We start from the raw sequence: 57,671 nt of genomic DNA on the forward strand, positions 1-57,671 counted from the left end.
TAAGTGTGAAACAACCTAGTTATGTAAAAAAAATAACTAGTCCGACGCGTTAGTGAACTAGTTTTTAAAGAAATCCTCTTCTCATGCCATGAGTATTATTACTCATCCACAAATAGTAAAAACTGCAAAAGTATAGTAACTACGTTAATTTCTTTTTAGTTTTCTTTTAAAAAAAGCACCCAAACTTGTAACTGAAAATAAACCAATAATCGTCGAAGGTTCAGGAACGACACCGATTGTTACACTCTCTCCAGGAGAAACAGTAAATGATTTTGTTGGAGGGAATTTTAATTGTCTAACTTCTTCAGAAAATAGATATTCTGAGATCGGTAAAATACTAAGATTTCCTGTTATCGTTCCAGCCGATAAAAGTGGGGAGATAGTAAATGCATCACCAGGAACTTGATAAAAAATGTTCCGCTCAACACCCTCGAAAATCGTTTGAAGTAAAACGGCAGATAAGGGAGAAAGGGATTGTGATGAAGTTCTACTTGTAACGGTAAATCCACCGGTTTCTACTTCTTCTACGCCAGTTGGCGTACTTACAACTACCGTACTTTCAATCTCATAACCAAAAGTTTCGTCTGGATAATCCTCAATTTCCCATTGAAAGTCAGTCGATACTCCAGGGGGTACAAGATTACCAGTAAATAATAGACTTACTTCAGAAGTATTATTATTAAAAATTTGACTTGCAGGTAAAGAAGAAGATTGAGCATCAATAATATTAATACTTCGATTAGAAATCCCTTTAAATATAAATTGCCTACCTAATATCGGATAATCACCTGTCCATGTTGTGTCTGTACTTAGCCGAACAGCGTAAGAAGAACTAGCAGAAAATATAATACTACCTGCTGCTAAATAAAAAGCTAAAGGAAAACTATGAAGTGTTTTTTTTGCCTTAAACATAATCGTTGATTGGTAAAGTAATTTTGGATAATTATGGGCAGGAGGTCTGATGTCACCGAGGTGAAGCACGATGAACCTAGAAGGATTGCCGGAACTAATCCAACAATACCAGAAACTGAACCGGAAGAACAACTTCTTGAAAAGACTCAACATAGCACTATCGTAAGGATTCAGATCGAAAATGGAGGTATCAAAGATGGAGCGTGCAAATCAGGGTTGACTATCGCTTTTATCGCTTGCTTAAAAAATTGAATAACGGAACGCGTAAAAGCTTACCTGCTTCCCCTCCGGCTTTACCAATCCATTCACTAATGTACAAATTAACTTTGGCTTAAAAGTCAGATGCCCAACTAAAAAATTCAAGAATGTTTTGTGTTTTTTGGAATAAAGCGTAGTTTTTAAATGCTTCATCTATTAGGTTGACAAACTTTTCCCCAATTTCTTGGTTATTTAAGCCTGGAAGCTTAATCAGCTTCTTGAAGTGATGGCGTAAATGGGCCAACTAACTGTAGACAGCCCTTGCAAAACGCTCTGCCAAGTAAATAATGTCTTGTCTACGAGCAATTTGATTCATCCATTGTTTGGGAATATTTTCCATCCCGTAGTAAATTCCCGCTAACCCACCGGTGACAGCGGCGGTAGTATCGGTATCTCCACCTAAGTTAACAGCCTTTAGTACCGCCTCAGAGTAAGACGAGCTATTTAACAAACACCACAGGGATGACTCTAAAGTATCAATCACATAGCCACCAGAATTAATCTCTTCTACTGGTAACTTGGCAATCTCACCACTAAAAACTCTGCCAAAATGGGGCTTTTCTAACAAAAATTCTCGGACAGAATAAATTTTTTGGATATCTTGCAATGCTTGTAGATAAGCTGTTTGAATGTCAGCCCCTTCTAGCAGCGCCACTGCAATACTAATATAAATGCCGCAGGCCATTTGCGATCGCGCATGAGCATGAGTAATCGCCGAAACATCATGCACCCGCGCCAGCAATTCGTTCAAAGTTAAGCTTCTGTGACAATAAGCCATCGGCAAGATTCTCATCAAAGAACCATTGCCATTACTATTTTCAACCTTGCCACCCGCCTGATGGGGAACAACTCCCTGCTTGAGGCGCATAATTGCTGTATGGGTAGTTTGACCAATATCAAAGACATCGCCACGGGGAGTCCAGTAAGCTTCCTTGTACCAGCGCCAGAAGGAATTGGCTATGGCATCCAACGAATACCCCCGACAAAGGCATTCTGCCAAGCAAAAGCTTAACGAACTGTCATCTGACCAAGTTCCTGGTGGTTGATTCCATGTGCCATAACCCAACATTGTTGTCACTGGAGATTTTACTCGTTCAGCGCGGCTAGTAAACTCCACCGGCACACCCAAGGCATCACCGACACATAAACCCATCAAGCCAGACAACGTTTTTGCAGCGGTTAGCATTATTCAATCTCCACGAGAATTGCTAAAAATTAACTTTATAGATTCCTTCTATAGCTTATTGCAACAGATGCTACAGCATACTTTTTATCCTATGTGAAAAGCTTGGCAAAAGATTGCTAATTGGGTATTTTATTTACCATATCCTAACTAAGTTTTGGTTCCAATTCTTGTGCCAGTTTTAAAAGCGTCTGTCTTGAGATAAAGCCCAGAATTAAAAGATATTGAAATGTAATTATAGCAGATTATTTATTATTTTAAGGGATAGTTAGCCTGTAGGGTTTATGCATCAATAACAACAGTCATTTAATAAAATTTGGGAATCATTTGGAACATTATCACACGCTTTTCGGACGGGAATATATAAGTAAAAAATACAAAGTTTGGTCAAAATTATGAAACGCTTACTCAAGTTTTTTATGACAATTTCTGCATTGTCTTCTTTAATAGTTGCTCGTCTGATTCTATCAGATGGTCAAGCCTCTGCTGAAACCAAAAAGGGTGCTGGTGTTGCAACTGGTGTTACCAGCGGCGGACAAGTCAACGATGATGCTACATTTGGTGGTAATGTCACAGGTCGTTTGAAATTAGGAAATACGCCGTTTTCGGTACGTGGTAATGTCCTTCTTACAAAGTTCTGCGCCCGGAGATCGGGACGCACAGACTTTGCGCTTTGGAGTGATCAGACGAGTGCTATCATCCCAGAAGTTTCTTTGGATGTACCTATTGCTAATAGAACAAATGCCTATTTAACTGGTGGTTATTCTTTTGTAAAAAAAGATGGCTTACCAACTCCCATTGGTAACAGAGATGCAGTAGTATTAGATGTTGGTGTTGAGTCGGAAGTTGCTAACAAGTCCCTCGTTTACACTAATGCCAAAATAGGATTTGGTGCTTACCAAAATAGCGATGCTTCTGCTGTTAACATCAATGGTGGTATTGCCTATCGCTTCAAATAAAAAAACAGGGCTGAGTGCTGAGTAACGAGTGCTGAGTAAAAAGTAAAATTTATTGCACTCAGGACTCAGCACTTCTGAATCTATACTTTACTCAAAACTCAGCACTCAGCACTCCAAAAAGCTGGTTTTGTTATTTGTTAAGTGTTAGATCACTGATAAAGCCTGCTTTTGACGTGGTAAAATTAGAATATTCCTCATTATTCCGACCGGATTACCGGGGATCAAGTAGCCGACGGGGTACTGATTCGGCGTCTACGTAATGCTTTATTGAGAATACTATACAACTCTAATGGTTAACTCTGCTCCTTCCCCCATCGCTAGCCGTAAGCCTTCCAAAGTAGAAGGAATCAAGGAAAATAGTAATTTTTTGCGTGAACCTGTAGCAACTGAGATTCTTCAAGACACTACCCATTTTACTGAAGACGCGGTGCAGCTTTTGAAGTTTCACGGTTCTTACCAGCAGGATAACCGCGACAACCGCCTCAAGGGACAGGAAAAAGATTACCAGTTTATGCTGCGGACAAAAAATCCGGGTGGTTTTGTGCCGCCGCAGCTGTATCTGGCTTTAGATAAACTAGCTGATGAGTATGGCAATCATACGTTGCGTATTACTACTCGTCAAGGTTTCCAACTGCACGGAATTTTAAAGAAAAATCTTAAGGCAGCAATTGCCACGATTGTCAACAACCTGGGTTCGACTTTGGGAGCTTGCGGTGACATCAACCGCAATGTGATGGCACCACCAGTCCCTTTCAAGAATCGCCCAGAGTACCAGTATGCTTGGGAGTATTCCCAGAATATTGCTGATTTACTGTCCGGGCAAACAGGTGCTTATTATGAAATTTGGTTAGATGGGGAAAAAGCAATTAGCGCTGAAGAGAATCCAGAGGTAAAGGCAGCCCGACAGCGCAATGGTAATGGCACAATTATTCATGACAACGAAGAACCGATTTATGGTACGCACTATATGCCCCGCAAGTTTAAAATTTGCGTGACAGTGCCAGGAGATAATTCGGTTGATTTGTATTCCCAAGACCTGACTTTGGTGGTAATTACCAATAAGAAGGGACAATTAGAAGGATTTGACATCTTTGCTGGTGGTGGCTTAGGTAGAACACACGGTAAAGAAGAAACTTTCGCTAGGTTGGCCGATCCAATTTGCTATGTGGCGAAGGATGATGTTTATGACGTAGTGAAAGCGATTGTTGCTACTCAGAGAGATTATGGCGATCGCACAGACCGTCGTCACGCCAGATTAAAATATTTAATCAACGATTGGGGTGTAGATAAATTCCGCACCCAAGTTGAAGAATATTTCGGTAAACCAGTTGAAGCCTTCAAACCACTACCAGAGTTTAAATATCACGACTTCCTTGGTTGGAATGAACAAGGAGATGGCAAACTATTTTTAGGAATTTCCATTGACAATGGTCGAATCAAAGATGAAGGTTCGTTTCAACTGAAAACTGCCTTGCGGGAAATTGTCGAACAGTTTAACTTGCCTATCCGTTTAACGCCGAACCATAACCTGATATTTTACGAGATTGAGCCAGATAGTAAAGAAGCCATTCAAGACATTCTCAGCCGTCACGGTGTTGTCTCTGACCCCAATAAAATCGAACCTTTACTGCGGTACGCAATGGCTTGTCCGGCTTTGCCTACCTGCGGCTTGGCAATCACCGAAGCAGAACGGGCAATACCAGGGATTTTGGAGCGGATTCGCACCTTATTAGATAAAGTTGGTTTACAAAAAGACCACTTTGTGATCAGAATGACAGGCTGCCCTAACGGTTGCGCTCGTCCCTACTTGGCAGAATTGGGCTTTGTCGGCAGCGCCCCAGAATCTTACCAAGTTTGGCTAGGGGGTTCACCAAATCAGACACGATTGGCACAACCTTACATAGAAAAGCTGCACCACAATGACTTGGAAAGCTTCCTAGAACCGATTTTTGTTTACTTTAAGAAGTCGCATAAATCTAAGGAAAGCTTTGGTGATTTTTGCGATCGCGTTGGTTTTGATGCCATCCGTGAATTTACTGCTACCTACGACCCGCAAACAGCCGATGGTGCGAACAAATCACGCCACCGGGTAAATCTGAAAGTTGAGGTTTATACTAAGTTGAAGGAAGTAGCCGAAAGCCAAGGCAAGCCGATGACTGAGTTGGTGAGTGAAGCGCTAGAGGCTTACTTTCAGAATCTTCCGTAAGCCGAAAAATTGCAGATAATGAAATTAAAGAGAGACACAGATGGATTTATCTGTGTCTCTCGTGCGTAAATCCTAATGCAGTTAGGCAACACATCCACAGGAAAACTCAACTATGGTAACGACAGCAAAATTTGCAGAAACTAGGGATGTGCTGCAAAACATCAGCTGGCAGACATTTAAAGCTATGCTGGCAGATATGGGATCTGAGCGAAATAAAAGGCTAGCTTATGACAATGGAATAGTAGAAATTATGAACCCGCTGATGCCACACGAGAACTCAAACCGTCTTATTGAAGGTTTTGTTCTTGTGTTGTGTGAGGAATTTGGTTTAGAAGTTAAAAGTGCTGGCTCCTTGACTATGACGCGAGATGATTTGGAGCGAGGAGCTGAACCAGACAGTAGTTATTATATCCAAAATGAATTGTTAATCCGCAACAAAGAAAATATTGACCTGAGTACAGATCCTCCACCCGATTTAGTACTGGAAATAGAATACTCCAAACCTAAAATAGACAAGTTGACCCTTTATGCTTCAATGGGAGTTCCAGAATTCTGGCGATATAACGGAAATGTGTTGAGAATCTACACTCTTAACGGTGGACAATACTCACAAACCGATCGCAGTTCAACTTTTGCGCCTGTGCTAATAACGGAAATTCCCCGATTTATCGAAGAAAGCAAGAAAGTTGGCCAAATAGCAGCAACTCGTGCTTTTCGCACCTGGGTTAGACAGCAAATGTCTACAGCAGGATAGTAATTTATTAAGAAAAATGTCTCAACTGCAAAGAATTGCGATCGCACCCTCCCAATTTCAACAAGGGCAAATTTTGCTCACAAAAGAACAGCAGCATTATTTGGGGCGGGTGTTGCGCTTGCGTGAAGGCGATCGCTTTATTGCAATGGATGGTAAAGGAAAATGGTGGTTAGCCCAGCTTGCAGGGGAGCAAGGACAGGTTTTAGAACAGCTTTTGGTGGAAACAGAATTACCTGTCTCAATTACGCTGATGGTGGCGTTACCTAAAGGCAATGGATTTGATGAAGTTATCCGGTGTTGTACAGAGTTGGGAGTAACTTGCATTGCACCAGTATTGAGCGATCGCACTTTGCTTGATCCCAGTCCTCAAAAACTCGAACGCTGGCGGCGCATCGCTGCGGAAGCCGCCGAACAATCAGAGCGCTCCTTTGTGCCAACAATTTTAGAGCCTGTTGCTTTTAACATAGGTTTGTCATTAGTCATTGGTGATTTGTCATTTGCAAACAGCCAGCAATATATCTGTGTGGCGCGTGGTGAGTTTCCCCATTTAAAAGATTGCTTACAGCACAAACAACAAATGACTAATGACAAAGGACAAATGACAAATGACAAAATTGTCATTGCCACTGGCCCAGAGGGAGGATGGACAACACAAGAAATTGATCAGGCGATCGCATCTGGATTCCAACCTGTTTCCCTTGGCCGTCGCATCCTGAGAGCAGTTACAGCCCCAGTAGTAGCATTATCCTTGATTACCGCAGCTTATGAAGTATAAATGATTTATAGCTCACGCAGAGGCAAGGCAGCGCGTTGCGGGGGTTCCCACCGTTGTAGCGACTGCCGCGTAGAGGAAAATGATTGAGCAAGTTGCGTAGGCGTAGCCCGTCGTAGACATCGCTTTTGAGCATAAAGACTATCAAACAGCTGCTAAATTACTCAAACAGCTGCAAAAAGAATCACCCGAAAATCCTTGGGTACAATATTATCTCGGTCGGCTACATGAAGTATCTGGAAAACGCCAGGATGCAGAAAAAATTTATCGGCAACTACTGCGAGATACGACGAATATTAAAATAGTGACGCTAGCACGACAAGGTTTGCGGCGGTTACAAGAAATAGAGCAAGAAAAAAGACAAAGAGCCATTTCTCAAGCTACGAGCCAAGCCAGCGACATCGAACTTGGTGTACTAATCTTAGAGCCTCTCAGTAACGAGATGAAAACAGAAGCATCTCAAAAATTCGCCCAAATTATGCAGTTAGACCCCTATACTGCACGGCTGATACTACCAAGTCGTGGCTGGAGGTTGTACCGTACTGGACAAGTGGGAGAACTAAAATTTTATGGCGAACAGCTACAGCAGGCTGGTATTCCCTGCTTTTGGGCAAAAATAACTCAAATTCAGCAAATCCAAGTTTTTCAAGTCAAACATTTCCGAGAATCTGCCCTACAAGCTACTATTGTTTGCCGCAACGAGGCAAATCAACTCGGTTCTTTAACTTTTGACTGGTCAGAAATCACTGCCCGAGTCGTTGGGCTGTTGCCCATTTTTGAGGAAGTTGTAGATCGCAACATCCGTGGTAAATTGGAACGAAAAACTCAAACACAAGACTATGCCCAGTTTTGTGATTTACACCTACCTGGTAGACGTTGCATTCTGCGCCTTTATGATTACGGTTATGAATTCCAGCAAGGTTTAGAAATCATTCCTCAAGCTAACCAAAATACCATCAGAATTAATTGGAATAGTCTATCCAGTTGGATTGACCAGAAACTACCTCAAGTCAAAATTTGGTCAGATTTCACACCTTTTGCAGATACAGCATTAGATCAAACAGAAATGCTAAGTCATATCAAGTCTCACATTGATCTGTTTCGTAGAGAACAGACTAATTGGGACTCAGCTTTTCATTTATATAGTGGACTTGTGTTTGTTAAATAATTAGTAGATAAGTATAAAATGACGCGCTTTATACATGACAAATTCGCCAAGGACTATCTGGAAGAATTACTAAAAGATTACGGAGAAGTCAAGCCATCAGAAAAAGTTTCAGGAGAGATTAAAGAAATAGATGTTTTGTTTACTCCTTCTAAACAGCAAAGCTCTAATTTACAAGTGCTAGGATTGCTAGGAAGATTTGCTGAACATCCGGCGCTCATAGAACCCTTCCGCAATCCAGCTTCTAGCGATGAAATATGTGACTGTATTCTAAAATTATTAGAAATAAAGGCTCTCGTGCGACGAGAAGCTAAAGTAAATAAAAGCAAACTTCAGGACTCAGAAATTCCCAAATTGTGGGTTCTTACACCTACCGTATCTGAAGCTAGATTGTCTAGTTTTGGAACTATTCAAAAAGAAGGTTGGTTATCGGGAGTACATTTTCTACCAGATGCCTTGCGGACAGCAATTGTGGCGATACACCAACTACCGCAAACACCGGAGACGTTATGGTTGAGGCTTTTGGGAAGGGGAAGTGTGCAATCACAAGCGATTGTCGAGTTGCAAGCGTTACCATTAAATTATCCATACCAAAAAGCAACACTCGAATTAGTTTACAACTTGCGCGAAAACTTGAGAGTAAATCAAGAATTAGAAGAAGATGATCGGGAGTTAATTATGCGACTAGAACCACTTTATCAAAGAGACAGAGAACAAGCTGTACAGTCAGGAGAACAACGTTTAGTTCTACGCTTACTCAATCGCCGTATTGGGGAAATTAATGCCTCATTAATCGAGCGAATTAAAGGATTGTCGATTGAACAATTAGAGAATCTAGGAGAAGCATTACTAGACTTTTCTATTGTTGCTGATTTAGAAACTTGGTTAAACCAACAGTAAAATAAATCATCATCAGTAGATTAATTAATCTATAGCAATCCGATTGGATTTTTGAAAAAATTTAAATATGGTTAGTCTAGGTTTATATTCCACACAAAGAAAGGTATTAAATCTATGAATACACTAAGTGCTAAAAATCAGCAGTTAGGGGGTTTGTACGTCCAATCCCCTCAAGGAGAACAACTAGTTTTTCCGGTCAAGCAAACGGAAGTTATCGCAAAAATTGCAGGTAACTTGTCACGAGTTGAGGTAATTCAAAGCTTTGAAAATCCCTTCACGCAGCCTTTAGCAATTTCTGAAGTGGGTTCTCCTTCACATCAATTAAAAATTGAACACTCAGGTCAAATTGTGCGGATTCAATTAGCTGGAGAAGATACAATTTCCAACAAAGATTTAATTCTTCGCTATCAAGTTTCTGGTAAGGAAACTCAATCCACAGTATTAACCCAAGCCGACGATCGCGGCGGACATTTTGCAATATATCTGATTCCAGCTTTGAAATATTCCACTAATGAGATTGTCCCCAAAGATGTCGTATTTTTGGTAGATACTTCCGGCTCCCAATCTGGCGATCCGTTGCAAAAGTGTCAGGAATTGATGCGGCGATTTATCAATGGGTTGAATCCCAATGATACTTTCACAATTATCGATTTTTCCGATAGAGTCAGACAGTTATCGCCAACACCTCTGCCGAATACATCAGAAAATTGTGCCCAAGCGATCGCTCTTACTTTGGAGGGTTCCCCCATCTACAACTGGCAAAGTTATCTTAACCTTGCATCTTCACGTTTAACTTGTAGAGACCGTAAATTTACGGTCTCTACAAGTTAATTAATTCTTAGGAGTTTTAATCTGACGTGCCATGTCTAGATAAGCACTCATATTTGCCCCTGGACGGCGACGACCATTAGAGCCAGTAGCTGAAGGAGCGAGATATTTTGGCGCAAAAGTGGTTTCTTTTGGCTCCTCTTTGAGGACTTTAGCCGCTAAGGCTTTTGCATTATTACCAGGTTCAACTTTAAGACCCTCAGCAGTCTGGACTAGCTGAACATCGGCTGGTTTTGGATTTTTAGCTGATTTTGCTTTATCCTTAACTACGGCGGTTTTTGTTCCGTTTAATGAAGCTGGCTTGGATGAAACTGGTGCATCTAATGAGATTTTTTCTGTGGCTTTTTGAGCATTTGATGCAACTGTCTCCACTACTTTCTTCGCGTTTGATGCTACCTCTTTAGCTGCGTCTTTAACAGCATCCTTGGCTTCGTCCAATTCTAAGAAGTAGCCGTTATTTTTCTTCTTCCCAGGTAAAAGCCCAGTAACGAAACCCAGAATACCGTTAAGAAAACCCAGAATACCCGAAATTAACTTTTTGATAAAATCCATTAGAATTACTCCTGCCTGTTATATTTGAAACTCGACCGTAATTGTGAAAAATTACGAAAAAATGTTACATTTTCTGCTTTGAGTCACCCCATTCTGGTGACAACCGTTATAGGTTTGTGCTTAATCAACATTGTAGTAAAACTACAAGGCAAATGTTCTCTTGCAAGCATTTGCAACCTGTATACACCGAGAACTAATTATTAAATTTTACTGTAACTAAGAGCAAGATTCTGAAAGGTAGGCTTTACAAAAATTAACATTTCTTTGCTTGGTAAATACTTATTTGAATGAAGCAAGGAGTTTATTCTCAACCAGTGAAAGGAGTGTCATAGCTTATTAGCTGATGGCGAGATTAATTGGTTATATTTTATACAACCTATCTTTGGAAGCATTTCAGTTTTGCAAAAACATCTTTTAAAAAATCCGAAGCGCAATCCCGTGTTATTGGTACACGGGATTGACGACACAGAGGCAGTTTTCCATAAAATGGCGGCTCAGTTAAGACTACAGGGTTGGTCTGTATATTCCCTCAATCTCGTACCTAATAATGGTGATGTGGGTCTTGGTGAGTTGGCAAACCAAGTAGCAGATTATGTTACAGCCACCTTTGCCCCAGAACAACATCTAGATTTAGTAGGCTTCAGCATGGGAGGAATTGTCAGCCGTTACTATGTTCAGCGACTAGGAGGAATAAACCGCGTTCAGAGGTTTATCACTATCTCTTCGCCCCATAATGGAACTGTGGCTGCTTATGGTTCCCGGCGTCCTGGTTGCGTACAAATGCGCCCCAACAGCATTTTTCTCAAGGATTTAAATTCTGATGCTGTAATATTGGGGCATCTAGATTTTACATCTATCTGGACACCTTATGATTTGATGATTGTCCCAGCGAATAGTTCACAAATGTCTGTAGGAAACGAAGTAATAGTACCAGTTTCTTTACATCCTTGGATGCTGACAGACCCCAGGAGTTTAGCAGTAGTAAAAACAGCTTTAGAAGAGCCTATTAAGCTGCCCTTCGTTAAGAAAGCATCCAGTCAGTGCCAGGATACTTACCACGCTTGATTTCTTTATTTTGAATTTTAAATTTATTAAGTCCTATCTCCAATTTGTGTATGTTCGTAACTTCCAAAAATCGCATCTGGGTGACGATAATACTTGAATTCCATTAGGTTATAAAAGGGATCTTCTAAAAAGAAAGTGCGATGCTCAAGAGCAGAACCAACAAAGCGATTTTTGGTTTCTTCACGAAAAAGTAGCTGCTGATGTTGTGCCCTTTCTAGTAAGTCTTGCCAGTCACTTTCTTGGGTAAAAATTAGCCCAAAGTGTCTAGGATAAATAGTGTTTTGCGGTGTCAAAGCTTCTTTGGTGAGGTGAGCCACTAGCTGATGACCGTAAAGATTGAGAATCAAGGCGTGGTGGTTTTCACGACCAGGAATACAGCCTAAACCATCTACATAATATGCTTTTGTTTGGGCAATATCAGTCACAGGGAAAGCAAGATGGAATAAAGTTTGGCTCATAATTTGTGTGGATAATGAATTGATACTATCTACAATTTATGCTGTTAAGCCTTGATTGTGGTCAACTTCAACACAGTTTTAATTGAGATTAACTTATATCCTTTATCCTGATGATTAAGATTGGGGACTGAGTACTACTTCATATTTTTCTTGTGGGATGGGCGTCTAAATCCTCGTTACAAAACTTAATTACGAATTATTTTAATCCACGTTTTTTAGTCAGTACTAGAGTGTATATCTTAAGACATTGTTTTAGTTTTACACTCACCTTTCAGGGCTATGCGATCGCAATTTAGTTAATAATACAAACATATTACTTGATCGGGGGAGGTATCAGAAATTAAGCAATAAGGGTGGTAAATTCGTTATTCTGTTGATGTTCAGATAAAATTACTCATGATTAACTGATGTCATCCTTAATTGATTCTGTAAATCCCTGGTTGGTGGCAGTAGGATTAAACACAATTTTATTGGGTTTAGCTGCGATCGCTCCAAAAAAACTGCTGACCCCGGCTGGATTATTCCACGCCTGGTTACTGGCTATCCTAATTTGGGTAACTCTCGGCTGGCAAGGATATGCAGTAGTAATGTTCTATTTTCTGGTTGGTTCTGGCGTTACCCGCATCGGTATGGCGCAGAAGGAGGCAGAAGGAATTGCCGAAAAGCGTTCTGGGGCAAGAGGCCCAGAAAATGTTTGGGGTTCGGCTTTAACTGGGGCGCTGTGTGCTTTGGGAGTAGGGCTGATAAATTCAGGATTTCTTGTAATACCTAGTTCTCAATCCCTAGTTCCCAGTCTCCAGTCTTTATTATTGTTAGGCTATGTAGCGAGTTTCAGTACTAAGCTGGCTGATACCACTGCTAGCGAAGTCGGTAAAGCTTATGGTAAAAGCACCTTTTTAATTACCACATTCCAACCAGTGCCTCGCGGTACAGAAGGAGCAGTAAGTTTAGAGGGAACTTTAGCTGGTATTGTGGCTTCTGTAGCGATCGCATTCGTGGGTTGGGGAGTTGGTTTAATTGATCTATTGGGAGTAGTTTGGTGTGTGCTGGCAGCATTTATTGCCACCAACTTAGAAAGTGTAATTGGGGCGACACTGCAATCTAAGTATACTTGGCTGACTAATGAAGTCGTAAATATTTTTAATACATTAATCGGGGCGATCGCATCTGTGCTACTTGTCTGGACATGGGTAAATATCATTAACTAAATCGGTCACACAATTTTGGATTTTAGATTGACGCCAGCAATCAAGTCAGGGGCTTGTCAATGAATTCCCTGATATTTTATATCCTGTTTTGTCCCCGCTAGACTGTAAAAGTGATCATGGCAAATTATTTTATTTCCTAGTTCCAGCAGATTTCAAGTTGATGAAGTACACAAGCTAAGTCTCAAAGCCTGTTTTACTTCTGAATTCTGAATTCTTCTTTATATAATTTTTTGACCATTTTCACATAATGAGTTCATGGAATCTTTATCATATTCATCCATCAACAACCAGATGATTTCTATATGATTTAATTTAAAAGTCCTATAAGTGTTTAGCCATTTTCACATAATTAGTTCATGGAATCTTTATCATTTTTAACAATTAATGACCAAACAATTTCTATTGAGTCAGCAGTAAAGTATCTGCAAGCCTCTGGAAAATTGGGACAGTTCATTGGGGATATTCTCCGCCAGTATGTAATTGAAGAAGAAATCCGAACCCGAGACGATGTTCAGATTGGTACAGCAATAACTGAACAGGCAATTATCGACTTTAGGCTGAATAATCAACTGACTGACCCCCAAAGTTTTCAAGAATGGTTAAAGACCAACAACACAGATTACGCTACCTTTCACACATCAGTTACTTTTGGTTACAAGTTAGAAAAGCTGAAAACTGTAGTCACGGAAGCAAAACTCCAAGAATATTTTATTGAACGAAAAATTTTCTTGGATCGAGTAGTACTTTCCCGGATTGTTGTTGATAATCGAGAATTGGCAGACGAACTCCAAACCCAAATTGAAGAAGGAGGTAGTTTTGAGCAACTAGCTAAAGATTATTCACTAGCAGAAGACCGAATTATGAACGGAATGATGGGAGTAATCAGCCGCGGAAGTATGCCGGATATATTACGGGCAGCTATTGATGTAGCGAGTCCTGGACAATTAATTGGACCATTAGAAATCGTTGGCAAAGACTCTCCCCAAAGAGAAGTACCTTATGGTTTGTTTCGAGTAGAACAATTTCTGCCAGCGTCTTTAGAAGATACTCAACTAAAGCAAGCACTACAAAATGAGTTGTTTGAGAAATGGCTAGCAGAGAAAATTCAAAAACTGACAGTCAAATTACAAGTGAGTTAAAATTTCTGGATAATGAATCTTTACGATTAAAAGTGCTAGCTTCTTTGCCTTGGAATCAACCACCGCTATGCTGGCTAACTCCCGAACAACAAGCCCAATTAGAAAATGAGTCCCAAACTCGTCAGTATCGTCTTGGAGAAAAAATCTGGTCAAACGATGTTGGCGGTTATCAATTCTTAATTGTGGCAGGGAAAGTCCGCTTGCGAGAAGACAGTCGCTACAAGTCGGCAAAGCCGCCCAACGCGCTGTCTCAAGAGGGGGTTGGCAAACCTTTGTCAGCTCTAGATGTGGGTGATTGGTTTGGCGACTTACAAAAGCTGTCTGCGGATTTTAAAGCTGTAGCTGCTAGTAAAGAAGTAATAGTAGTGTGTTGGGATACACAACTGTGGGCAGAATTTTCTAACCCACAAATTCAGGAATTCTGGCAAGTCTTACCAGTGGAGATGGCGAGAGAGAAAGAGACATTTTCCTTCTCTGCCACTCCTGCACTACTACCAGCCTCAGAGGGGACTTCCAGCCCCCACAGCCTCCAACCCCAAAGAGGACTCCCATCTGCTAATCTAATCGTTTCAAATTATCCGTTTGTTGCTAACTGGAACACTGCTGCGGCTTGTCTAACAATGGTGGCACAGCAGTTAGAAAATTCTGTGCAACTGGAATGGGTGCAACGCCAACTGAGAGGACAACGCCCAAAACAGGTTGTGGAAGCAGCAGAAAAGTTAGGGTTAGTGTTGCGGCGGTTACAACTGAGTTGGGCTGAGTTGCGACAGATGTCATTTCCAGCTTTATTGCAGTGGAATTCTGACTCAGCCCAAAGTCCCTCTTGGGTGGTAGCCTATGGAGTTAAGGGCGATCGCCTAATTATTGCTAACCCTCTAAATCCCGATCAGATTTGCGAAAGCTTGCCGCAGTCGGTAGTTGAGGCATCCTGGGATGGACGATTGTGGCAAGCAGAACTCATATCCCAGCAAGAAAAATTTAACCTTAGCTGGTTTACCCCAGCAGTTTGGAAGTATAAGGGATTACTAACAGAAGTATTGTTAGCATCTTTTACCTTGCAGCTTTTGGGATTAACAACACCGTTAATTACCCAAGTTGTCATTGATAAAGTAATGGTGCAGGAGAGTTTGCCAACTCTCGATGTCATGGCGATCGCACTTTTGTTCGTAGCCATATTTGAGTCCATACTTGGTATCCTGCGCCTATTCATCTTTACCCATACAGCTCGCCGTCTGGATTTAAGTTTGTCAGCACAGCTATTTCGCCATCTGATGCGTCTGCCTTTGGCTTATTTTGAGTCGCGGCGCGTCGGAGATACAGTAGCACGAGTCCAGGAACTCGAACAAATTCGTCAGTTTCTCACAGGTACAGCAATAACTGTGATATTGGATAGCATCTTTGCTGTGGTGTACCTAGCATTGATGTTTTACTATAATGTCCCACTAACGTTTGTCGCTTTAGCAGTACTGCCGTTATTTGCCACTTTGACAATAGTTTCAACACCAATTCTGCGTAACTGGCTCAACGAAACCTTTAACCGGAGTGCTGATAGTCAATCGTTTCTAGTGGAGACAATCACAGGAATTCACTCCGTTAAAGCTCATGCAGCAGAACCAGTAGCACGCGATCGCTGGGAAGGCTTATTTGCTCGCTTCATTCGCACAGGTTTTAAAGCATCTACTACATCTAATATCAGCAGCAATCTTGGTGACTTTCTCACCAATTTGTCTACCATACTTATTCTCTGGTTTGGCGCTAAATTAGTCATCGAACAAAAGCTCACAATCGGACAGCTTGTTGCATTTCAAATGTTGTCTGGCAGAGTCACAGGCCCACTTTTGCGCCTAGTACAGTTGTGGCAAAATCTCCAACAAGTGCTACTTTCTGTAGATCGCATTGGTGATATTCTTAATGTCTCTCCAGAAGCAGAACTGGGAACTGGTCTAGTTTTACCACCCCTAAAAGGACAAGTCACCTTCGAGCAAGTATTTTTCCGCTACCGGCCAAACTTTGAGGCAATTCTGCGCGGAATATCTTTCAATGCCGAACCAGGGCAATTTGTTGGCATTGTCGGCCGCAGCGGTTCTGGTAAAAGTACCCTGTCTAAGCTATTGCAACGCCTCTATCAAATTGAATCAGGACGCATCCTCATTGATGGTTTTGATATTAAAAGTGCCGATTTAGCTTCACTGCGGCAACAAGTTAGTGTAGTTCTTCAAGAAGACTTTTTATTTAACGGTTCCATTTTAGAAAATATCACTCTTGGTAATCCTGACATTACCGCAGAGCAAGTAGTAGAAGCGGCAAGACTAGCAGTAGCCCACGACTTCATTAGTCAATTACCCTACGGTTACGAAACCAATGTTGGTGAACGCGGTACTGCTTTATCTGGTGGACAGAGACAACGTATTGCCCTAGCAAGATTATTTCTTTCCCAAGCGCCGATTCTAGTTTTGGATGAAGCTACCAGCGCTTTGGATAGTGAAACTGAACAGCAGGTATTGCAAAACCTGCAAAAAATTTCTGCTAATCGTACCGTCTTTCTGATTGCTCACCGCTTTGCTCCGCTCAAGCGTGCTGATTTGATTTTGGTGTTGGAGCAAGGTATCATTGCTGAACGTGGTACTCACTCAGAGTTATTGCAACAAAAAGGTTTGTACTATTCGCTATATCAACGGCAGCAAGCAAACATTTAGCTAAAACATTAGTTGCCCGACATCAAGTTTTTGGCGAATGAAGTTATGCTTTATTCGCCATTTGATTTGGTTGCAAACTTGTCATGCAGCAGGATGGAAAATGGGGGCATCCCACTTTGGCAGAAATATTAAGATAGCAAGTAAACCGTTGAGGTAAGCACAACGGACAGACAATATCTGATTAACATTTTCAGCTTTCCATTGCGCCCCAGAGATTTTGATTCTCTTGCCAATCTGCTTGATAGCTGACTCCACAGCACCTGAACCTATGGAACAAAGTTGCTCAGTCTGATAGTAGTCGTAGTTAACAATCCTCTGGCGATGCCGCTCAAGATAGGCAGAAAAGTTTTTCACATTATTGTTTAGTCTTCACTTCAATATCTTTAAAACCGGCTTCTACAAGCAGATGATGGCACTACCGAAAAGTGCCTGTTGGCTTTAAAGTTAAAAATTAATTAAAATGTGCTTTAAAAATTATTTTCTAGTAACTGCTTCTAGGATGATATGGGCGATCGCTTGCTTGACTTTACTTTTTCTATTAGTATATTAAGTAATAATCAAATACCTCTTCAGATTAATATATTGAAAAAAGATATTGGTTTCAACATTTTTTAAGTCTTAAAAAACTGCAAACGTATTGGTGGATGGGGTTACAATCTAACGATAATAAAATTCCACCTCTTTTTCTAGAATCTTGATATCATAGTTGCCAAAGAAATCGTGACCCAGTAAACCTATGTTAGCTTGGGGAGCGATCGCTACCTGGAAATTATTCGCTACAACTCCACCGACTGTCAGAGATTTTACCTGACTGGTTGAGAATTGGACTTGGCTACCATCAGCAATTTGGGCTTGTATTATACCTGTAGCTTTGAGTTGCAAACTACTTGCCATATTTTGAGTGATCAAAGTAGTACTAGCACCTGTATCTACAATCATTTCAAAGGTTTTTTTGTCGTTGAAGCTAACATCAATTACAGGAGTTCCACCAAAGCGACGTTTGATCGGAACCCGAAAAACTCTGTTATCTGAAGGTGCGGTTGTATAACCACAAAGCCTTCCCAATCCAACAGTTTTGCCAGAGGAGGTGATCATGAAACATACTCCTGGATCTGCAATTGTTACCTGATTGGAGAATACTAAAAATACCAGTGTTGGCATGAGTGCGTAGGCGTAGCGCGCACTTCTCTGCGTTCGCGTAGCGTGTCGCAGACAGAGGTTGCGCCAACGGCATACTTCGACTGCGCTCAGTACAAGAAGCTCAGTGACCGTCGTAGATATCGCTGTTAAATTAATGGTTTTAATCTCACGTTTACAATATATTTTGTTATATTCACCTAATTTGTGTATTTTCAGGATAGTTATTGAGAGTTTTTATTTGGTCTTTTGTCTATCTATAATAAAATTTCTTTCTTACCCAATATATATTAGCTAGAATTACTGATTGATAAATTAAAGATTAGATAAAGATATGATGAAACTACTGAGAGTTAATTTATAAAGTAAATCTTAATTAGCTTACTCAAAGGTTCCTGCTGCATATACAGCAGTTGCGATACCTACGGTGGGCTTTGCGATCGCATTTTTAACAGTAATATATCTCTGTAAAGTGCGTAAGTTCTAAGTTAATTTATACTTAACTATTACTCTGCCGTTAGTAATTGGTCTAGTGACTGAACCAGAAGATTTAGGTCGGATGGGTGGAGCGATCGCGGAGCACGATGCCGATTATCGTGTATGCTTTGTTACTCCTAAATTGGTGTTTTTGGATTCGGAAAATTTGCTAACTCCGATGCTAAACTCTCTTCTAGCACATCTATAATTGCGTGCGGATCAATTGATTTTAAGTTAAACAAATTCGTATTTAAGATTACAAGTAGTGAAATACTAAATTTGTAGGTGATTAATTTTTCCCTGCTACCAAGGAGTAATAATGGTTTTAAGTCAATACCAACGTGCTGTAGGCGTATTTACTCATCATCGAGATGCAGAACAGGCACTACATGAGTTGAGAGATTCTGGCTTGGCGATGGAGAAAGTATCTGTAGTTGTACAGAATACAGACCGCAATCATCAGATTGCCAATGATGAAATTAAAGAGCGCACTGGTGATAAAGCTGACGAAGGTGCGACCGTAGGAGGGCTTTCAGGGGGCGCTGTTGGTGGGTTAACTGGTTTATTAGTAGGTCTTGGGACTTTAGCAATCCCTGGAGTTGGGCCAATAATGCTGGCTGGCGCAGCAGCAACTGCTTTGGTTACAACCCTTGTTGGGGCAAGTATTGGTGCTGCGACTGGGACTTTTGCTGGTGCCTTAGTTGGTTGGGGAATGTCGGAGGAGCAAGCTAGAGCATATAACGAGCGAATAGAGGATGGACACTATTTAATCATCGTGGATTGTACATCTTTAGAAATTGCTAAAGTAAAAGCAATTCTACAGCGTTGGGGTATTGAAGAGTTTGGCATTTATGAGCATCTCAGCAGTGAGTATGGAACTACAAATCATCTAACCACAACGACTCCTACTACTGCCATTCCAAATAAAAGTGGGATTCTGAATAAGTATGCTATTGGTTACTTTAATAACATAAGTAATGCTGAAGCGGCAATTAACGATATGTGTGTCGAAGGTTTTCCAGTCAATCAGATTTCCTTAATTTGCAAAGACTTTTCTCAATTGATTGGGTCAACAGGCGTTAATTTAAATGAGCGCTTTGACGCTATGAGGCTAGGAATAGCAGATGAATGGGCACGCTTTTACAATGAGCAAATTGATCAAGGCAATTACCTACTGATCGTTAGTGGCACAGACAATGAGCTTGGTCACGCTAACTCTATTCTGGGCAATTACGGGGTTGAGGAGTGTCAAATTTATGACCCGATGTTAATTCGTTATTAAGTAGAGTAATTTGTTAATATTCCGTATCCCCAATTTAAGCAACTAACTGGCTTCATTGGAATCCAGGGAATTGAAGCGATCTCGCAATAGTGTAGCGATGGATGGTGAGGGTAAATCCTCTCTTTAACTCTCCCATTCATCCCAAAAAAATCAGGAGGAAAATATTATGCCCTACAAATTTACAAAAATTGCCTTCACTCCCGCTGTCAAAGCTGCCCAAGCACAACGTGGTTCGAGAGAAACTTACGCTCGGTTTGAACAAAGTGGGACTTCTAACGATTCGGTTACGCCTGAAATTGAAACGTTCATCGCTCAAATGGATGGATTTTATCTGGGAACTGTTAGTTCCAATGGCTATCCTTATATTCAGTTTCGTGGTGGCTATCCAGGTTTTCTCAAAGCTCTAGATGAGAAAACATTGGGTTTTGCTGACTTCAAAGGCAACCTTCAGTATGTCACCCTTGGGAATCTTTCAGAGAATGACAAAGCCTTTCTCTTTTTGATGGACTATCGTCATCGCAAAAGGCTCAAAATTTGGGGAAGAGCAAGATATGTAGAAGGTGATCTCGAACTGATTGAGCGACTAAAAGTGCCTAATGATCACTCAGAAATTGAACGAGTTATTTTATTTCAAGTTGAAGCCTGGAACTGGAATTGTCCGCAACATATTCCTATTCGCTACTCTGAGGCAGAAGTTGCTGCACTAAAAGCCAAAATTACAGAACTGTCTATGCTTTTAGGCGATCGCACAAGCTCTAACTCCTGAATTCGCTCCCCCGACAAATCAGATAAAAATCACAAAGCTAATTCAACCTTCCTACAAAGTAGCACACAGAAAGTCTTGCCATTGTCCAGCTTAGGCTATCGTACTATATAGACTCAGGCAATGTACTACAAGTGGTATGGACATCATGAAACACAGATTTTTGGCAAGGTATCTGCTTGCGGCTTTGGCATTTTTCCCCTTAGAGCCGATAATCACTACTCAAGTTTTGGCAACATCGGTTTTCCAAGTGGCACAAGCCAAACCTGCTTACACCCAATATATGCAACTTGGCTATAACGAAACCAGACGGAGAAACTATCGAAAAGCTTTAGGATATTTTCAGCAAGCAGAGCGGGTACGTCCTGGTGATCGGTATGCTGCTGCTGCAATTAGAAATGTTACAAGTTATATTCAACGTGGCAGTAGCAGAAATCGTATTGCCTTCGTCCCAGGTAGACCTGGTAGAGTCAGGTCAGCAGGAACACGGGGAAATTGCTTTCAAACTGGACAATTCCTCATTCCCTTGACACCAACAGATAAGGAAGCTCAACGAACCACAGCAGAGCATCCCACATTCTTTTTCTACATTCCTCAAACCTCTGTACCAGTACAAGCACTGGAATTTGTTTTGCAGGATGATAACAGCACCGACCCAGTGTATAAAGAAACTTTCAAACCTGCTGGGCAAACTGGGATTGTTAGTGTAAGTTTACCTGCTAATCAACAAGCTCTACAAATCGGTAAAGAGTATACTTGGACTTTTTCAATGATTTGTGATTCTCGTAACCGCGATAAAGACTCATATGTAGAAGGCAAAATTGTGCGATCGCAAGACGAAAATTTATCTCTTCAGCTAAAACAACCAAGTACAGACTTAGATCGCGCGGTTCTATTTGCAACAGCTGGATTTTGGGAAGACTCTCTGAGAACTTTGGCTAATTTACGCCGCCAGCGTCCTAATGACCCCGAAGTTCAGAAATATTGGGAAGATTTGTTGAATTCAGTAGATATTAAAGAAGTTGTAAACAAGCCTTTATTGCCCTGTTGTACAGCTCAGAAATAAATTCAGGACTTACGCACTGACCACTTAGAGAGAATACGCGAATCGAGCTCTAGTTTAGTGCTTATATTGGTTTCTTGCGAAAAAGCTAAGATTTTCTCACCACTGCTGGATTTTGTTCAAGCAGCGTGAGTGCGTGATCGCTAAAATGCTGGACGCAAGCGATCGCATCTCTAAACAATTACTAAAGTTTATGTCCAATAATTTAATTTCAAAACTTAAAACATCCTCTTAAACTTCCAATACGGTTCGGATAAGACTCGATACCCCCAACCCCCTTAAAAAAGGCTTGCTCAGAATAAGTAATCGGACGGAATCAATTACACAATGTCATTGATTCTGTCCGATTACTTACTACATGATGATGTATCTTGCTTGATTAGAGGAGTTGTCACACTGATGAATCTAAGGCAATGCCGCTGCCGGAGTTAAACCCAGTTTAGATAACAGACGATCAATGTCAAAATGGTCAGACATCAACTGGCGAATGCACTGAACTTTAATCGGCTCGTGGAGGCGGACTTGCCCGAAAGTGCGGTCAACAATTTCTACAGTGGTAAGAGTGTCTAAGTCAACAGATAAAATCGGGATTTCTAGTTCTTCAGCGCGACTGAGAATAAACGGCGGGGGTGGTAGTTGCCCAGTGAGAATTAGACATTGGGTAGAAGTTTCCAAAGCAGCTTGCTGAATTTCCACCCGATCGCCTCCTGTCACCACTGCCATATTCCGGCGTTTGCGAAAATATTTTACAGCGGAGTTGACATTCATCGCTCCAATTGCCAGACTTTCCACCAACAAATCTAAGCGATCGTTGCGACAGAGAACATCAGCCTTTAACTGCTTGACTAGTTCGCCAACACTGACACTGCGGAGCAAAGCGTTATTCGGCAGCATTGCTAGCACCGGAATCCCCTGCTGTTCCAGAAAAGGGCGCAAGATAGTGTCAACCGATTCTAGTTGGGTGACAGGAATATCATTGATCACAATTCCAATCAAGCGATCGCCCACACGCCCTTTAGCAGCCAATAGTCCCTCAACCGAAAGCAACGATTTGTAGCGAGCTACTAACAGCACACTAGCATCCAATACTTCAGCTATTTGCAGCAAAGACAAGTCAAACAAATTGCCTTCAGACAAATCACCAGGGCCTTCCAGCAACACTAAATCTCCTTGAGACTTATGCAAATATTGCTGTATTAGGGACTGCTGATAATCGGTTTTGTCTTCCCCACGCAAGCGTTTTTGCACATTTAGTTCATCTAAAGCCAGCATTGTCGGTGCAACGCGGTTTTCCGGCAAATTGAGGCTAAGAGCTATAAACTGGACATCTTCCTCAATGGCGGTTCCACTAGACGAATTTAAACACGTACCGAGCGGTTTACCGTAGGCAATATCCAGTCCTTTTTGCTGTAGCTGCTGAGATAAACCCAGAACAGTTGCAGATTTACCGCTGTAAGTCTCGGTTGATCCAATCAGCAAATATTTAGGGGATTTTGGCACACATGCACTCCTAATTTCAAAAGTCAGAAGAACCCAGCTAGGCGTTTCCTAATTCTAGTTCCTTCTGGCAAAAGCCTCTCGCTCTCACACTTAAGGTTTCCCAGAATTACCTTCTGAGTAAACAAGCAGGGGCGAGGCAGAGGTTTTTTCCTTCTGTCGGCTCTGTGAACCTGTACGCCTACTCTTCAAGCCTCAAATGCTGTATTTCTAAAATAAGCGATCGCATTGTTTAGTCAGGAAAATCTCAATGATTATCGTTGCTCACGGCAGACTAGAAGCGAAAGCAGGTAAAACCCATTCAGGACTTTCCTGAAAAACCCAACACCTGCATTGATTTTTCAAGTACTTCTTTGGGGCGAAATGGTTTCGTTAGATATAAGTCTGCACCAACCTCAATTCCTTTTTGTTTATCAAATTCCTGCCCCTTAGCTGTCAAGATCACAATGTAGATATCAGTCATTTGCAGGTCGTGTTTAACAATGTGACAGACTTGCAGACCATTCATTTTAGGCATCATCACATCGAGAAAAACTAGATTTGGTTTTTCAGTTTTAATCGTTTCGAGAGCTTCTTCTCCATTTCTAGCAGTTAGGAGTTCAACGCCCTGATCTTCTAATGCTTCTAGGGCTTGTTCCATCAAAATCAAGATATTGGGTTCATCGTCAACAATCAGAATTTTCTGGGTCATACAATTATCCAAAATTTAAACATCGTAAATTCGATTAGCGATCGCACAGGATGATGAAGAATACATTCTCCAAGTCTTTCTCAAAGCGTAGGGCTTTCACCATGTCGGCTTCTTGAGAGAAAATAGAATCGATGATGATCATGTCAGGTTTGGCTGATCGAGCTTTATTGATACCTTCTTGCGGATCGGAGGCTTCAATCACGCTGTATCCCTGAGTTTGTAGTACATCCGATAAGGTTTTTAAGGTTGAGGCATTTTTATCCACAACCAATACCTTTTTACTGGAAGTACCTTGGGAAAGCAATGAGCCAATTTCGTTGAGGAGTTTTTCTGGGTCAATGGGCTTGGTAAGATAGCGATCAATGCCAATGTGGTAGCCCCGTTTCTTGTTTTCAATAATTGACAGAATAATGATCGGAATGTCTGCGGTGTGGGGATCATTTTTGAGGACGGCTGCCACGTCGAAGCCGTTGATTTGGGGCATCATCACGTCCAAGAGAATCAGATCGGGACGAGCTATTTTGATTTGATGAATTGCATCCACGCCGTCTTTCGCTTCCCGAACTTTGTAGCCTTCGGTTTCCAGTTGTTGACGAAGCAATTCCCGAATATTAGCGTCATCATCCACTACCAGAATGGTTTTGCTGTTTTGGTTCAGCACAGGGTTTGTGGTGATGACGTGTTCTTTGAGTTGTTTGACTAGCGCATCCAAATTCAGACTGCTACTGGTTTTGCGATCGCTGGGAGCAGTAGGAATGATGAATGAGAATGTGCTGCCCTTACCTGGTTCACTCTCAACCCAGATTCTACCACCGTGATGCTCGACGATTTGTTTACAGATGGGCAGTCCTAGCCCTGTGCCTTTGGGTTTGTCGGTGAGAGTGTCGCCAACTTGGCGGAATTTCTCAAACACTTTCGGCTGGTCTTCAGGTGCAATGCCAACGCCTGTGTCGATGACGCTGATACAAACACCGTTGTTTTCTCGTTTGACGCGGCAGATCACAGAACCGGATTCGGTAAACTTAACGGCATTGGAAATCAGATTGATTAAAACTTGCAACAGACGATTGCGATCGCCTACGATCTGAGGCAGTCCAGGTTCAATCTCGCACACCAACTGCAAGCCATTGGTTTCAAATAACCCGGCGGTGGAATTGGTTGCCAAATCGAGTAATTCGCTGGGATCGAGAGGCTGCATCTGCCATTCCACTTTACCTGCTTCCATCTTGGCGATATCCAGGACATCATTAATCAAAGATGTCAGCCGTTCTGCTTCCGACACAATAATGTTGAGATTGTCACCCACCCGCTTAATCGTTTTCTGAAGCTTACGATCTTCGGTAGAAAGCATTGGGAAGACATCGGTTTCCAGCTTTTCTTTAATGATCGATGCAAAACCGAGGACAGAAGTTAGTGGCGTCCGCAACTCGTGAGAAACCGTGGAGATGAAATCAGTTTTCATCTGGTCGATTTCCTTTTCAGCCGTAATATCGCGGATCAGAATTACCGAGCCTAGCCACCTCGCCGCCTCATCTTTAGAGGCTTCTTTGAATATGGTGGTTGCTAGAGCTTGACCGACCCGGCCTGCTGCTAAATCAATTTCAGCGGTGAATATCTCTCGTGACTGCTTGTGCGTCTGCTTTACCAAATCGGCGATTTCAGCTTGAGAAATTTCTCCGCAGTCTTTTCCTTTGATGTCAATGTCGCCAAGCTGGAACATTTTTAGCAGCGCCGGGTTAAAGCGGGTAATTTGGCCGATGGTGTTAGTTACCAATAACCCATCTGCTAGATTGTCAATAATCGCAGTTAAGTCAGCAAATGTTGCTTGCAGTTCTGTGTCTGCCTGTTGCCGTCGTAAGTGGGATAAGGCCAACAGCCAGGAACCCACCCCAATCAACCCAGTCAAAATAATGTCGAAAAACAGGAGTCGATTAAAAGAACTTTGCGATCGCGCATTTAAGATCACAGAGGGAACAAGAGTCACAATTTTCCAATGGTAAGATTTGGCATCCACCTTCCCTTGACTGGAATCGAAGGCACGGGTCGCCCCCATGCTGGATTGAGCTTTTTGAACTTCCAGTAGCGGATATAGGGTTTTGAAGGTGAATAACCCATCAGCCGTTTGAAACTGTCCCGACTCTGTTGTGCCTATTTGCTGCCAGACATTAGGAAAGGCTTTTGCAAAGGTCTGGTCTTTACGGTCTTCGTACATAAAGCCCCACTCATTCTCTGGCTTTAGTCCTTTAAGCCAGTAACCATCAGCATTGAGTAGCAGCATTTCGCCTAAAGTTGTCGAGTTTTCTTTTTTCAGATTCTGGATAAATTTCTCACCTAGATAGTTCAGCACAACGATGCCGTGTTTTTGCCCCTGAGAATCAAATACAGGAGTGCCAAAACGGATCATTGGTTTGAGCGGTTGTTCAATCTTGCCCCGCTCAATATTTAGATCCAGGGGCGAAACAAAGACCTCGCCTGATTTCAGGGGTAAGGTGTCCTTAAACCAGTAACGCTTTGCTTGGACTTGCAGTTTTTCGTCAGGGACAATACTGGGCTGACCTTGATTCAAGTTGACTCTGACAATTTCTTTGCCAGTTGTGTCCAGAAAGCGAATCTGGTCATAAAGTTGCTTTTGCTCAGACATGGAAAAATACTCTTTAGCGATCGCCTGCTTCAACTCCAGTGTTTTAGTTGCATCCACAGGTCGGTTGAGCATGAACTGTAGCTCGTTTTGGGTAGTCAAAAACATCAAGTCTGACTTAATTAAATTAAAGTCTCTAGCAGCTATTTTGGTTTGCATATCAACGTTACGGGTTTCGTTGATGGAAATTGCGCCCCGTTCAGCTTTACTCTCTGCCTGGTGAATGATCATCAGCACGCCCCCAACCAGGACGGACAGTGGTAAGAAAGTGATCAGGAATTGCTTGAGGATTCCTTGGTCAGCGATTTTCAAGAATTCAGAGTTTTTTAGCATTCTTCTTGGTAACTCTTAAATTAAGTTTGTTTACAAAAATGGCGAATTGTTATTTTTGAATTTTGTTAGCGCAGCGTAAAGCCTTCTCTTCGAGAGGCTTCGCTTAGAGCGAGTCCGCGTAATCTTACAGAGAAGCAAGCTACGCTTTTAGCGTCTGTCTTTGCTACGCAACGCTACTGCGAACGACACGATGCGCGTAGCTTGTCCTCCGCCAGGAGTACGTAGAGAGCGTCATTTTGGATTGTTAAGGGTCATAGGAATTACTGTTCAGATAGCATAATAAAAAATACATTTTCCAACTCCTTCTCAAACCGTAGGGTTTTCACCAAATCGGCTTCTTGAGAGAAGATGGAATCAATGATGATCATGTCAGGTTTGGCTGATCGGGCTTTATTAATGCATTCTTGCGGATTGGAGGCTTCAATCACGCTGTATCCCTGAGTTTGCAGCACATCCGATAAGGTTTTTAAGGCTGAGGCATTTTTATCTACAACCAATACCTTTTTACTAGAAGTGCCTTGGTAAAGCAGTGAGCCAATTTCGTTGAGGAGTTTCTCTGTGTCAATGGGCTTGGTGAGATAGCGATCAATGCCAATATGGTAGCCCCGTTCTTTATTTTCAATAATTGACAGAATGATGATCGGAATATCTGCGGTCTGGGGATCATTTTTGAGAACGGCTGCCACATCAAAGCCGTTGATTTGAGGCATCATTACATCCAAGAGAATCAGATCGGGACGGGCTGTTTTGATTTGATGAATTGCATCCACGCCGTCCTTTGCTTCCCGAACTTTGTAGCCTTCGTTTTCCAGTTGTTGACGGAGCAGTTCCCGAATGTTAGCGTCATCATCTACAACCAAGATGGTTTTACGGCTTTGGTTGACCACAGGGTTTGTGGTGATGACGTGTTCTTTGAGTTGTTTGACTAGGGTATCCAGATTCAGATTAGCAGTACTTTTTTGATCGCTGACGTAGGTGGGAATAATGAAGGAGAATATGCTGCCATTCCCTGGTTCACTCTCAACCCAGATTTTACCAGCGTGATGATCGACGATTTGTTTACAAATGGGCAGTCCTAGCCCTGTGCCTTTGGGTTTGTCGGTGAGGGTGTCGCCAACTTGGCGGAATTTCTCAAACACTTTTGGCTGATCTTCAGGTGTAATCCCAACGCCTGTGTCGATGACGCTGATGCAAACACCTTCGTTCTCTTGTTTAACGCGACAGATCACAGAACCGGATTCAGTGAATTTAACGGCATTGGAAATCAGATTGATTAAAACTTGCAGCAGACGATTGCGATCGCCTAATATCTGAGGCAGTCCAGGTTCAATCTCGCACACCAACTGCAAACTATTGGTTTTAAACAACCCGGCGGTGGAATTGGTTGCCAAATCGAGTAATTCGCTGGGATCAATGGGCTGCATCTGCCATTCCACTTTACCTGCTTCCATCTTGGCGATATCTAAAACATCATTAATCAAAGATGTCAGCCGTTCTGCTTCCGACACAATAATATTGAGATTGTCACCCACCCGCTTGATGGTTTTCTGAAGCTTGCGGTCTTCGGTAGAAATCATTGGGAAGACATCGGTTTCCAGTTTTTCTTTAATGATCGATGCAAAACCGAGAACAGAAGTTAGTGGTGTTCGCAGTTCATGGGAAACTGTGGAGATGAAGTCGGTCTTCATTTGGTCGATTTCCTTTTCTGCTGTCACATCCCGAATCAGCAGCGCCAAACCGAAGCAGGTAGGTGGTTCCCGATCTGCCGTCTTTTTGAAAATGGCGGTCGCCACTGCCTGACCAATGCGTTCCTTTGTCAGTACAACTTCAGCAGAAAATACCTCTTTGGGATGGGACTGAGTTCGTGCAACCAGGTCTGCTAAACCAGATATCGGCAGTTCTTGGTAGTGACTGTTGAGGGCGGTAGCTGTCAATTCATACATAGCTAAAAAGGCAGGATTGAAGTGGGTAATTTGTCCTGCGGTGTCTGCCACTAACAAGCCATCTGCTAAATTATCTAAAATGGCATTTAATCCCTGCGCTTCTGCTAGAGTATTTTGCAGGGCAGCTGTCCGCTCTATAACTCTGTCTTCCAGTTCTTGATTAAGTTGCCGCAGAGAGATTTCTGCTTGTTTGCGGGCAGTAATGTCGGTATTAATTTCTAGCACCGCGCAGGGCTGATGGTCGATGTCCCGTTGCAATGTCCATCGGCTCTGGACGGTAATCAGTTTGCCATAATGGGTAAGGTGTTGCACTTCTCCTTCCCAATTACCTTGCTGTAATAACTCTGCGATAATTTCTTCTTTTGGTTTTGGAAAGGTTTTTTTGATAAATGCGTGAATGTATTGATCTTTCACTTCCTCACGCGTCCAACCGTAGAGCCTTTCGGCACCTTGATTCCAGTGAGAGATTTTGTCGCTCATGTCGCGGACGATGATCGCATCGCTGGAATGATTTAACATATCCAATAAACGTTGATTTTCAGCTTCTGCCTGCTTGCGATCGTCAATATTGGTGCAGGTACCAATCCATTCGCGGATGCTACCGTCTGCTTCCAAGACGGGGATACCGCACACAGAAAAATGGCGGTAGATGCCATCCTGTCCACAAATTCGGTATTCAATTTGATACATGCTCCGGTTTTCCACAGCAGCACTCCATGCTTCTCCGGTATAGGCGCGATCGTCAGGATGAACGGCATCAATCCAGCCGCCATTCTCTGCTTCAGCTAGACTTTGACCTGTATAAGCTATCCAACTTGCCAGTTCAAAGCAAATTCCATCTGGTGTACATACCCAGACAATTTGTGTAGTAGCACTCACCAGGGAGCGATACCTTTCTTCGCTATGTTTTAAGATTTTTTTGTATTCATCAAGTTGGCTAGACATAGTTGAAGTTTCCTTAGTCGTCGATGTGGGTATGGTTAGGACAACTGAACCAGGACAATAAAGTGGCGTAAAGCTTTAAGGAAATTGGGTTACGTTGAAACATCTGGTAAATTTGCTCTGGTGATGCAGCTCCCAGGTTTGGACTCTGCTCTGAAAGTCGCTGAATCAGTTGATTATGGCGGATTAGCAAATCCGTCGGTTTGAGCATTGGAGTTGTTGATGGAATGAAGCCGTCGGCATCGGCATCGGGAGTTGGCGAGGCAGAGGTGCTATTCTCTTCTTCAGCAGCGTCCACCACTGCACAATTCATGGGAATCTGAATCCAGAATTCTGTCCCTTCACCTGGCGCAGAACGGCACTTGAGAAATCCCCGGTGTCTGTTCACAATAATTTGGTAACTGATTGCCATACCCAATCCGGTTCCCTTGCCAATTTCTTTTGTGGTGAAGAAGGGATCGTAAATGCGTCGAATCACATCCTCCTTCATCCCTGGACCATTATCGACAATGTGAATCACTACATGGTTGTCGAGGATTTCAGTACGAATAGTGATTTGGGCAGTAGGAGGAGATATTTTTTCATTGCCCATTCCCTCCTCTAGAGCATCAATGGCATTTGCCAGGATGTTCATAAATACCTGATTCAACTGTCCGGGGTAGCATTCAATTAGGGGAAATTTGCCATAGTCTTTTATAATTTCAATTGCCGGACGACAAGCATCTGCTTTCAGGCGATGGTGAAGAATCATCAGCGTTCCGTCGATGCCATCGTGGATGTTGACGGCTTTCATTTCGGCTTCGTCATGGCGGGAGAAATTTTTCAGAGATTGCACAATTTCCACAATGCGATCAGTGCCCACCTTCATCGAATTCAGCAGTTTCGGAAGATCCTGCATGATAAATTCCAGATCGATTTTGTCTAGCTCTGATTCCAACTCTAAAGGAGCAATAGGTAGGAATTTCTGATACTCTTGCACCAGGTGCAACAAGTCATTAGCGTATTCGGCAACATATTTTAAATTGCCGCAAATAAAGTTAACCGGGTTGTTAATTTCGTGGGCAACTCCGGCAATGAGTTGCCCTAGACTGGACATTTTTTCGCTTTGGATCAATTGAGTTTGGGCTAATTGCAATTCTTGGAGAGTTTGCTGAAGCTTCTGTGTCTGAGCTTTTGCCTGGACGGCCGCTTGAGTGCTTTGTTCGTAAAGCACAGCTTTGTCAATAGCGATCGCAGTTTGAGAGGCAAAAATACTCACAAGTTTCAGGTGTTCAGCCTTGTATGAGTCAGTTTTGGGGGTTCCAATAGCGATCGCTCCCAATACCCGCTCTTTGGCTCGCAACGGAACACAAATCATGGCGCTAACGTTTTCTTGCCCTTCTAACCGAGGATCGGCTTGCACATTATTGACGAGTTCTGCTCGGTTGGATTCCACAATATTGCCAATAATTCCCTTACCTGGTTCCGGCTGACTGTGGTCAAAAAACACTCCAAATTCGGCAATGATTTCAAATGAAGTTGCATCTGGACCGAGGAGCAGAATCATCCCCGCAGAGGATTCAATTAATTGACTCAATTCCTGAAGCACAAGTTGGGCAATCTGTCGCGTATCTAAACTTGTTGTGAGTTTAGTCGAGATATCCTCAAACAAATCAATTTCTTGGTATCGCTCCAGCAATTCTATAGCCAGTTCTTTCTTCTCAGCTTCCTGCTTTGCCAGAAATGAGAGCAAAGTCGCAAGTAGAGTTACCTGTTCTCCCCCAACAACCCAACCGATGATTTCTCCTGACACCTCGATTGGATATCGTTTTTTTGCAGTTTGCTCCCCAATGCTAATTAGTTTCGTGCCGTCTAACAGTTCAACATCAATCGCCATGTTGAACTGATAGACTAAGTTATGAAGGAGAGAGGGCAACTCTTTTTTGTTGAAAATCTTTCTGAGGCTAACTGCGGACATGAAACACCTCATCTAAGCCAAGTATCTGAAAGCTTGCGTTATCGTCGCTATCCGTAACCCTTCGGGTAACTAACCTACGCCCAGCGTCTCCAGAAAAGAAACAAATTGTCATAAAAATCTAGCAATATAATAAATTTACTAATTAAGATTAGTTTTCCCAAAAACATAGTCGATATAACAGGACAGCGAAGTTGAGCGGTAGCAAATACTTTTAAATTCCGTACCAGAGGCGTGCTTCCGTTTGTGTAACTCGCTTACTTTTTGATTATTTCTAGAAAAACTATAAATAAAGCTTTCATAATTAGAGAAAGGCATAGATTTAAACCTATTGTCAATTGATGTCTATTCTTGCTACTACTCGTAAATTGGGAATCAGCTTTTTTGAGTATTTTGAGTACCGCATTTCTGAGATTGGAATAATTCTCTCTCTGGTAAAACATAAAATAAAGTAGTAAAATCAACGCCGTTGATTTTACTACTTTTAAAAACTATTTACTTAATACCAATTCTCTATGAAAATGCAAAGAATTATCGACCAGAAATTCTCGCCAAATAAACTTATTTTTTTATTTGGAAGTCCCCAAGTGGTAGCTTCACTTAGATGCGAGAGTAACGAAAACGAAGTCTTAACAGCCGTAGCCAGCGTAACCAGATTTGTGCAGGTTGTTCAAAGAAGGTGAAAATATCACCGAAACCCAAATTAGTTTTGTGATGGTGTAACCAGTGTCTTTCAGGAGTAGTAATAAATAGAATTTGGCATAAAATATTTGCAGGCCTTGGAGTTTGCCAACCCAGAACACTTATGTGTCGCCACCATACATGAAACTGACCAAATAGTAATCCAGAGACAACGCCAATAGGAGAGAAAGACCACAGGACTACTGCGATGAGTATATAAGGCAAAGCTCCCAAAATACCATCTAAAATAACCTGGGGATTGAAAGTCAAAATAGCGTAGTGGCGGAAGTCTTTCTTCCAGGAGTGGTGTGTTTTTAAATGAAGGCTACCAAAAACGTGCTCGGGTACGTGGTAAAAGAATGTAGATAGAAAATCGCCAAAAAAAAGTAATAACCAAGCAACAGCGATCGCCTCAAGCATTTCTACTCCTCAAGTAAGTTAAAAAAACTCTACAGAAAATATGCAACTGTCATGCTGTCGGCGTAGACACCTGATTTTCCAATATGTAACCAGCATCGTGCCTCTCATGGGTCTAAGCTCCGATCCTTAGTGCAGTAAACAGCAACTCGTAAGAGCCTTCAATCTGACTTCTAGCCTGGGTTGATGGAAGTAATACATCTAAATATCGATAGGGGTACTGTACTTTTTCACAGTTACTCCACAATCTTCTTATCTAAGGCATACAGCTTAAGTAAAGCTTGAGTTAATATAAGTACAAATTTAGGTTAAGGATTTCTTGAGAATTTTTAATGCTAAACTGCTTGCAATTCAGCCTCAATTGTGGAGCTAACCATAAGTATAGAAATAAAGATTCTGCCGATGTAGCCTGGGTTATTGAGGTGAGTAAAGTGGGTTTATAATTAAACTTATCGGCATGAGCAGCAGCAAATTTGGGATATCTAGAATTAACCAGATGGGATAGTAAAGTATTTAATACTACCAAAATATGTTACGGATGTAATAGGCGATCGCACAGACCGAGCGCGAAATAACTTGCCAAACTACTCTCGAATGCAGCGATGAATTCACAGATATTGCTCTGTAAAGCTCTGGAGTATAAAAAAGTGATTGACTTCAATAATTACAAGGCTTTAACTTTTGATTGTTACGGCACCCTAATCGATTGGGAAAACGGCATATTAGGGGCGCTCAAGCCGCTTCTGCTAGCACACAATAGTAATTTGGATAACGAGCAAATTCTAGAACTTTTTGCTAAATTTGAAGCAGAACTGGAGAAAGGAGAATATCTCAAATATCGAGAAGTTTTGAGGAGAGTAGTCCAGAAATTTGGTGAACGATTTGGCTTTGAGCCAACTGCTGACGAATTAAATTCACTTGCAGATTCGATTCAGCATTGGCTGCCTTTCCCCGATACAGTTGAGGCACTTCAAATCCTTAAGCAAAAGTTTAAGCTGGTAATTATCTCAAATGTCGATGATGATCTTTTTGCTTTCTCGGCAAAGCACTTGAAGGTGGAATTTGACCAGATAATTACAGCAGAACAGGCAAAAAGCTACAAACCCTCCTTAAATAACTTCAGACTGGCTATAGAGAGAATCGACTTGCCGTTAGAGCAGATATTACACGTTGCTGCTAGTGTATATCACGACATCGTTACAGCCAAATCTCTAGGACTATCAACAGTCTGGGTAAACCGTCGAGCAGACCAAAAAGCAGTTATTGCCACAGGATTCAGCATTAAGTCAACCTGACTTAGAAGTGCCTGATTTAAAAACTCTCGCTGCTTTGAGTTCACCAAAACAATACTGAGTACCCAGCACTGTTTTGGTGAGAATCTGTTGTTACAAAACGAAACAGGGATTGCAACATAGATTGATTCTGCTTTACCCTGGAAAAACTACTACGCCAGCTTGACGGTACGTTTGTCCTTTTTTTGAGGGCGACGCGCAAGGGACGGGTAACGTTCGTACCAGCTCTCTGCTTCTGGCTCACCAGGATCAGCGCTCTGCCGATAAACTTGTTAAATAAAACACTTTGATAGCCTAAAACGATGAAAGCATCTGCTAATTTCGACTTTGAAGACGAGAAATTCAATGCACCGCCTTCTCTAGTCATCCCCTGGTGTCAGATGATCAATCCTCGGCATGGCACAGATGGCATACAATCCCACGGTTTAGCGATTAAAGTGGATAATGCCAATGCTGTCGGCTTTGTGCCAGATGATAATTGGCAGCAGGTAGAGCATGAATTTAGCTCTGAAGTCGAAACGGTTTTTATTACCACAACTCCACGCTTGGTTATGGTACGTCGGGGGCCATTGTCTGTCAAAGATCGGGAAAGTGGTCTAAAACTGGGTACGCTCAAAGAGAATTATGATGCTTTTTTAGCAGACAAACTTAAATTTAAAACCTTTACTCGCTATCTAATTTTTATAGTGGGAGAGAATAAAAAGTTTTTACATGAATCACCACTACAACTAACTCTTAATGGTGCGGCTGGAGCAAGTTTCAGCAAAACCTACTGCGAATATCAACAAGGCAAAGTAGTTAGTGGATTCGTTGCTGAATTAGAAAAGGCTTATGCTGTCTATCGCAAGCAGCCCTTAGCACCAAAAGGCCCTTTATTCCACGCTCACGGGATTTTTTGCCCCATAATTGAGTGTGAAGAAAGAGGTATTGAACCAAATACAGTTCTGGTAGCTTCAACTGTAGACTACAAACATCCGACGGTAGGGACTTTAACAGAATACCTAATTGCTTCGGATTCTCTTGAGTCTGCAATGATTTGTAAGACTTTTGAAGAATACAAAGATTTTGGCAAGGAACCTGTAAAAGCTGAAACGCCTAAATTGGCAACGGCAGGAGTTTCCAACTCTTATGTTTACGCTGATGAAGATGATTTTGCTTATCCGCCGTACTAGGTGGGAGTGGGGAGCAGGGGAGAAAGGGAGCAGCAGGGGAGAAGGGAATAACTAATGCCCCATGCCCCATGCCCCATGCCCCATGCTCAATACCTATTCTTTGAGCAGCAAATAATATAGTGAACCATTGCCGCCTGTGATGCCAGCGCGATCGCCTGCTAGTTTACCAGACCCGATAAAATAATCCACCCGTCCTGGCCCTTTAATGGCGCTTCCTGTATCTTGGTCAAGCACAAAGCGGCTGACAGTACGCCTCTCTAGTTTGCCACCAGGCGCAGGATAGGGAAATGAGTTGTAAATCAGCGCTAGCGCTCCCGGTGGCATGAGAGACTTATCTGTAGCAATGGAACGCTCTGCTGTTACTGGCACATGAATACTACCTGTAGCTGGTCTACCGCTTGTTTCCTGGAAGAAAACAAATCGTTCCCAGCGTGGCAGATAATTGCTCAACTCCTGCGGCTTTCCTCGGAAATAACTAATCAGACGTGGCATTGTCAATCCTGCCAGTGGCAGTTTGCCATCTTTCGCTAGTTCTTTGCCGATACTAGTCCAAGGGTAATCAGTTCCACCTGCATAGCCAACTGACGTTGTTCGGCCATTAGTTAATTTAATTTGGGCAGAACCTTGAATATGTACCATGTATGCGTCTAGGCGATCGCGGAACCAAAGCAGTTCTAAACCGCGCAACTGGCTCTTATTCCCTTGTAAACCATCCTTCCCTTCCAAATCAATTCGTTTTGGGTGGGGTTTAGTCCATTGAGTGAAATCAGGTGGTAGCCGATAAAGGGGATACTTATATACTGAAGTCCTGACACGGCTAGCAGTGTAAACAGGTTCGTAGTAAGCAGTGAATTTAACAGTACCCTTGCCATCGTTGCCCACGGATTGGTAGAAGACAAACTCACGGTGGACAGCGGCTTGTAGTTGCGCTGCTGACTTAGAACTGACAACCAGTTGGCGGAAACGCAGCAAACTCCTCCAGACGCGCTCAAGGGTGATTTCTCTGACGGGATAATTTTGATATGCTGCGATCGCCTGACTCTTTCTTAGGTAAAGCAGACTGTTATCAATGGAAGCCAACAGTGCGTTGCGATCGCCTGTTTTACCTCTTTGACCCCAAATTTGGTCATCCCAACCCAAACAAGTCTGCCGGATACAATCGGTTCCTATGGCGATTGATTTTAGCGGCAGCGTTGCCTCAGGAGTTATTGGTATTGGCAGGGGTGGGAGATCAGGAGTTGTGGGTACTGGTAAGGGCAGTAAGTTAGGAACCTGAGCAATAGCCGCCCAGAGAGGGTTTACAAGGGCAATTCCCAAACTCAAGGAAAGCAAAGCAAGGGTTTTTCTCATCATTTAGCTGAATCTTTCAACACTGGAACTAAAAATAGGTTCTACCCGGATTGCGATGATCCGAGAAGGGCGTACTACCATATACTCACCCTGAATATTTTTGATCGGCACGCTAATAAAATCATTAGAAGCAGCTTTTGGCACAAGTTCGCCGCTATACCACTTCTGAAACTCTTGAATAGTTGGAAAACGTATTTCTTCCCGGTGGCCGCTTTCCAGTAGGAGGTATACGGCATATTCATTTGCAGTTCTAACCATAAAATTGAATTATTTCAAAAACATTCAACCTATTGTTAACCACGTAACCCCGGAATGAAAAGGGTAAGCATACGGGAGCAGAGGAGCAAGAGGGAATAAATGCCCTATGACTCTTGACTTTAGACGCCTAATCCTTTGAGCAGTTCCTTAAAAAGTGTAAGTTTACATTGGCTCTTGCATAACTCTCCAATTAACCTCTGATAACTCATCGGCATTGTTGAACAAAAGTTATTCAGGAGGCGAGAGTTATGAAACTTTACTATCGTGGTCTGAGCTACGAATACCACCCAAGCAAAGTTGGCAGCAAAAAAACAGAACAGCCATTTCAGCCAACTCCTCAACTTGGGTCAGCTTATAATCTAATGTACCGTGGCGTTACCTATCGTGTTGATCCTAATTTCAAATCGGCGGAAGTTCTTCTAGCACCAGTAGCCTATAAATTGAAGTTTAGGGGAATCACCTACTTTGTAAATAAAACTGCACAAGGAGAAGTTACCATAGTCTCTCAACCAGCAAGTACTTCAAAAGTTGCAGCACTGCCGATTTCTGAGAATAATATGGCTGCAAGCCGATCTGACGTTTAGGGAGTCATGAACTTGTAGTACAATCCTCAAAAAACCTTGCCAAAGCTAGTAGTTGTGCCAAGATGAATTTGAGGACTTAAGGCTTGTGAGACAATGTTAGGACATTTATTAGACGGACGTTACCAAGTCCTCCAGGTCTTAGGTGAAGGTGGATTCGGTCAAACCTACATAGCCCAAGATACCCATCGGCCAGGTTTCCCCAAGTGCGTTGTCAAACACCTTAAGCCTGTCACTCGTAGCCCCGAATTTCTTGAAACTGCTAGACGGCTATTTACCAGTGAAGCAGAAACATTAGAACAGCTGGGCAACCATGACCAAATTCCTCGACTTTTAGCTTATTTTGAAGATAATCAAGAGTTTTTCTTGGTGCAAGAATTCATTGAAGGACATACTCTAAAAGCAGAACTGTTCCCTAATCAACCTTGGACGGAAGACAAAGTAATTCAACTGCTCCAACAGGTGTTGGGTATTCTGCAATTTATTCACAGCCACAACGTTATCCATCGAGATATCAAGCCGGACAATATAATCAGGCGGCAACAAGACGGTAAGTTAGTGCTGATTGACTTTGGCGCAGTTAAACAAGTCCAAACTCAATTGCTTACAGTTGCAGGACACACAGGGGCTACTATTATCATTGGTACCCCAGGATATATGTCTACAGAACAGGGGCAAGGTAAGCCCCGCCCCAACAGCGATATTTATTCCTTGGGCATTATTGGTATCCAATCGCTGACAGGGTTGCATCCTCTAAATTTTGAAGAAGATTCAGATACAGGAGAAATTTATTGGCAACATCAAGCTAACGTCAGTTCTGAGTTAGCATCTATGTTATCTAAGATGGTGTTACACCACTTTAAACAGCGCTATCAGTCTACGGCTGAAATTCTACGGATGCTTGGGCATTTCAATACTAGAGTAGAAGTGCCATCATTTCAACCACCATCTTCTACACAACCGCTTCAAGCTTCACTCTCTCAAGAAAACTCAATTGGGTATCCGCCTGCTTCCATCCTGTCTCAAGAAAATTACAACCGCTTGGAAAAGATTCTCTCGGAATTTGTCGGTATCGTTGCCTCAAGATTACTACGACAAGTTACTGCATCAGCGACCAACTGCGAAGAATTAATTAGTCAATTGGCTCTTCACCTTCGAGGAAATCAACAAATTGATTTTAAGAAAAAAACAACATTCCTACTAGAGAAACCTACTTTATTACAGGAAGTTACTCTTAAGTCTGAAATTAAAACAAATAATTTACCAAGCCAAGAACTTCAAGTAATCAGCGACAGCTTTGTGCATCAGTGCGAGCGGGAGTTAGCTGATTTAATTGGTCCAATAGCTAAGTTTCTAGTCCAAAAAGCTGTTAAGTCTTCTGGGCAAATTTCTCGTGCAGAACTTGTGAAAATTTTAGCATCACAGATTCCCGAACCTCAAAAAGCTTTGCAATTTGAGCAGCGCCTACTCTCTTGAATTTTTTAAATATTGACTGTGTTTCCCTCTCCAAAAATTATGGATTACGAATTACGAATTGTTTAGCTCTGGTTATTCAGCATATCCATAGCTATTTTTAAGCTAGCTTTCATCCGATTAAATGCATCTGCTAATCCACCAATTTCATCATTAGAACTTTCTTCAAAATCAGTGCTCATATCACCAATACTAACTTTTTGGGCTATTTTCTCTATTCTTCTGATGCGCTGAATCACATATTTTTTGATTAAGAAGTTAATTAAGATAACTACGATCGCAAATATAGTAATTAAAAGTCCCATTATCAATGTCCAAGCCCGTTTGGCACTGGCAAAAATATCTTCAGAAGGAACAGAGATGATTTGGGCAGAAACAATCTGATTGAGTTGCCAGCCAAAACCATTTTCTGAGCCATAAGTTGCCAATTGACTTTTAGGAGCCTGATCTGGTGTAGAATGACATCGCAGACATTTTGCCTGTGTAATCTTTAGTGGTTGCGCGATGTAAAATACTTCGCCTTCTGATAAGTTCCGAAAGCCAGTAATTTCTAGAGTCTCGGATTCGTTGCGAAAACGCTCTACAAGTTGAGTTTCAAAATTATCAGCTTTATCCACTAAATTAGTTGGATTAAGTGTTGCGTCTTTATGAAAAAAGTTTTTATATTCAGGCTTTTTACGAAAATTTTCAAAAACCTCTTTAGAGGAAAAAGTTGGTACTATTTCAGGTATGAATGTTGGGTTAGTTTCTACTCTAGGTGCTAATAGGGGATCTATCCGAGTTTGTGTATAATCTCTAACTGCGTTTACCATTTGGATGAGAATCTGCGCTTGAGAAGTTACTTCATTTTGCGCTCTCCCCTGAAGTATACTGGATAAGGCAACGCCACTTCCTAAAATACTGACTATGAAAATTAATATTAAAAGTAAGTTAAATTTAGCACCTATTTTTAAGTTTTTTAACGTAATCTTGTTTAACATAACCTAACCAAGGAAGGTGGTATCTAAGTTTGTCTAATATTTATTATTTATACCTGTTAGAAAACATATCAACAATATTTAAATAAATATTAATTTTTTGCTGTAATATAACTCATTTAAGCAGCATTCAAGCTTATCTAAATTAGTCCTGAAAGCCAAGTTATTTTCTTAACCATAAATAGTAATGTTTTTGCGATTTCCCCGTCGTTTATTTCTATTTCATTTGCTAGGTTTTACATTTGCTAGTTGCCAATCAACACGGAAGTTTGAGGGTGCGTTAACTGTTGGTGTGATCAACTATGGTGGAGGCGAACAGATAATTAACCAATATGCTAAATTTAATAGTTACTTGGGTGAAAAGACAAATGCCTATATTCAGCTAGAACCTGCTTTTAATGAAAATAGAGCAGTTGAGCGCCTTGAGGCTCGTGCTTGGTCATTGGTATTTGCTCCACCGGGAATAGCTGCGATCGCGATCGCCCGCTACCAATATGTTCCTCTGTTTCCTTTAATAGGTATTAGTAATTTACGTTCAATCTTCGTTGTTCGTAAAGACAGTCCCATAACCGAATTGAAACAGCTACAAGGTCAAACAGTGGCTTTAGGACAGTTAGGTTCAGCAACAGGATATTATTTTCCTCTTTACAATCTTTATGGTATAACACTGGCTGACATACTGTTTGCACCTACACCGAAAGCCGCGTTGGAATTGGTGGCTCAAGGAAAAGCGATCGCCTGTGCTGTATCGGAGGCTGAATTGAGTCTCCACGGTTCACAGTTTAGCCCAACCGAATTCCGCATACTATTTAAAGACCCTCACTATGTACCATTAGGTGTAGTCTTGATTGGGCCGAATGTAGAACGTAACCGTCAAGAGTCTATCCGCAAAGTCATGAGTGATTCGCCTTCTGGTTTAGCTCAAGAAGTGGGGTATGTAACCAATGGGCAAGTTCCAGATTATAAATACATGATTTCTGTGGTTGATCGAGTAAACTCGATTAGTTCCAAGCTGCAAAAAAAGCCTATTCAGTTATTTTAAGTCAATTCATGTAGACGCATACTCCTAGGTCGAAGCAAGCTACGCGGAGCGTCTGTCTGCGACACGCTGCGCAAACGTAGAGAAGCGCCTACTCTACGAGTTCTCCAACGGAGTACCCGCAGGGTATTGCCCCTACCTGAAAATAAGGGTTTCGGTTATTGTTTGCGTAAGTCCTAATAAAGTAATAAGCAACAATGTCTGATGAGGTAGCCAGTGCCTCACTCTAAAATCAAACTAAACAAGAATGTCTAATTGGTAGAAAAAAGGCTAAATAAGGGTTATGACCGTAACTACCTATAAATGGACAATTAAACGTTATCACCGAGCAATAGAAGCAGGCATCTTTGACGATCAGCCCATTGAACTATTGCGCGGCGATCTCATTGTTATGCCCCCAGAAAGAGAACCTCACGCTTACTACAATACAGAATCAGCTGATTATCTTCGCACACTGCTCGGTAAACGGGTAAAAATCCGCGATGCTAAACCCATTACCTTACCCAACAATTCCGAACCTGCTCCCGATGTTGCAATTGTCAAACCTTTAGGTGAGGTCTACTTAGAACACCATCCTTACCCAGAAGATATTTTCTGGGTTATTGAATTCTCCAAAGCTACACTGAGCAAAGATTTAGGTGAGAAAAAAGATATCTACGCTGAGGCTGGTATTGTTGAATACTGGGTTGTCAACCTGAAGACTCCGCAGTTAAAAGTATTTCGTGACCCCAAAAATGGGGAATACAAAACCGAACTGACACTGACCACAGGTACTATTTCACCTCTAGCCTTTCCTGATGTATCCGTCCGAGTTGAGCGCTTTATCTTGCTCAAAAAAACAATTTGAATCGTGCTAACTGGTTTTGAATCGTCCCTATCAGGATTGTATTCAATTCTGTGCTGTCTTGGAATTGCAAAATTTGCTGTGTGGGTAAGTCGAAGGAAAATTGCCCTTCCAAGTCTGGGCGTTGCATTTGCGCTAATAGAATCTGTTCAGACCGCTTACTTTGGATAGCATAGCCAATTTCAATACAGACATTCGGACTGGGAATTAGTTGAGGAGTTTCTTTATCATCAATAACAGCAATGGCTGTGGTGTCAGCGATGAATAATAAACTCTTACGAATTTTTCGCATGATTATACGGTTAATTCGTACAGTAGTACCGTTGGGACGAGAGGATTCTACTAATGTTAGGGGAAGGCGCGATCGCAAATTTAAAGTATCTAAACTTTTTCGCAGTTCTTCTCTGAGAATATTAGTAGCTGCGGCATATTCAGTTTGATAGCAGAAAAAAATTGTTGGTTCTAACTGAGCCAACACCGCCTGCTTAGTGAAATAAATTTCATGACTGATTAAATCAATGTTAGCGACGCAATAGCCACCGCTACCTTCAATATAAAACTCAATATTTTCTCCTTCCAGATAGCGCCCAAACCAAGTTGATTTCTTAACTTCGTCCGTTTCTTCCAAAAAATCAGCTCGCAATGCTGACCTCAGCAAGCTTTTTTTGCTTAAGCGAATGTCTGGCGGACGTTTTTCCAGTTCTGGAATCGGCTCGTAATCCTGTAGATACCACGCTCTAAGCGCAATTATTGACATAAGGCGCTATTTCAAATGTTTCTCGCTATTCCACTTCGTATAATCTTACACCCACAGAAGACCTGATCTCGAACTTCTCTTTAAATACAACAAGCCTTATCTAGTTAACTCTTTTGGCTGGAGGCTTCACGGGAATCTCAATCCAGAACTCTGTACCTTTGCCAGGTTCTGAAATGCAGTCCATTATTCCCCCATGTTTTTCGACAATAATCTGATAACTGATTGCTAGTCCCAATCCTGTACCCTTGCCCACAGGTTTGGTAGTGTAAAACGGGTCAAAAATTCGCTTTTTCACCTCTTCAGTCATTCCAGTCCCATTGTCATTAATCCGAATCAACAGACGAGAGTTGTCTACTGAGATTTTAGTGGAAATCTGGATAGTGGGTATTGAGTATGAGTTGTTCTCCTTGTCCCTAGTCCCCATTCTCAGGGCATCTATGGCATTGCTGAGAATATTCATGAATACCTGATTCATTTGACCAGCATAGCATTCCACCGGTGGGATGTTGCCATAGTCTTTAATTACCTGAATGCCTGGAAAATCAGCATTTGCTTTCAGATTATGTTGCAAAATTAATAAGGTGTTGTCAATACCTTCATGTATGTCAACACGCTTGTTTTCAGCCTCATCCAAACGAGAAAAATTGCGTAATGACAGCACTATTGAGCGGATGCGATCGCTTCCTACTTGCATTGAGGTGATAATTTTTGGCAGGTCTTCTACCAAAAATTCAAAATCGCTCACTTTAATCGCGGCGCTAATTTCACTATGGGGATGGGGATAGTGTAGCTGATAGAGACGTAAAATTTCTAGCAGTTGTTCAATGTAGTTGCTGGCGTGGCACAGATTCCCGTAGATAAAGTTAACGGGATTGTTGATTTCGTGGGCGACACCCGCCACCAACTGTCCTAAACCGGACATTTTTTCGGTCTGAACTAATCTTGCCTGTGTTTGTTGGAGTTCATGTAAGGTATGCTCTAACTGCATAGCTTGATTTCTAGCTTCAGTTTCGGCGTGACAGGTTTGTTCGTAGAGTAGTGCTTGTTGAATGGCGATCGCCGCCTGATCTGCTAGCTGTTGCAATAAATCAATTTCTGCATCCTGCCAATTTCTGGGAGTTTCACACTGATGGGCAATTAGTAAACCCCATAGTTCCATACCTATATTAATCGGAACTATTAAGTTTGCTTGCACTTGCAAACTCTGCAAAAACTCTCGATGACAATCACTTAAAATAGCGGTTGAAACGTTGTTAATTGCCTGTATCCTGCTCTGAAAGGATAGAGCGGTATACTCTTCAGGCAAGCATTCTGCTGGTGCATACAATCCTAAAACAGACTGCCAATTGCCATTAATTTCTTCCACAATCACTGAGTTACTCTTCAGTTCAAAAATCAGCACCCGGTCGGAATTGAGTAGGGGACGGACTTCGTGAACGATGGATTGCAGGGTTGTCTGAAAGTCTAATGTGCGGCGAATATCCTCTGTGACTTGCTTGAGGACTTTGGTAAGCAGTAATGATTTTTCGAGTTCAGCAGTTTGCTCTTGCACCTGCAATTCTAGGTTGGCATTGAGGGATTGTACCTGTTTATACATTAACTGCTGCTGAATTGCCATTGAGAAATGCTCACATAAAGCTTGCGCTAATGAGATTTCTTCCGGTTTCCAATAAGCTGCTTGCCCTCTTTTTTGCTCTCGCCAAAGCTCAAAGGAAAGTTGAGGTAACAGTTGTCGCTGATTTTCTTCACATCGTCCCGCCCACAAGATTTCTGTTTTAAATTCAGGGCGAAAAATACTTAATACACCAAGAAATTGTTCACGGAAATGTAAGGGAATCACCATAAGTCCGCGAATTTGAGTGAAACGGAACCCTAAAGCCAAAACTCGCAAACGTGGTTCTTCATAGAGGTTGGCAATTGTCCAAATATTACCAGGGTTACACTCAGCTATCCAATTTTGCCAGATGAGATGCTGTTCGATCACACTATTTTCTAACTCATAAGGGAGTTTTGGCTGATCGCCCGATGTGTAGAGTTCCTGATTCTGTTCAATGTAAAGTCTGCCACCTACTCCACCGAAGCCAGTAATAATTTCTTCTAGCGCTCTTTGCAATTGGATTGTCGGTAGTTTATGCAATAGTGTGGTGACTCGGTTAATAGTAGCTTCTCGCTCTTGCTTGGCGAGGGCTTGGGTGAGTAGATTACTTTGAGCGATCGCGATCGCTACTTCGTCGGTAACTTCCTGCAATACTTTTAATTCCCGCTTTAAAATCTCTCGCGGTTGACTGTAGTGAGCTACTAACAATCCCCATAATTGAGGCTTTGCCGATTGTTCTTGAAGGTCGGAGTGTAAAATTGGTATTACCAACGAAGACTGCACGCCCATTGCCTTTAGGTATTGAATATGACACGGGTCTACTTGCCGATAGTGGATGTTAGTTTCTAGACGTTTGCTAGTTTCTTCTGAATGTAGAGGCGATAACCCAATCTTCTCGTTTGCCACATCCACTATCGAACGTTGCCCTACTAACACAAACATCTCTCTGGCGGCTTCTGGAATATCATCAACTGGGAAGCGCAGCCCCAATAAGGATGGCAGACGTTGCTCATAAATAGACTCAGCAATAACTTCACCACTACCATCAGCATTAAAGCGATACACCTTCACCCGATCTGCACCCAAAAATAAACGCACTTCACTAACAGTAGTGGTTAATATCTCTTGGAGGTCGAGCGATCGCCTGATTTGTTTGATCATCCGTTGCAGTAAACTTTCTTGGTCTAAGCTTTGCTGCAACCCCTTTGGTTTATCAGTAAATGTCATTGCTTATATACACTAAGATTGAAGTATAAAAAAATTTTCTAATTGTCTTTGATGAGAATTTTTAACGGGTCGCGGAAGTCCCCATCTTCTCTGCGAGACGCTACGCGAACAAGGTATTCCTAAGATGGGGATTGTGAACACAACGACCGCGCTCAGTGATCACGGGTGATGAGGATTGCATCTGGAATTGATTTTTACCTTTAATTATTGACACATATTAATCTTATACTCTCAACTCTTAAATCATTGCAGTAATATCACTCAAACTATGTCTTAATAATTGCATTTAATTAAAAATATTCTTTTACCATTTGTCTCCATTAAGTCCCGTTAATTAAGATTTTTTCAAATAAGTAACTAATTATTGGCGACTTTTTTAAAGGTTTTTGACTAGGAGAATATTAAAATCCTCCGTCTAATTACTGATTTTATGTTGAATGTAACTATTTTGATTAAATTACTCGTAAATTACCGTTAAAGACAGTAACTTACGGATTTCTTCACGTACACTTATGAGGATTTTACCGAGATGGTTTTGACCGGTTTTATTATCACCACAACCCCAGAAATAATCGGTTGAAGAATCCTCAACCAAAATTTCATCGCCTGTCGTTAAAAGAACTTCTCTAATATCAGCATGAGTGAGAAACTTTTTGAGTACAGCTTCTCGCATGATTTGAGTTTTAACCAAATCCCAGTCTCGACGGAGTTGACGAGTGCTACATCTTCCCAAAGCAGCAGCTTCTTCTGGAGTGGCTGCTGCATGGATAAGAGGTATGATTACTGCATCTATGCTACCTACAAACTTTTGCGCTTGATAATAATGCTCAACCGTTGGCCAGTAAGTACCCTGGATATAGATTTCGTGGAGAGAAAAGTTAGAAAAACAGCCATAAGGCTGCCAAGCCTTATAAAAGTAGATGGTCATTTGAAAATTGCTCTTTTATATATCAATTTCGTGTTAACCTTTGATTTGTAAGATGCTGTTGCAGTCTTTAAATAAGACAAAACAAAGCCATAAAAATATTAATTAAGCAGTTTGATAGTGTGGCGAGATTTTATGGTAACAGTTTGCCCCCAAATTCAAAACCTCAAAGTTTTGGATAACCATTGAAATTACACTTGTAACTACATGGACGCTTTTGCTACCCTCTCACCTGAATGGACTAATAAGGCAATCCATGCCTATGAGTTTTGTTGTCCTAGCTGCGGCTCAAGTAGCCTAGAATCGGAAAAAGTTTGGCTCAATCGGCGATCGCCTGTGCTTACAGAAGACCATCGTCGTAAATGGCAGGAGTTTTATCATTGCCACTGTGGTTATGTGTGGTGGGCTTGGAGTAGCGATCGCTCCCCAAATAATATATCTAATCAGCCAGATTATAATCCTACATAGCTAATTTTTTCACACGAATTGTAGATTTATTAATCTCCCTCTCCTTAGTCTTACGGTGTACACACATCTTTCTAAAAACCAAAATTGTCGTATATCCCCGATAAATTAGGGGACTTTGAGAGCTTTTTGCCCCCTTTTTTAAGGGGGGGGTTGGGGGGATCAAAAGCCTGTGTATACACCGTAACTCCTTAGTCAGGAGAGGGTTAAAGTCAGGTTTGAAAGCAATACGCTTGGGTTAAGAGAATAGTAGGTTGGGTTGAGCGATAGTGAAACCCAACAAAGTCTCGATAATGTTGGGTTTCGTTCCTCAAACGCCAGTTGCTACAACGGGGGGAACCTCCGCAACCCACTGGCTCCCCAACCTACACCAGCTTTAGTTTTTAGCCTTAACTGAACTGTATTGGGTTTGAAAGAGCTTTCTAAGCGAGATGCTCCTCCGGGTTTCCTTCAAATAAAAACTTTTAAATTGAAAAATCTAAACAAAAGCCCACCTCAAGGTGGGCTTTTGTTTGTCTAATTCTGAACTTTGTTTCCCATCACCAATTTTAGAAGGTGAAGGTAGTACGAAGAGTACCTACATAGATGGTATCATTGGCATCGTTGTGCTCTGGATTAAAGATTACCAACACGCCAGGGGTAATTTGAATATTATCGGAAACCTTGAACTTGTAGAGACCCTCTAAGTGATAAGAGGTATCGTCGTCTAAGTTAACATTGTTGGCGACATCTTTGATGCTACCACCAGTAACTTTGGGTGGTTGACCAAAAATAACACCTAAGACGTTACCTTCTCCACCAAAGTCTTTCAAAGCAAGTGAGCCAGCCCAATACCAAATCTCTGCGTCTGTACCAACGTTGCTGCCACTTACAGAATCAGCAGTTGTGTAGCCTCCCCAACCACTAAGAACCAGTGTAGGACTAAATTGGAAGCTAGCCTGTACACCGTAATTGTTGGATTCTGTACGAGCACCAGCTCCAAAGGGGTTGTTGGCAAAACTACTACCTGTACTTTGGAAGAGGTTGTTGGCAGTATTACCACCAGTATTAGCTTGATAGGTGCGGGCGTAGGTTACACCAATATTTAAGGCTTGGTTGAGTTTGAAAGATAATTGACCAAATATGGCGTTATCACCATTCAATAACCCGCTATTAACAGCAGGGTCGTTAGCAGTTCTAGCTAGATAAGCAGCACTCAAGGTAAGTGGACCATTAGGATTCAAGGTAACAGTCGCACCAGCACCACCTTGACCTTGACGATAAATAGGGCTGAAACGCCCATAGCGTGAGAGCGCACCTCTACCAGAGCTAGAAAAATCACCGTTGAAGTTGGTGACATTTTCGTATAATTCAGCACCAGTAGCATCAACTTTTACGCGTACTGCGTCAGTAAAATTGAAACCATAGTTGATTTTATCAATGCTAACGCTGTTGTTGGTGTTACCGTCAAAGCCCAACCGGGTCATGTTAGTACCAGTACCAAAAGCTGGTACAGCACCGACTGCACCACTACCAACATTGGAAATGATATTGCCAGCATTTAGACGGACTTCCAACAGGTCTGTACCGGCGAAACTGCTGAACAATTTCAAACGAACGCGGTCATCAAAAACGGTATTGCTGTCTAAATCGGGGTTATTGTTAGGGTCAAGATCCGTATCAGATCTTTGTTCACCAAAAGGCTGAGACACGTTGAAAATCGCTTCCCCAACCAGCTTGGTGGTAGTAGAGAATTGATTAGCTTCCAACTCCGAGGTGCGGGCTTCTAGTCCATCCACACGACCGCGTAGGGTTGCTAGTTCAGCAGAAAACTCTTCTTGTAAGCGCTGTAAAGTAGCCAAGTCTTGTTTGCTTACCATATCAGCTGTTGCTGTAGCAATCAGTTCGTTAACCCGGTCTAAACAGGCATTCAAACCTGCGGCAAATTCATAACGGGTCAAAGCACGATTACCACGATAGGTACTGTTGGGATAACCCGCAATACAGCCGTAGCGCTCAACTAGGGATTGTAAAGCTTGGAATGCCCAATCTGTGGGTTGCACATCCGAAAACTGAGAAACTGATGTTACCTGACCGATGTTGTTAGACTCTTGAGCTTCAGATAATTGGGCAACACTTGTTCCCTGTTCGTTGACTTCAGCAGCTAAGGCGCTATTTACAACGAAAAATGTAGAAGCTACAACAATCGGACTGACCTTAAGAAGATTCCAGAATTGTTTTGTCATGTTTTTTCTTTCACTCACACCTAATTAATCCAAGTTATGGTAAAACGCTAATAAACATTTTACTTTCGGGGATTCTACACACAATCACAGGGATGATTGTACATCATATTCTGCGATTAACACAAGTTAGATCAGTATGCTGCTGAACTATAATTTTCAATTATTTTATTTGGTAACCGCAAAATAATACGGCGTTTGTGACGCAAAACTATGCCTTCTTCTTCAAGCTGCTGTAGGAGCCGTGTAACTGTTACTCGCGTGGTATTTAACACTTCAGCAATATCCTGATGAGTGACATTTAGATCAATCAGCTTACCCTTATCTACATCACGTCCAAATTTTTCACTTAACCATACCAAAAACTGCCATAAACGTAGTGACGTTGGTTTACGATGCACTATGCTCAATAGATCCTCCGCCTGTTGAATGTGAGACAACAAGGCATTGAAATCTTGATGCCACAGATGAGGCGGCACAATGCTCACTTCCACACCTGTCAGGCATTCAATCTGGTATGGCTTGACTCTAGACAAAGGATAGCCAATCAAATCCCCTAGTCCCCAATAACCAAGAGTGATGAATGTTCCATCTTCACTCCACGTTAATGTACGAACTGCACCGTGTTCAATACGCCAAATTACATCATTCCGAGGTGGAATTACTTCCCGACGGCTAAATAAATGTTGGGGTAATTGTCCTCTTAAAGCAGAGCTATTTGACACGGCAGAAGAGTTTGAAGTAGGAGTTGTGGAATACATCATTAACCGTAACCACATAATTATCAGGGAATCTAACTATTGAAATTATTAAAAAATTATACTAATTTATATCAAAGGTTACTTTGTTTATATATTTGAGATTCTAATTGTTTCGAGATTAACATATAGATAGCAACTAACTCAAAGTCTTTCGATAGTAACAACTTTTAGCTTGAAGCATCTAGTTAGTAATATCATGTACACTCAAAGACTTATCATTAAGACCGCAAGGGGCAAAAAGGAAAAGATTGACGGTTTTTGCACAGATTCTCCAAATTATAATTAATTAAGCAGACTTGATATAAAATAGAAAGGAATTTTTTAGTTGTTTGCTTTTTACTTTAATTGTGCAAGTTTAAGAATAGGTAAGCTTTTAGTAAAATATTCAATTAACTTATTTTTAATTATTTCGTATTTTCTTAAACTAGTACAGCATACGTAAATAAACCACCCATTCCAAGTTAATACTTCTCTACGAGAGACTGCACTTCTCTGCGTTCGCGCAGCGTGTCGCAGACAGACGCTACGCGTAGCAAGATCCCTCGCGTAGCGTCTCGACAGGAGAAGGGTAGGGCGCTGCTCAATGAGCACGCCAACGGCAAGTGGCACAGTGAACTTGCTGAACTGCTCAGTAACTATAAAACGCTTGCGGTATAAGAATTTTGTTAGCGTAGCATTAGCGAGTTAAACGCTCCTACTTTGCGATCGAGCGTTATTCCGAATTTTTGCGATTCGTCTTTCACCCTTGATGCCCATTGATAAGTCTACCGCCTACCAAATTTGCGGCAGAGTAGTTCAGCCTGCATTTCCTGGTTCTACCTGTAGACAAGATTTTCAATATTTTTAGCCTAATGGCAAGCCTGAGTCGTCACCCTTTATTTATAGAGCCAGTAGTTTTAGCTTGTAGACTAATCTAAATCGTCAATTAAGAGCGTTGACCGGTGACAATATATGCTACCCTTTGACCGATATTAGTAGCATGATCTGCCATGCGTTCCAGACAACGAATCGCCAGTGCCAGCAGTATAATTGGCTCAACTACGCCTGGCACATCCCGTTGTTGAGCTAAAGTTTGATAAACGCGATCGTAAGCATCGTCTACAGTATCATCCAGGCGCTTTAAACCTAGCCCACCAACTTCATCGAAATCGGCCAAAGCCACCAAGCTAGTTGCTAACATTGCCTGCGCGTGACGGGACATAATTTCAATATCTGGTAAAGACCGATGAGGCGCATAAGGAAAGATTTTAATTGCAATTTCAGCTAAATCCTCAGCATAATCGCCAATGCGCTCTAAGTCTCGCACCAACTGCATAAAAGCACTCAAGCAGCGTAAATCTTGAACCGTAGGTGCTTGCAGCGTCATAATCGCCGTACAGTCTAATTCTATTTGTCTATAAAAGCGATCAATCTTTTTATCTAATCGGGGAAGTTCCTCAGCTGCTGTTAGGTTACGAGCAAATAACGCTTGGTGGCTAAGGCGAAATGATTGCTCTACCAAAGCTCCCATGCGTAATACATCCCGTTCTAAGCGCCTAATGGCGCGCGCTAGTTGGGGTCTTTGAGGATTTGGACTATCATAAACAGCTTTCACACTTGTTGTCTCAAAGGTGAAGATCTTTTTAACTATAGTCTTCGCTTAGGGAGTTTGCCATAACTTCAGGAAATTGAATTTGCATCCAAGCCCCACCGGTTTCTGGATGATTCATCGCTTTGATTGAACCACCGTGGGCGAGAATAATTTGCTGAACGATCGCTAAACCTAAACCATTGCCAACGATCGCCCCGATGGAATTACTATCTTGGGGGGAATGTGTTCGCGCTTTATCTCCCCGATAAAATCGCTCAAAAATGTGGGGTAAATCTGCCTCAGAAAACCCGAGTCCAGAATCAATAAGATTTATTTCCAGAACTGGAGGAGCATTGCCTCCATTATTGGGTGAGAGGATTTTTGCCTGGACGTGAATGCTTGTACCAGAAGGACTGTACTTAATACTGTTGTCTAGCAAGTTGAGAAAAACCTGATAAATGCGGGCTGGATCTGCCTTAATCCAAAGATTTTCTGGGCCAGAATAAGCAAGAGACAGATTTTGTCGCTGTGCTAGGGGTTCTAGTGTTTCCCAAACAGATGCAATTAGCGATCGCACTTCCACTGCTTTGACTTGTAATTGAATGCTGGGGTTTGCTTCCATTTGGGTAAGTTCTAACCAGCTTTGCACCAAGCTAATCAGCCGATCAACTTCCTGCATTAGGCGGTTAACCCAGCGATTTAAAGGTGGCTCCAAACGGTTTTGTAAAGTTTCCACAACCAAGCGAATCGAAGTTAGTGGTGTTCTAAGTTCGTGCGCTAGATCAGAAAAAGAGCGATCGCGTGCTTGATTTATATCTAATAGGGGTTGACGATTCTCTAAAAATACTCCTACTTGTCCATTAGGTAGAGGCAAGCTAGATGCTCGTAAAGTTAAAGATTTTATTGTAGATATTTCTTCTGCATTTTTATACGAGGGGTGAAATATCCACTCTCGCATCTGTGATTTTTGCCAATCACGAGTTTGTTCAATTAAATGGTCGAGTTCGTAAGACCGTACCAACTCTATTAACAAGCGCACCTGTCCTGGTTGCCACCTTTGCAGATACAAAATTTCTTGCGCCTGTTGATTGCACCACAGGAGTTGATTTTCCTCATCCACCTGCAAATATCCCACTGGTGCAAAATCCAGTAGGTCTTGGTAAGTTTGTAACGACTGCTGCAAATCTTGCTGCTTTTGCTTCACCATTGCTATTTCCTGCCGCAACCCAGGAGTCATCAGCAGTCCCATCTTGTAAGAATGTGAGGTTAACGGTCGGAGTATGCGCCCCAAGTAGCGGTTAAGTTGAACCTGTTGCCAAACCCAAAACCCAATGCCTACCGCTAAACCCAGAAAAAATCCCAATAAAAGCATTTGAGTTGTTAGTTTCTTGGTGATTATTAAAAACTAACAGGACTATCTAAACTAATTACCCAAATCTATAACCAAAACCTCGTACAGTCACAATATATTCAGGATGACTAGGGTCTTGCTCTAATTTTTCACGCAACCAACGGATGTGAACGTCTACGGTTTTACTATCCCCAACGAAATCTGGGCCCCAAACCTGATCCAGTAATTGCTCTCGTGACCATACCCGACGGGCATAACTCATAAATAGTTCTAGCAGGCGGAACTCTTTGGGAGAAAGATTTACCTCTTGATTACGAACCAACACACGACACTCTTGGGGATTCAAAGTGACATCCTTAAATTTTAATACCGGTAGTTGTGGTAAATTACTTAGGCGTTGGCGGCGGAGTAAAGCGCGACAGCGAGCCACTAACTCGCGCATACTGAAGGGTTTTGTTAGATAGTCATCTGCTCCCACCTCTAACCCCAGAACGCGGTCAGTTTCACTACCCTTAGCACTGAGCATTAAAATTGGTACTGGGTTTCCTTGATGACGTAGCAAACGGCAAATATCTAGGCCATTGATCTGAGGCAGCATCAAATCAAGAATGATCAGATCAAAGGGAGGTTCCCCTGAATTGGTTTCAAAACTTTTGAGATACTCTACAGCAGACCGCCCATCGGGGGCAGCTACCACCCCATAGCCTTCCTCTTCCAGGGCTACAGCTAGCATTTCCTGAATTAGTTCTTCATCTTCTACTACTAGAATACGGCTGGTTTGTCCAATGTCCGTTCTAGCAGAATACTTGGTCGATTCACTGGTATACATTAATATCACGGAACTCTAGCCTGTGCTTGTATCAATCAGGATGACTAATCTATTATCTATCTTTACTGCAACCGCGCTTTTACTAGGGCTAATTCTTTTATATTCCTTTACAAAAAGTAACATATACCACATCGCTATTTTATATTGCTGTAGCTGCAAGCTGCTAATATAGCGATTCTCAGTTGAGTGAGGTACAAGAACCCCACCCCCAACACCCTCCCCGCAAGCGATGAGGGGGGCTATGATATACCTCATGTGATCTGGAAACGCTACAATGGTTTTTATTCAGTTTTATTTGGTTTCTTTAAGTCTGAGGGAGGTTGTAGTTTCTTCTTCCTCTTCTTTGTTCCATTAGCCTGTGTTTGATTAAATGCTTGATTAGAATTTTGCTCTTGACTAGACATAATATTAAATTTTGAAGTTTACGACAATTTTATCTACATTACTAGTGTTGCCGATTACAGAAATATATTATAAAAAATTGAAGTCGCGGCTAAAAACCTTGAATTTCCGTAGTCCAGGCGACGTACTTAGTTTGTGTAGCTGACGGGCTAAAGCCTACGGCTATTGCTGCAAGATATGAGTAAGAATGTCTGCGGCATAAATCTAGAGCAATAACTACCTAAAACAGTACGATTGTTCTACTATAAACTAATTAAAGATAGTATTATTAAGGACTGTTTCACAAGAAACTCCCTCTCAGCCGCCCAATATGTCAGACCAACAGCTAGCAGCATCCCCGAAGTTCCATTCAGAGGAAATCGACGCTCAGACTTCTCTTTTGAACGGGCATCCTCAACATCCTAGCCAGAATACCATTCGGATTCGGGGTGCTAGGCAGCATAATCTGAAAAATATTGACTTGGAATTGCCACGCGATCGCCTAATTGTATTCACTGGCGTTTCTGGTTCTGGTAAGTCTTCCTTGGCCTTTGATACCATTTTCGCTGAAGGGCAACGTCGCTACGTGGAATCCCTCAGCGCCTACGCCCGGCAATTTTTAGGACAACTGGATAAGCCGGATGTGGAGGCGATTGAAGGCTTAAGCCCGGCAATTTCTATTGACCAAAAATCAACTTCTCATAACCCCCGTTCTACTGTGGGTACGGTGACGGAGATTTACGACTATTTGCGGCTGTTGTTTGGTCGGGCTGGTGAACCCCATTGCCCGATATGCGATCGCTGTATTGCACCCCAGACGATTGATGAGATGTGCGATCGGATCATTGAATTAAGCGATCGCACTCGCTTCCAAATTCTTGCACCTGTTGTTCGAGGGAAAAAAGGCACACACCGTAAGCTTTTGTCAAGTCTGGCATCCCAAGGTTTTGTGCGCGTGCGGATCAATGGCGAAGTCCGCGAACTGTCAGATTCGATTGAATTGGACAAAAATTTTACCCACACCATCGAAGTGGTAATTGACCGCTTGGTGAAAAAAGATGGTATCCAGGAGCGTTTGGTTGATTCCCTGTCTACGTGTCTTAAACAATCGGGTGGGATTGCGACCATTCTTGTGAGTCTACTTGATGACGACGGACAAGAAAAAGAAGAAGAATTAGTATTTTCGGAAAATTTTGCTTGTCCAGAACATGGCGCGGTAATGGACGAACTATCGCCGCGATTGTTTTCCTTTAACTCACCTTATGGTGCTTGTCCCCACTGTCATGGAATTGGAACTTTAAGAAGATTTGCGCCAGATTTGATTATACCTGACCCAGAAGCGCCAGTTTACGCTGCGATCGCGCCTTGGTCAGAAAAAGATAATTCTTATTATTTGGAACTACTATATAGCATCGGGCAAGGCTATGGGTTTGAATTACAGACAACTTGGAGCAAGCTGACAGTAGAACAGCAGCAGATTGTTCTGTATGGAGAGAAAGACGAACGAATCGCAGAGGCACAGAGGAAGCAGACTTTTAAAGGTGCTATTCCAATTTTGCAAAGACAATATGAGGGTGGTTCTGAGCTAGTTAAGCAAAAATTAGAGCAGTATTTAATTGATCAACCCTGTGAAGTTTGTCAGGGAAAACGGTTAAAACCGGAAGCTTTGGCGGTCAAGTTAGGTCAATATGGAATTTTAGAATTGACTGGGGTATCAATTCGGGATTGTCGGGAGAGAATTGAGCAATTCAAGTTGAGCGATCGCCAGTTACAAATTGCTGATTTAGTACTCCGAGAAATCAAGGCCAGATTGCAATTTTTGTTGGATGTGGGTTTAGATTATCTCACCCTTGATCGTCCAGCCATGACTCTTTCCGGTGGTGAAGCCCAACGAATTCGTCTAGCAACCCAAATTGGTTCTGGTTTAACAGGAGTTCTCTACGTTTTAGATGAACCGAGTATTGGTTTACATCAACGAGATAATGGACGGTTGCTGAAAACTTTAACTAAATTGCGCGATTTGGGTAATACATTAATTGTTGTTGAGCATGATGAAGAAACAATTCGTGCAGCTAACTACATAGTTGATATTGGCCCTGGTGCAGGAATTCACGGTGGAAATATTGTCGCCCAAGGTGATTTTCAGGCGTTATTAGCAGCAGAAGATTCCTTGACCGGTGCGTATTTATCGGGAAGGCGAGTAATTACCACACCAGCTGAACGGCGACAGGGAAATGGACGTAGCTTGGGAATTAAAAATGCCCATCGCAACAATTTAAGAAATATAGATGTAGACATTCCACTAGGTAAACTCGTCGCCATAACTGGTGTGTCTGGTTCTGGCAAATCTACCCTGATCAACGAATTACTTTACCCATCTCTGCAACACCATTTAACGAAAAAAGTTCCCTTACCCAGACATTTGGAGAAAATTCAGGGATTAAACGCGATTGATAAAGCGATCGTTATCGATCAATCTCCCATTGGACGCACACCACGTTCTAACCCTGCAACTTACACAGGAATTTTCGATGCCATTCGAGATGTATTTTCGCAAACGTTAGAAGCCAAAACTAGGGGCTACAAACCTGGACAATTTTCTTTCAACGTTAAAGGTGGACGTTGCGAAGCTTGTAGTGGACAGGGTGTGAATGTTATTGAAATGAACTTTCTTCCAGATGTGTACGTGCAGTGCGAAATTTGTAAAGGTGCAAGATATAACCGCGAAACTTTGCAAGTGAAGTACAAAGATAAGTCGATTTCTGATGTTTTGAGAATGACAGTTGAGGAAAGTTTGGACTTTTTCCAGAATATTCCGAAAGCGATCGCCCGGTTACAAACTTTATTTGATGTCGGGTTGGGTTATGTCCAACTAGGACAACCTGCAACTACCTTATCTGGTGGTGAAGCGCAACGGGTAAAATTAGCAACAGAACTATCTCGACGCGCCACAGGTAAGACACTTTATTTAATAGATGAACCGACAACAGGGTTATCTTTTTACGATGTTCACAAATTGTTAGATGTGTTGCAAAGATTGGTAGATAAAGGCAATTCAATTTTAGTAATTGAACATAACTTAGATGTAATTCGTTGTTCTGACTGGGTAATAGATTTGGGGCCAGAAGGCGGCGATAAAGGAGGAGAATTGATTGCTGTGGGTACACCGGAGGAAGTTGCAACGAATCCCAGGTCATATACTGGGCAATACTTACAGCAGGTGTTGCAACAGTATCCGGCGGTGAAGAAGTAGTAAGATGCTTTCGTGAAAGAAAGGCCAAGTTGCAGTAAGTCTATGCCCAATGCCCAATGCCCAATGCCCAATTACATGACTGCAACACGAGGCAGACGATGTTTGAATCCGCAAAGAATTTCCCAGGAAATAGTGTTTAGTTGTTGTGCCCAATCGTCCGCTGAAATTTGTTCTTTTCCCTGTTCTCCTAGTAAGGTGACTACTTCTCCTTCTTGAATATTGGGTATGGCGCTAACATCTAGCATCAACTGATCCATCGTAATTGTCCCGATTTGTGACACCCGCTGACCGCGAATTAACGCCTGCATTTTGTTGGAAAGATTACGAGGCACACCGTCAGCATAGCCAATTCCTACGACGGCGAGGCGGAGTTCACGCGGGGCAACAAATTGATGACTGTAGCTGACAGCAGTTCCTGCGGCAATTGTTTTAACTTGGGTGACTCGTGCTTTAAGTTGTAAAACGGGCTTGAGG

At 42.0% G+C, this 57,671-nt stretch carries 46 protein-coding genes and 1 pseudogene (1 of these 47 running past the window's edge); 23 read left to right on the forward strand and 24 right to left on the reverse strand.

Features of this window, described 5'->3' with window-relative positions; genetic code table 11:
- Positions 1–144 precede the first annotated feature (144 nt).
- Both ACEW80_RS19835 and ACEW80_RS19840 read right to left on the reverse strand, forming a co-directional pair.
- A complete protein-coding gene (locus tag ACEW80_RS19835) occupies positions 145–912 on the reverse strand; it encodes a PEP-CTERM sorting domain-containing protein (protein WP_373528234.1) in 768 nt (255 codons plus the stop codon).
- 502 nt (positions 913–1,414) lie between these two features.
- Entirely contained in the window at positions 1,415–2,356 is a 942-nt protein-coding gene (locus ACEW80_RS19840; protein ID WP_373528235.1) for an ADP-ribosylglycohydrolase family protein, read from the reverse strand.
- A gap of 392 nt (positions 2,357–2,748) precedes the next feature.
- Between ACEW80_RS19840 and ACEW80_RS19845 the strand changes: the two genes are divergently transcribed.
- The 7 genes from ACEW80_RS19845 to ACEW80_RS19875 all read left to right on the forward strand — a co-directional run bounded on the left by ACEW80_RS19845 (position 2,749) and on the right by ACEW80_RS19875 (position 9,940).
- Positions 2,749–3,312 carry a hypothetical protein gene (locus tag ACEW80_RS19845; protein ID WP_373528236.1) on the forward strand — a complete coding sequence of 188 codons (564 nt, stop codon included), beginning with the start codon at positions 2,749–2,751 and terminating at the stop codon, positions 3,310–3,312.
- 289 nt (positions 3,313–3,601) lie between these two features.
- A complete protein-coding gene (sir, locus tag ACEW80_RS19850) occupies positions 3,602–5,518 on the forward strand; it encodes a sulfite reductase, ferredoxin dependent (protein WP_373528237.1) in 1,917 nt (638 codons plus the stop codon).
- A 112-nt stretch (positions 5,519–5,630) separates the two neighbouring features.
- Positions 5,631–6,272, forward strand: a complete 642-nt coding sequence (locus ACEW80_RS19855) for a Uma2 family endonuclease (protein ID WP_373528238.1) — start codon at positions 5,631–5,633, stop codon at positions 6,270–6,272.
- A gap of 16 nt (positions 6,273–6,288) precedes the next feature.
- On the forward strand, positions 6,289–7,047 hold the full coding sequence (locus ACEW80_RS19860; protein WP_373528239.1) for a 16S rRNA (uracil(1498)-N(3))-methyltransferase: 759 nt from the start codon (positions 6,289–6,291) through the stop codon (positions 7,045–7,047).
- A 118-nt stretch (positions 7,048–7,165) separates the two neighbouring features.
- Positions 7,166–8,212 (forward strand): tol-pal system YbgF family protein, encoded by a 1,047-nt coding sequence (locus ACEW80_RS19865; protein ID WP_373528309.1) that lies wholly within the window; start codon positions 7,166–7,168, stop codon positions 8,210–8,212.
- 18 nt (positions 8,213–8,230) lie between these two features.
- Entirely contained in the window at positions 8,231–9,109 is an 879-nt protein-coding gene (locus ACEW80_RS19870) for a DUF4351 domain-containing protein (protein ID WP_373528240.1), read from the forward strand.
- A gap of 114 nt (positions 9,110–9,223) precedes the next feature.
- Positions 9,224–9,940 carry a VWA domain-containing protein gene (locus tag ACEW80_RS19875; RefSeq protein ID WP_373528241.1) on the forward strand — a complete coding sequence of 239 codons (717 nt, stop codon included), beginning with the start codon at positions 9,224–9,226 and terminating at the stop codon, positions 9,938–9,940.
- Here the strand turns inward: ACEW80_RS19875 and ACEW80_RS19880 are convergent, their stop codons facing one another.
- Positions 9,941–10,489 (reverse strand): hypothetical protein, encoded by a 549-nt coding sequence (locus ACEW80_RS19880; RefSeq protein WP_373528242.1) that lies wholly within the window; start codon positions 10,487–10,489, stop codon positions 9,941–9,943.
- Positions 10,490–10,888: 399 nt separating this feature from the next.
- Between ACEW80_RS19880 and ACEW80_RS19885 the strand changes: the two genes are divergently transcribed.
- Entirely contained in the window at positions 10,889–11,554 is a 666-nt protein-coding gene (locus ACEW80_RS19885) for an esterase/lipase family protein (protein WP_373528243.1), read from the forward strand.
- Between the two features lie 26 nt (positions 11,555–11,580).
- Here ACEW80_RS19885 and ACEW80_RS19890 read toward each other — a convergent pair whose 3' ends face one another.
- Positions 11,581–12,012, reverse strand: coding sequence for a VOC family protein (locus tag ACEW80_RS19890; protein ID WP_373528244.1), 432 nt, complete (start codon positions 12,010–12,012; stop codon positions 11,581–11,583).
- Between the two features lie 407 nt (positions 12,013–12,419).
- Between ACEW80_RS19890 and ACEW80_RS19895 the strand changes: the two genes are divergently transcribed.
- From ACEW80_RS19895 to ACEW80_RS19905, 3 genes are all read left to right on the forward strand, one after another.
- On the forward strand, positions 12,420–13,220 hold the full coding sequence (locus ACEW80_RS19895; protein WP_373528245.1) for a TIGR00297 family protein: 801 nt from the start codon (positions 12,420–12,422) through the stop codon (positions 13,218–13,220).
- Positions 13,221–13,576: 356 nt separating this feature from the next.
- On the forward strand, positions 13,577–14,359 hold the full coding sequence (locus ACEW80_RS19900) for a peptidylprolyl isomerase (protein ID WP_373528246.1): 783 nt from the start codon (positions 13,577–13,579) through the stop codon (positions 14,357–14,359).
- Positions 14,308–17,055 carry a peptidase domain-containing ABC transporter gene (locus ACEW80_RS19905; RefSeq protein ID WP_373528247.1) on the forward strand — a complete coding sequence of 916 codons (2,748 nt, stop codon included), beginning with the start codon at positions 14,308–14,310 and terminating at the stop codon, positions 17,053–17,055. The genes ACEW80_RS19900 and ACEW80_RS19905 overlap by 52 nt, the downstream gene beginning before the upstream one ends.
- A gap of 81 nt (positions 17,056–17,136) precedes the next feature.
- Here ACEW80_RS19905 and ACEW80_RS19910 read toward each other — a convergent pair.
- Positions 17,137–17,406 (reverse strand): annotated as a pseudogene (locus tag ACEW80_RS19910) (ISKra4 family transposase); the annotation flags it as partial.
- A 306-nt stretch (positions 17,407–17,712) separates the two neighbouring features.
- On the reverse strand, positions 17,713–18,216 hold the full coding sequence (locus ACEW80_RS19915; protein WP_373528248.1) for a TIGR02281 family clan AA aspartic protease: 504 nt from the start codon (positions 18,214–18,216) through the stop codon (positions 17,713–17,715).
- A gap of 508 nt (positions 18,217–18,724) precedes the next feature.
- Between ACEW80_RS19915 and ACEW80_RS19920 the strand changes: the two genes are divergently transcribed.
- The 4 genes from ACEW80_RS19920 (at position 18,725) to ACEW80_RS19935 (ending at position 21,780) form a co-directional block, all read left to right on the forward strand.
- Positions 18,725–18,877 (forward strand): hypothetical protein, encoded by a 153-nt coding sequence (locus tag ACEW80_RS19920; RefSeq protein WP_373528249.1) that lies wholly within the window; start codon positions 18,725–18,727, stop codon positions 18,875–18,877.
- Between the two features lie 111 nt (positions 18,878–18,988).
- The gene (locus ACEW80_RS19925; protein ID WP_373528250.1) at positions 18,989–19,951 is read left to right on the forward strand and encodes a general stress protein; all 963 of its coding nucleotides are present in this window, start codon (positions 18,989–18,991) and stop codon (positions 19,949–19,951) included.
- A gap of 166 nt (positions 19,952–20,117) precedes the next feature.
- Positions 20,118–20,717, forward strand: a complete 600-nt coding sequence (locus ACEW80_RS19930; protein WP_373528251.1) for a pyridoxamine 5'-phosphate oxidase family protein — start codon at positions 20,118–20,120, stop codon at positions 20,715–20,717.
- A 145-nt stretch (positions 20,718–20,862) separates the two neighbouring features.
- Positions 20,863–21,780 carry a DUF928 domain-containing protein gene (locus ACEW80_RS19935; RefSeq protein ID WP_373528252.1) on the forward strand — a complete coding sequence of 306 codons (918 nt, stop codon included), beginning with the start codon at positions 20,863–20,865 and terminating at the stop codon, positions 21,778–21,780.
- 402 nt (positions 21,781–22,182) lie between these two features.
- Here ACEW80_RS19935 and ACEW80_RS19940 read toward each other — a convergent pair whose 3' ends face one another.
- From ACEW80_RS19940 to ACEW80_RS19965, 6 genes are all read right to left on the reverse strand, one after another.
- The gene (locus ACEW80_RS19940; RefSeq protein WP_373528253.1) at positions 22,183–23,277 is read right to left on the reverse strand and encodes a phosphotransacetylase family protein; all 1,095 of its coding nucleotides are present in this window, start codon (positions 23,275–23,277) and stop codon (positions 22,183–22,185) included.
- 298 nt (positions 23,278–23,575) lie between these two features.
- Positions 23,576–23,965, reverse strand: a complete 390-nt coding sequence (locus ACEW80_RS19945) for a response regulator transcription factor (protein WP_373528254.1) — start codon at positions 23,963–23,965, stop codon at positions 23,576–23,578.
- 34 nt (positions 23,966–23,999) lie between these two features.
- Complete coding sequence (locus ACEW80_RS19950; RefSeq protein ID WP_373528255.1) at positions 24,000–26,936, reverse strand: response regulator; 2,937 nt, start codon at positions 26,934–26,936, stop codon at positions 24,000–24,002.
- A gap of 260 nt (positions 26,937–27,196) precedes the next feature.
- The gene (locus ACEW80_RS19955) at positions 27,197–29,824 is read right to left on the reverse strand and encodes a response regulator (protein WP_373528256.1); all 2,628 of its coding nucleotides are present in this window, start codon (positions 29,822–29,824) and stop codon (positions 27,197–27,199) included.
- Positions 29,825–29,837: 13 nt separating this feature from the next.
- The gene (locus tag ACEW80_RS19960; protein ID WP_373528257.1) at positions 29,838–31,778 is read right to left on the reverse strand and encodes an ATP-binding protein; all 1,941 of its coding nucleotides are present in this window, start codon (positions 31,776–31,778) and stop codon (positions 29,838–29,840) included.
- A gap of 597 nt (positions 31,779–32,375) precedes the next feature.
- Positions 32,376–32,876 (reverse strand): fatty acid hydroxylase, encoded by a 501-nt coding sequence (locus tag ACEW80_RS19965; RefSeq protein WP_373528258.1) that lies wholly within the window; start codon positions 32,874–32,876, stop codon positions 32,376–32,378.
- A gap of 644 nt (positions 32,877–33,520) precedes the next feature.
- Between ACEW80_RS19965 and ACEW80_RS19970 the strand changes: the two genes are divergently transcribed.
- Positions 33,521–34,168 (forward strand): haloacid dehalogenase type II, encoded by a 648-nt coding sequence (locus ACEW80_RS19970; RefSeq protein WP_373528259.1) that lies wholly within the window; start codon positions 33,521–33,523, stop codon positions 34,166–34,168.
- A 299-nt stretch (positions 34,169–34,467) separates the two neighbouring features.
- Positions 34,468–35,337, forward strand: a complete 870-nt coding sequence (locus tag ACEW80_RS19975) for a DUF5895 domain-containing protein (RefSeq protein WP_373528260.1) — start codon at positions 34,468–34,470, stop codon at positions 35,335–35,337.
- 93 nt (positions 35,338–35,430) lie between these two features.
- Here ACEW80_RS19975 and ACEW80_RS19980 read toward each other — a convergent pair whose 3' ends face one another.
- A complete protein-coding gene (locus tag ACEW80_RS19980; RefSeq protein WP_373528310.1) occupies positions 35,431–36,687 on the reverse strand; it encodes a murein transglycosylase A in 1,257 nt (418 codons plus the stop codon).
- 3 nt (positions 36,688–36,690) lie between these two features.
- A complete protein-coding gene (locus ACEW80_RS19985; RefSeq protein ID WP_373528261.1) occupies positions 36,691–36,945 on the reverse strand; it encodes a hypothetical protein in 255 nt (84 codons plus the stop codon).
- A 248-nt stretch (positions 36,946–37,193) separates the two neighbouring features.
- Here ACEW80_RS19985 and ACEW80_RS19990 point away from each other — a divergent pair, with 248 nt between their 5' ends.
- Positions 37,194–37,529: a DUF4278 domain-containing protein gene (locus tag ACEW80_RS19990; RefSeq protein ID WP_373528262.1), complete on the forward strand. Its 336-nt coding sequence runs from the start codon at positions 37,194–37,196 to the stop codon at positions 37,527–37,529.
- A 93-nt stretch (positions 37,530–37,622) separates the two neighbouring features.
- Entirely contained in the window at positions 37,623–39,002 is a 1,380-nt protein-coding gene (locus ACEW80_RS19995; RefSeq protein WP_373528263.1) for a protein kinase, read from the forward strand.
- A gap of 62 nt (positions 39,003–39,064) precedes the next feature.
- Here ACEW80_RS19995 and ACEW80_RS20000 read toward each other — a convergent pair whose 3' ends face one another.
- Positions 39,065–39,979 (reverse strand): DUF3365 domain-containing protein, encoded by a 915-nt coding sequence (locus tag ACEW80_RS20000; protein WP_373528264.1) that lies wholly within the window; start codon positions 39,977–39,979, stop codon positions 39,065–39,067.
- A gap of 184 nt (positions 39,980–40,163) precedes the next feature.
- On the opposite strand from ACEW80_RS20000, the gene ACEW80_RS20005 reads away from it, so the two are divergent.
- Complete coding sequence (locus ACEW80_RS20005; RefSeq protein WP_373528265.1) at positions 40,164–41,018, forward strand: phosphate/phosphite/phosphonate ABC transporter substrate-binding protein; 855 nt, start codon at positions 40,164–40,166, stop codon at positions 41,016–41,018.
- Between the two features lie 280 nt (positions 41,019–41,298).
- Positions 41,299–41,862, forward strand: a complete 564-nt coding sequence (locus ACEW80_RS20010; RefSeq protein WP_373528266.1) for a Uma2 family endonuclease — start codon at positions 41,299–41,301, stop codon at positions 41,860–41,862.
- Here the strand turns inward: ACEW80_RS20010 and ACEW80_RS20015 are convergent.
- The 3 genes from ACEW80_RS20015 to ACEW80_RS20025 form a co-directional block, all read right to left on the reverse strand.
- Positions 41,846–42,616: a hypothetical protein gene (locus ACEW80_RS20015; protein ID WP_373528267.1), complete on the reverse strand. Its 771-nt coding sequence runs from the start codon at positions 42,614–42,616 to the stop codon at positions 41,846–41,848. The two genes, ACEW80_RS20010 and ACEW80_RS20015, sit on opposite strands and share 17 nt — an antisense overlap.
- Before the next feature lie 100 nt (positions 42,617–42,716).
- Entirely contained in the window at positions 42,717–45,440 is a 2,724-nt protein-coding gene (locus tag ACEW80_RS20020; RefSeq protein ID WP_373528268.1) for a GAF domain-containing protein, read from the reverse strand.
- A gap of 457 nt (positions 45,441–45,897) precedes the next feature.
- Complete coding sequence (locus ACEW80_RS20025) at positions 45,898–46,368, reverse strand: NADAR family protein (protein WP_373528269.1); 471 nt, start codon at positions 46,366–46,368, stop codon at positions 45,898–45,900.
- A 204-nt stretch (positions 46,369–46,572) separates the two neighbouring features.
- On the opposite strand from ACEW80_RS20025, the gene ACEW80_RS20030 reads away from it, so the two are divergent.
- Positions 46,573–46,833, forward strand: a complete 261-nt coding sequence (locus ACEW80_RS20030; RefSeq protein WP_373528270.1) for a hypothetical protein — start codon at positions 46,573–46,575, stop codon at positions 46,831–46,833.
- 545 nt (positions 46,834–47,378) lie between these two features.
- On the opposite strand, the gene ACEW80_RS20035 is transcribed toward ACEW80_RS20030, so the two are convergent.
- The 5 genes from ACEW80_RS20035 to ACEW80_RS20055 form a co-directional block, all read right to left on the reverse strand.
- On the reverse strand, positions 47,379–49,055 hold the full coding sequence (locus tag ACEW80_RS20035; RefSeq protein WP_373528271.1) for an iron uptake porin: 1,677 nt from the start codon (positions 49,053–49,055) through the stop codon (positions 47,379–47,381).
- Positions 49,056–49,186: 131 nt separating this feature from the next.
- Positions 49,187–49,816: a Crp/Fnr family transcriptional regulator gene (locus ACEW80_RS20040; protein WP_373528272.1), complete on the reverse strand. Its 630-nt coding sequence runs from the start codon at positions 49,814–49,816 to the stop codon at positions 49,187–49,189.
- 922 nt (positions 49,817–50,738) lie between these two features.
- Positions 50,739–51,407, reverse strand: coding sequence for a phosphate signaling complex protein PhoU (phoU, locus tag ACEW80_RS20045; protein ID WP_373528273.1), 669 nt, complete (start codon positions 51,405–51,407; stop codon positions 50,739–50,741).
- A gap of 28 nt (positions 51,408–51,435) precedes the next feature.
- Positions 51,436–52,755 (reverse strand): sensor histidine kinase, encoded by a 1,320-nt coding sequence (locus ACEW80_RS20050; protein ID WP_373528274.1) that lies wholly within the window; start codon positions 52,753–52,755, stop codon positions 51,436–51,438.
- Between the two features lie 55 nt (positions 52,756–52,810).
- Positions 52,811–53,563 (reverse strand): winged helix-turn-helix domain-containing protein, encoded by a 753-nt coding sequence (locus ACEW80_RS20055; RefSeq protein ID WP_373528275.1) that lies wholly within the window; start codon positions 53,561–53,563, stop codon positions 52,811–52,813.
- Positions 53,564–54,275: 712 nt separating this feature from the next.
- Here ACEW80_RS20055 and uvrA point away from each other — a divergent pair.
- Positions 54,276–57,197 (forward strand): excinuclease ABC subunit UvrA, encoded by a 2,922-nt coding sequence (gene uvrA / locus ACEW80_RS20060; RefSeq protein ID WP_373528276.1) that lies wholly within the window; start codon positions 54,276–54,278, stop codon positions 57,195–57,197.
- A 71-nt stretch (positions 57,198–57,268) separates the two neighbouring features.
- Here uvrA and alr read toward each other — a convergent pair whose 3' ends face one another.
- Positions 57,269–57,671, reverse strand: partial view of an alanine racemase gene (gene alr / locus ACEW80_RS20065; RefSeq protein WP_373528277.1) — the 3' end only. The gene runs 785 nt beyond the window's last position; only the last 403 of its 1,188 coding nucleotides appear in the window; the start codon falls outside the window, past its right edge — the gene reads right to left on this strand; its stop codon occupies positions 57,269–57,271.

The organism is Nostoc sp. (assembly GCF_041747015.1).
Taxonomy (GTDB): domain Bacteria; phylum Cyanobacteriota; class Cyanobacteriia; order Cyanobacteriales; family Nostocaceae; genus Nostoc.

Coding starts and splice junctions, on each gene's coding strand:
- ACEW80_RS19990 (WP_373528262.1), top strand. CDS start 37,194: ATGAAACTTTACTATCGTGGTCTGAGCTACGAATACCACCCAAGCAAA.
- ACEW80_RS19870 (WP_373528240.1), top strand. CDS start 8,231: ATGACGCGCTTTATACATGACAAATTCGCCAAGGACTATCTGGAAGAA.
- ACEW80_RS19935 (WP_373528252.1), top strand. CDS start 20,863: ATGAAACACAGATTTTTGGCAAGGTATCTGCTTGCGGCTTTGGCATTT.
- ACEW80_RS20030 (WP_373528270.1), top strand. CDS start 46,573: ATGGACGCTTTTGCTACCCTCTCACCTGAATGGACTAATAAGGCAATC.
- ACEW80_RS20025 (WP_373528269.1), bottom strand. CDS start 46,368: ATGACCATCTACTTTTATAAGGCTTGGCAGCCTTATGGCTGTTTTTCT.
- ACEW80_RS19895 (WP_373528245.1), top strand. CDS start 12,420: ATGTCATCCTTAATTGATTCTGTAAATCCCTGGTTGGTGGCAGTAGGA.
- ACEW80_RS19915 (WP_373528248.1), bottom strand. CDS start 18,216: ATGCCAACACTGGTATTTTTAGTATTCTCCAATCAGGTAACAATTGCA.
- ACEW80_RS19890 (WP_373528244.1), bottom strand. CDS start 12,012: ATGAGCCAAACTTTATTCCATCTTGCTTTCCCTGTGACTGATATTGCC.
- ACEW80_RS19845 (WP_373528236.1), top strand. CDS start 2,749: ATGAAACGCTTACTCAAGTTTTTTATGACAATTTCTGCATTGTCTTCT.
- ACEW80_RS19855 (WP_373528238.1), top strand. CDS start 5,631: ATGGTAACGACAGCAAAATTTGCAGAAACTAGGGATGTGCTGCAAAAC.
- ACEW80_RS19880 (WP_373528242.1), bottom strand. CDS start 10,489: ATGGATTTTATCAAAAAGTTAATTTCGGGTATTCTGGGTTTTCTTAAC.
- ACEW80_RS19995 (WP_373528263.1), top strand. CDS start 37,623: ATGTTAGGACATTTATTAGACGGACGTTACCAAGTCCTCCAGGTCTTA.
- ACEW80_RS20040 (WP_373528272.1), bottom strand. CDS start 49,816: ATGATGTATTCCACAACTCCTACTTCAAACTCTTCTGCCGTGTCAAAT.
- ACEW80_RS19875 (WP_373528241.1), top strand. CDS start 9,224: ATGAATACACTAAGTGCTAAAAATCAGCAGTTAGGGGGTTTGTACGTC.
- ACEW80_RS19930 (WP_373528251.1), top strand. CDS start 20,118: ATGCCCTACAAATTTACAAAAATTGCCTTCACTCCCGCTGTCAAAGCT.
- ACEW80_RS19840 (WP_373528235.1), bottom strand. CDS start 2,356: ATGCTAACCGCTGCAAAAACGTTGTCTGGCTTGATGGGTTTATGTGTC.
- ACEW80_RS19835 (WP_373528234.1), bottom strand. CDS start 912: ATGTTTAAGGCAAAAAAAACACTTCATAGTTTTCCTTTAGCTTTTTAT.
- ACEW80_RS20005 (WP_373528265.1), top strand. CDS start 40,164: ATGTTTTTGCGATTTCCCCGTCGTTTATTTCTATTTCATTTGCTAGGT.
- ACEW80_RS19965 (WP_373528258.1), bottom strand. CDS start 32,876: ATGCTTGAGGCGATCGCTGTTGCTTGGTTATTACTTTTTTTTGGCGAT.
- ACEW80_RS20055 (WP_373528275.1), bottom strand. CDS start 53,563: ATGTATACCAGTGAATCGACCAAGTATTCTGCTAGAACGGACATTGGA.
- ACEW80_RS19980 (WP_373528310.1), bottom strand. CDS start 36,687: ATGAGAAAAACCCTTGCTTTGCTTTCCTTGAGTTTGGGAATTGCCCTT.
- ACEW80_RS19900 (WP_373528246.1), top strand. CDS start 13,577: ATGGAATCTTTATCATTTTTAACAATTAATGACCAAACAATTTCTATT.
- ACEW80_RS19905 (WP_373528247.1), top strand. CDS start 14,308: ATGGCTAGCAGAGAAAATTCAAAAACTGACAGTCAAATTACAAGTGAG.
- ACEW80_RS19925 (WP_373528250.1), top strand. CDS start 18,989: ATGGTTTTAAGTCAATACCAACGTGCTGTAGGCGTATTTACTCATCAT.
- ACEW80_RS19955 (WP_373528256.1), bottom strand. CDS start 29,824: ATGTCTAGCCAACTTGATGAATACAAAAAAATCTTAAAACATAGCGAA.
- ACEW80_RS19975 (WP_373528260.1), top strand. CDS start 34,468: ATGAAAGCATCTGCTAATTTCGACTTTGAAGACGAGAAATTCAATGCA.
- ACEW80_RS20010 (WP_373528266.1), top strand. CDS start 41,299: ATGACCGTAACTACCTATAAATGGACAATTAAACGTTATCACCGAGCA.
- ACEW80_RS20015 (WP_373528267.1), bottom strand. CDS start 42,616: ATGTCAATAATTGCGCTTAGAGCGTGGTATCTACAGGATTACGAGCCG.
- ACEW80_RS20000 (WP_373528264.1), bottom strand. CDS start 39,979: ATGTTAAACAAGATTACGTTAAAAAACTTAAAAATAGGTGCTAAATTT.
- ACEW80_RS19985 (WP_373528261.1), bottom strand. CDS start 36,945: ATGGTTAGAACTGCAAATGAATATGCCGTATACCTCCTACTGGAAAGC.
- sir (WP_373528237.1), top strand. CDS start 3,602: ATGGTTAACTCTGCTCCTTCCCCCATCGCTAGCCGTAAGCCTTCCAAA.
- ACEW80_RS20050 (WP_373528274.1), bottom strand. CDS start 52,755: ATGCTTTTATTGGGATTTTTTCTGGGTTTAGCGGTAGGCATTGGGTTT.
- ACEW80_RS19950 (WP_373528255.1), bottom strand. CDS start 26,936: ATGCTAAAAAACTCTGAATTCTTGAAAATCGCTGACCAAGGAATCCTC.
- ACEW80_RS19945 (WP_373528254.1), bottom strand. CDS start 23,965: ATGACCCAGAAAATTCTGATTGTTGACGATGAACCCAATATCTTGATT.
- ACEW80_RS19860 (WP_373528239.1), top strand. CDS start 6,289: ATGTCTCAACTGCAAAGAATTGCGATCGCACCCTCCCAATTTCAACAA.
- ACEW80_RS19960 (WP_373528257.1), bottom strand. CDS start 31,778: ATGTCCGCAGTTAGCCTCAGAAAGATTTTCAACAAAAAAGAGTTGCCC.
- uvrA (WP_373528276.1), top strand. CDS start 54,276: ATGTCAGACCAACAGCTAGCAGCATCCCCGAAGTTCCATTCAGAGGAA.
- ACEW80_RS20020 (WP_373528268.1), bottom strand. CDS start 45,440: ATGACATTTACTGATAAACCAAAGGGGTTGCAGCAAAGCTTAGACCAA.
- ACEW80_RS20035 (WP_373528271.1), bottom strand. CDS start 49,055: ATGACAAAACAATTCTGGAATCTTCTTAAGGTCAGTCCGATTGTTGTA.